This is a genomic window from Polaribacter marinus, assembly GCF_022662535.1.
Classification (GTDB): domain Bacteria; phylum Bacteroidota; class Bacteroidia; order Flavobacteriales; family Flavobacteriaceae; genus Polaribacter; species Polaribacter marinus.
In genome coordinates, this window is record NZ_JAKQYM010000010.1 from 1 (window position 1) to 57,671 (window position 57,671).

General features: G+C 28.6%; 62 protein-coding genes (1 of these 62 running past the window's edge). 24 read left to right on the forward strand and 38 right to left on the reverse strand.

Features of this window, described 5'->3' with window-relative positions; genetic code table 11:
• Positions 1-204: 204 nt before the first annotated feature.
• The 4 genes from MC378_RS12630 to MC378_RS12645 form a co-directional block, all read right to left on the reverse strand.
• Complete coding sequence (locus MC378_RS12630; RefSeq protein ID WP_242179127.1) at positions 205-768, reverse strand: hypothetical protein; 564 nt, start codon at positions 766-768, stop codon at positions 205-207.
• Positions 769-909: 141 nt separating this feature from the next.
• Positions 910-1,971 (reverse strand): hypothetical protein, encoded by a 1,062-nt coding sequence (locus MC378_RS12635; RefSeq protein ID WP_242179128.1) that lies wholly within the window; start codon positions 1,969-1,971, stop codon positions 910-912.
• 1 nt (position 1,972) lies between these two features.
• Complete coding sequence (locus tag MC378_RS12640) at positions 1,973-2,284, reverse strand: hypothetical protein (protein ID WP_242179129.1); 312 nt, start codon at positions 2,282-2,284, stop codon at positions 1,973-1,975.
• 737 nt (positions 2,285-3,021) lie between these two features.
• Positions 3,022-3,540, reverse strand: a complete 519-nt coding sequence (locus tag MC378_RS12645) for a hypothetical protein (protein ID WP_242179130.1) — start codon at positions 3,538-3,540, stop codon at positions 3,022-3,024.
• Between the two features lie 222 nt (positions 3,541-3,762).
• On the opposite strand from MC378_RS12645, the gene MC378_RS12650 reads away from it, so the two are divergent.
• The gene (locus MC378_RS12650; RefSeq protein WP_242179131.1) at positions 3,763-4,239 is read left to right on the forward strand and encodes a hypothetical protein; all 477 of its coding nucleotides are present in this window, start codon (positions 3,763-3,765) and stop codon (positions 4,237-4,239) included.
• Positions 4,229-4,435 (forward strand): helix-turn-helix transcriptional regulator, encoded by a 207-nt coding sequence (locus MC378_RS12655; RefSeq protein ID WP_072353295.1) that lies wholly within the window; start codon positions 4,229-4,231, stop codon positions 4,433-4,435. Before MC378_RS12650 ends, MC378_RS12655 begins: the two co-directional genes overlap by 11 nt.
• Before the next feature lie 167 nt (positions 4,436-4,602).
• Here the strand turns inward: MC378_RS12655 and MC378_RS12660 are convergent, their stop codons facing one another.
• The 17 genes from MC378_RS12660 to MC378_RS12740 form a co-directional block, all read right to left on the reverse strand.
• Complete coding sequence (locus MC378_RS12660; protein ID WP_242179132.1) at positions 4,603-4,950, reverse strand: hypothetical protein; 348 nt, start codon at positions 4,948-4,950, stop codon at positions 4,603-4,605.
• A 165-nt stretch (positions 4,951-5,115) separates the two neighbouring features.
• Positions 5,116-5,736, reverse strand: a complete 621-nt coding sequence (locus MC378_RS12665; protein ID WP_242179133.1) for a hypothetical protein — start codon at positions 5,734-5,736, stop codon at positions 5,116-5,118.
• A gap of 205 nt (positions 5,737-5,941) precedes the next feature.
• The gene (locus MC378_RS12670) at positions 5,942-6,601 is read right to left on the reverse strand and encodes a uracil-DNA glycosylase family protein (protein ID WP_242179134.1); all 660 of its coding nucleotides are present in this window, start codon (positions 6,599-6,601) and stop codon (positions 5,942-5,944) included.
• A 142-nt stretch (positions 6,602-6,743) separates the two neighbouring features.
• Positions 6,744-7,844 carry a PD-(D/E)XK nuclease family protein gene (locus MC378_RS12675; RefSeq protein ID WP_242179135.1) on the reverse strand — a complete coding sequence of 367 codons (1,101 nt, stop codon included), beginning with the start codon at positions 7,842-7,844 and terminating at the stop codon, positions 6,744-6,746.
• 126 nt (positions 7,845-7,970) lie between these two features.
• Positions 7,971-8,576 (reverse strand): pentapeptide repeat-containing protein, encoded by a 606-nt coding sequence (locus MC378_RS12680; RefSeq protein WP_242179136.1) that lies wholly within the window; start codon positions 8,574-8,576, stop codon positions 7,971-7,973.
• Positions 8,577-8,709: 133 nt separating this feature from the next.
• A complete protein-coding gene (locus MC378_RS12685; protein ID WP_242179137.1) occupies positions 8,710-9,069 on the reverse strand; it encodes a hypothetical protein in 360 nt (119 codons plus the stop codon).
• A 100-nt stretch (positions 9,070-9,169) separates the two neighbouring features.
• Entirely contained in the window at positions 9,170-9,514 is a 345-nt protein-coding gene (locus MC378_RS12690; RefSeq protein WP_242179138.1) for a hypothetical protein, read from the reverse strand.
• Between the two features lie 375 nt (positions 9,515-9,889).
• Entirely contained in the window at positions 9,890-10,609 is a 720-nt protein-coding gene (locus MC378_RS12695) for a hypothetical protein (protein WP_242179139.1), read from the reverse strand.
• A gap of 104 nt (positions 10,610-10,713) precedes the next feature.
• The gene (locus MC378_RS12700) at positions 10,714-12,888 is read right to left on the reverse strand and encodes a peptidase domain-containing ABC transporter (RefSeq protein WP_242179140.1); all 2,175 of its coding nucleotides are present in this window, start codon (positions 12,886-12,888) and stop codon (positions 10,714-10,716) included.
• Positions 12,881-13,408, reverse strand: a complete 528-nt coding sequence (locus MC378_RS12705; RefSeq protein WP_242179141.1) for a TlpA family protein disulfide reductase — start codon at positions 13,406-13,408, stop codon at positions 12,881-12,883. Before MC378_RS12705 ends, MC378_RS12700 begins: the two co-directional genes overlap by 8 nt.
• A 2-nt stretch (positions 13,409-13,410) precedes the next feature.
• On the reverse strand, positions 13,411-14,043 hold the full coding sequence (locus tag MC378_RS12710) for a hypothetical protein (RefSeq protein WP_242179142.1): 633 nt from the start codon (positions 14,041-14,043) through the stop codon (positions 13,411-13,413).
• Positions 14,036-14,686, reverse strand: coding sequence for an ATP-binding cassette domain-containing protein (locus MC378_RS12715; protein WP_242179143.1), 651 nt, complete (start codon positions 14,684-14,686; stop codon positions 14,036-14,038). Before MC378_RS12715 ends, MC378_RS12710 begins: the two co-directional genes overlap by 8 nt.
• A 551-nt stretch (positions 14,687-15,237) precedes the next feature.
• Positions 15,238-15,936 (reverse strand): hypothetical protein, encoded by a 699-nt coding sequence (locus MC378_RS12720; protein WP_242179144.1) that lies wholly within the window; start codon positions 15,934-15,936, stop codon positions 15,238-15,240.
• 77 nt (positions 15,937-16,013) lie between these two features.
• Positions 16,014-16,214 carry a hypothetical protein gene (locus tag MC378_RS12725; RefSeq protein ID WP_242179145.1) on the reverse strand — a complete coding sequence of 67 codons (201 nt, stop codon included), beginning with the start codon at positions 16,212-16,214 and terminating at the stop codon, positions 16,014-16,016.
• 216 nt (positions 16,215-16,430) lie between these two features.
• Positions 16,431-17,588 (reverse strand): site-specific tyrosine recombinase/integron integrase, encoded by a 1,158-nt coding sequence (gene xerA, locus MC378_RS12730; protein ID WP_242179146.1) that lies wholly within the window; start codon positions 17,586-17,588, stop codon positions 16,431-16,433.
• Between the two features lie 157 nt (positions 17,589-17,745).
• Entirely contained in the window at positions 17,746-19,308 is a 1,563-nt protein-coding gene (locus tag MC378_RS12735) for a leucine-rich repeat domain-containing protein (RefSeq protein WP_242179147.1), read from the reverse strand.
• Between the two features lie 147 nt (positions 19,309-19,455).
• Entirely contained in the window at positions 19,456-20,031 is a 576-nt protein-coding gene (locus tag MC378_RS12740) for a DJ-1/PfpI family protein (protein WP_242179148.1), read from the reverse strand.
• A 206-nt stretch (positions 20,032-20,237) separates the two neighbouring features.
• On the opposite strand from MC378_RS12740, the gene MC378_RS12745 reads away from it, so the two are divergent.
• The 9 genes from MC378_RS12745 (at position 20,238) to MC378_RS12785 (ending at position 26,786) form a co-directional block, all read left to right on the forward strand.
• Entirely contained in the window at positions 20,238-20,819 is a 582-nt protein-coding gene (locus tag MC378_RS12745) for a sigma-70 family RNA polymerase sigma factor (protein WP_242179149.1), read from the forward strand.
• A gap of 13 nt (positions 20,820-20,832) precedes the next feature.
• On the forward strand, positions 20,833-21,111 hold the full coding sequence (locus MC378_RS12750; protein WP_242179150.1) for a hypothetical protein: 279 nt from the start codon (positions 20,833-20,835) through the stop codon (positions 21,109-21,111).
• A 76-nt stretch (positions 21,112-21,187) separates the two neighbouring features.
• Complete coding sequence (locus tag MC378_RS12755; protein WP_242179151.1) at positions 21,188-21,655, forward strand: OB-fold putative lipoprotein; 468 nt, start codon at positions 21,188-21,190, stop codon at positions 21,653-21,655.
• 52 nt (positions 21,656-21,707) lie between these two features.
• Positions 21,708-22,253, forward strand: coding sequence for a YceI family protein (locus MC378_RS12760; protein ID WP_242179152.1), 546 nt, complete (start codon positions 21,708-21,710; stop codon positions 22,251-22,253).
• Between the two features lie 137 nt (positions 22,254-22,390).
• Positions 22,391-22,852: a DUF2062 domain-containing protein gene (locus MC378_RS12765; RefSeq protein WP_242179153.1), complete on the forward strand. Its 462-nt coding sequence runs from the start codon at positions 22,391-22,393 to the stop codon at positions 22,850-22,852.
• Positions 22,853-22,865: 13 nt separating this feature from the next.
• Positions 22,866-23,624: an alpha/beta hydrolase family protein gene (locus tag MC378_RS12770; protein ID WP_242179154.1), complete on the forward strand. Its 759-nt coding sequence runs from the start codon at positions 22,866-22,868 to the stop codon at positions 23,622-23,624.
• Between the two features lie 49 nt (positions 23,625-23,673).
• Complete coding sequence (locus MC378_RS12775) at positions 23,674-24,726, forward strand: DUF2652 domain-containing protein (RefSeq protein ID WP_242179155.1); 1,053 nt, start codon at positions 23,674-23,676, stop codon at positions 24,724-24,726.
• Positions 24,727-24,794: 68 nt separating this feature from the next.
• A complete protein-coding gene (locus MC378_RS12780; protein WP_242179156.1) occupies positions 24,795-26,501 on the forward strand; it encodes a tetratricopeptide repeat protein in 1,707 nt (568 codons plus the stop codon).
• Positions 26,502-26,642: 141 nt separating this feature from the next.
• Positions 26,643-26,786 carry a hypothetical protein gene (locus tag MC378_RS12785; RefSeq protein WP_242179157.1) on the forward strand — a complete coding sequence of 48 codons (144 nt, stop codon included), beginning with the start codon at positions 26,643-26,645 and terminating at the stop codon, positions 26,784-26,786.
• Positions 26,787-26,894: 108 nt separating this feature from the next.
• On the opposite strand, the gene MC378_RS12790 is transcribed toward MC378_RS12785, so the two are convergent.
• From MC378_RS12790 to gcvP, 10 genes are all read right to left on the reverse strand, one after another.
• On the reverse strand, positions 26,895-27,572 hold the full coding sequence (locus tag MC378_RS12790) for an ABC transporter ATP-binding protein (protein WP_242179158.1): 678 nt from the start codon (positions 27,570-27,572) through the stop codon (positions 26,895-26,897).
• On the reverse strand, positions 27,573-28,832 hold the full coding sequence (locus MC378_RS12795) for an ABC transporter permease (protein WP_242179159.1): 1,260 nt from the start codon (positions 28,830-28,832) through the stop codon (positions 27,573-27,575).
• The gene (locus MC378_RS12800) at positions 28,832-29,914 is read right to left on the reverse strand and encodes an efflux RND transporter periplasmic adaptor subunit (protein WP_242179160.1); all 1,083 of its coding nucleotides are present in this window, start codon (positions 29,912-29,914) and stop codon (positions 28,832-28,834) included. The genes MC378_RS12795 and MC378_RS12800 overlap by 1 nt, the downstream gene beginning before the upstream one ends.
• A 139-nt stretch (positions 29,915-30,053) precedes the next feature.
• Positions 30,054-30,950: a 3-hydroxyacyl-CoA dehydrogenase gene (locus MC378_RS12805; RefSeq protein WP_242179161.1), complete on the reverse strand. Its 897-nt coding sequence runs from the start codon at positions 30,948-30,950 to the stop codon at positions 30,054-30,056.
• A gap of 99 nt (positions 30,951-31,049) precedes the next feature.
• Entirely contained in the window at positions 31,050-32,894 is a 1,845-nt protein-coding gene (locus tag MC378_RS12810) for a PLP-dependent aminotransferase family protein (protein ID WP_242179162.1), read from the reverse strand.
• 106 nt (positions 32,895-33,000) lie between these two features.
• Positions 33,001-34,035, reverse strand: coding sequence for an ACR3 family arsenite efflux transporter (gene arsB, locus MC378_RS12815; RefSeq protein ID WP_242179163.1), 1,035 nt, complete (start codon positions 34,033-34,035; stop codon positions 33,001-33,003).
• 3 nt (positions 34,036-34,038) lie between these two features.
• Positions 34,039-34,671: an arsenate-mycothiol transferase ArsC gene (locus MC378_RS12820; protein ID WP_242179164.1), complete on the reverse strand. Its 633-nt coding sequence runs from the start codon at positions 34,669-34,671 to the stop codon at positions 34,039-34,041.
• A 20-nt stretch (positions 34,672-34,691) separates the two neighbouring features.
• Positions 34,692-35,159, reverse strand: a complete 468-nt coding sequence (locus tag MC378_RS12825) for a DUF6428 family protein (protein ID WP_242179165.1) — start codon at positions 35,157-35,159, stop codon at positions 34,692-34,694.
• A 48-nt stretch (positions 35,160-35,207) separates the two neighbouring features.
• Positions 35,208-35,540, reverse strand: a complete 333-nt coding sequence (locus MC378_RS12830) for an ArsR/SmtB family transcription factor (protein ID WP_242179166.1) — start codon at positions 35,538-35,540, stop codon at positions 35,208-35,210.
• 165 nt (positions 35,541-35,705) lie between these two features.
• Complete coding sequence (gene gcvP, locus MC378_RS12835; protein ID WP_242179167.1) at positions 35,706-38,543, reverse strand: aminomethyl-transferring glycine dehydrogenase; 2,838 nt, start codon at positions 38,541-38,543, stop codon at positions 35,706-35,708.
• A gap of 164 nt (positions 38,544-38,707) precedes the next feature.
• On the opposite strand from gcvP, the gene MC378_RS12840 reads away from it, so the two are divergent.
• Together MC378_RS12840 and serA are read left to right on the forward strand one after the other, a co-directional pair.
• Positions 38,708-39,529 (forward strand): UbiA prenyltransferase family protein, encoded by an 822-nt coding sequence (locus tag MC378_RS12840; protein WP_242179168.1) that lies wholly within the window; start codon positions 38,708-38,710, stop codon positions 39,527-39,529.
• A 140-nt stretch (positions 39,530-39,669) separates the two neighbouring features.
• On the forward strand, positions 39,670-41,562 hold the full coding sequence (gene serA / locus MC378_RS12845) for a phosphoglycerate dehydrogenase (protein WP_242179169.1): 1,893 nt from the start codon (positions 39,670-39,672) through the stop codon (positions 41,560-41,562).
• 79 nt (positions 41,563-41,641) lie between these two features.
• Here serA and MC378_RS12850 read toward each other — a convergent pair whose 3' ends face one another.
• The gene (locus tag MC378_RS12850) at positions 41,642-42,829 is read right to left on the reverse strand and encodes a C40 family peptidase (protein ID WP_242179170.1); all 1,188 of its coding nucleotides are present in this window, start codon (positions 42,827-42,829) and stop codon (positions 41,642-41,644) included.
• Positions 42,830-43,006: 177 nt separating this feature from the next.
• Here MC378_RS12850 and kynU point away from each other — a divergent pair, with 177 nt between their 5' ends.
• From kynU to MC378_RS12905, 11 genes are read left to right on the forward strand one after another with little or no spacing between them, the layout of a single operon-like run.
• Positions 43,007-44,269: a kynureninase gene (kynU, locus tag MC378_RS12855; protein ID WP_242179171.1), complete on the forward strand. Its 1,263-nt coding sequence runs from the start codon at positions 43,007-43,009 to the stop codon at positions 44,267-44,269.
• Positions 44,269-45,678 carry an FAD-dependent oxidoreductase gene (locus MC378_RS12860; RefSeq protein ID WP_242179172.1) on the forward strand — a complete coding sequence of 470 codons (1,410 nt, stop codon included), beginning with the start codon at positions 44,269-44,271 and terminating at the stop codon, positions 45,676-45,678. Before kynU ends, MC378_RS12860 begins: the two co-directional genes overlap by 1 nt.
• The gene (locus tag MC378_RS12865) at positions 45,679-46,197 is read left to right on the forward strand and encodes a DUF1697 domain-containing protein (RefSeq protein ID WP_242179173.1); all 519 of its coding nucleotides are present in this window, start codon (positions 45,679-45,681) and stop codon (positions 46,195-46,197) included.
• Between the two features lies 1 nt (position 46,198).
• Positions 46,199-47,344, forward strand: a complete 1,146-nt coding sequence (locus MC378_RS12870) for an FAD-dependent monooxygenase (protein ID WP_242179174.1) — start codon at positions 46,199-46,201, stop codon at positions 47,342-47,344.
• Positions 47,345-47,359: 15 nt separating this feature from the next.
• Positions 47,360-47,764: a RidA family protein gene (locus MC378_RS12875; RefSeq protein WP_242179175.1), complete on the forward strand. Its 405-nt coding sequence runs from the start codon at positions 47,360-47,362 to the stop codon at positions 47,762-47,764.
• Positions 47,765-49,207, forward strand: a complete 1,443-nt coding sequence (locus MC378_RS12880) for an aldehyde dehydrogenase (protein ID WP_242179176.1) — start codon at positions 47,765-47,767, stop codon at positions 49,205-49,207.
• Complete coding sequence (locus tag MC378_RS12885; protein ID WP_242179177.1) at positions 49,200-49,415, forward strand: DUF6500 family protein; 216 nt, start codon at positions 49,200-49,202, stop codon at positions 49,413-49,415. The genes MC378_RS12880 and MC378_RS12885 overlap by 8 nt, the downstream gene beginning before the upstream one ends.
• Positions 49,416-49,426: 11 nt before the next feature.
• Positions 49,427-49,939 (forward strand): hypothetical protein, encoded by a 513-nt coding sequence (locus tag MC378_RS12890; RefSeq protein WP_242179178.1) that lies wholly within the window; start codon positions 49,427-49,429, stop codon positions 49,937-49,939.
• Entirely contained in the window at positions 49,940-50,719 is a 780-nt protein-coding gene (locus MC378_RS12895) for an SDR family oxidoreductase (RefSeq protein WP_242179179.1), read from the forward strand. It begins immediately after the preceding gene.
• A gap of 44 nt (positions 50,720-50,763) precedes the next feature.
• The gene (locus tag MC378_RS12900) at positions 50,764-51,291 is read left to right on the forward strand and encodes a 3-hydroxyanthranilate 3,4-dioxygenase (protein ID WP_242179180.1); all 528 of its coding nucleotides are present in this window, start codon (positions 50,764-50,766) and stop codon (positions 51,289-51,291) included.
• Complete coding sequence (locus MC378_RS12905; protein ID WP_242179181.1) at positions 51,292-52,374, forward strand: amidohydrolase family protein; 1,083 nt, start codon at positions 51,292-51,294, stop codon at positions 52,372-52,374.
• A gap of 64 nt (positions 52,375-52,438) precedes the next feature.
• Here MC378_RS12905 and MC378_RS12910 read toward each other — a convergent pair whose 3' ends face one another.
• From MC378_RS12910 to MC378_RS12935, 6 genes are all read right to left on the reverse strand, one after another.
• A complete protein-coding gene (locus MC378_RS12910) occupies positions 52,439-53,062 on the reverse strand; it encodes a hypothetical protein (protein WP_242179182.1) in 624 nt (207 codons plus the stop codon).
• A gap of 27 nt (positions 53,063-53,089) precedes the next feature.
• Positions 53,090-53,509 (reverse strand): DUF2141 domain-containing protein, encoded by a 420-nt coding sequence (locus MC378_RS12915; protein ID WP_242179183.1) that lies wholly within the window; start codon positions 53,507-53,509, stop codon positions 53,090-53,092.
• Between the two features lie 103 nt (positions 53,510-53,612).
• Positions 53,613-55,769 (reverse strand): TonB-dependent receptor, encoded by a 2,157-nt coding sequence (locus MC378_RS12920; RefSeq protein WP_242179184.1) that lies wholly within the window; start codon positions 55,767-55,769, stop codon positions 53,613-53,615.
• 95 nt (positions 55,770-55,864) lie between these two features.
• Positions 55,865-56,782, reverse strand: coding sequence for an AraC family transcriptional regulator (locus MC378_RS12925; RefSeq protein WP_242179185.1), 918 nt, complete (start codon positions 56,780-56,782; stop codon positions 55,865-55,867).
• Positions 56,783-57,133: 351 nt separating this feature from the next.
• On the reverse strand, positions 57,134-57,442 hold the full coding sequence (locus tag MC378_RS12930) for a hypothetical protein (RefSeq protein ID WP_242179186.1): 309 nt from the start codon (positions 57,440-57,442) through the stop codon (positions 57,134-57,136).
• Positions 57,443-57,671, reverse strand: the final stretch of a protein-coding gene (locus MC378_RS12935) for an NAD(P)/FAD-dependent oxidoreductase (RefSeq protein WP_242179187.1). It continues 1,058 nt past the right edge of the window; only the last 229 of its 1,287 coding nucleotides appear in the window; the start codon falls outside the window, past its right edge; the stop codon is at positions 57,443-57,445.

Sequence of the window (57,671 nt, forward strand, 5' to 3'; positions counted from 1 at the left end):
AAACCAACAAAGAAAATGATTTTATAAAATAGTTTTTTTTGTTTTTTCGTCATTTTGGGTAAATGTTTGCCAACGGTCTCGTATAACCGTCAGTTACGGGTTTAAAGTTAATAATTTTCGGTTAAGAACTGACGTTAACAATTCCGAGTGGATTCGGACGTAGTCGAATCCGCCGTAATTGCGGTTATACATTGTTGTAGCACGTTATTTTTTGTTTTTATACAGTTCAATCGCTTTTAAATAATTCATTCCGCCACTCTTTGTTTGGTCGTTCAAAAACCCATTCAATTCAGGTTGATTTTCCGCAATCCAATTTACAAGTTCATCTCTGTTTTTAACAAATTCCTCAACGTTAAATGATGCAGAAGTCCTATTGATATTTTTTATTTTATTGCCCTCAAATTGTATGATTTCGTCTGTGATAATAGGTTCGTGATGAAGAAATGAAATTCGCTTGTCCGTTTTTGAAATTTTAGCTTTTATAATTCCATTTTCTTTTTCGATTTTGAGTATTTTGTAAGTCGGTTGGAATACAGAGTCCCATTTTACCCATTCAGCATATTCATTTTCGCTATATTTCTGTTCAAATCCGTCGTCAATGGTCGTAAATCTCTCCGTGATTAATTCAGTCGTTTTTGAAGGATTTGAATTGTCAATTGCAATGTAGAATTTTTCAGCAATTTCCAATTCATCAATTTCCTTTTCAGAATTTTTGCAGGAAATAATTCCGATTGTTATGAGTAATAAAAGAACTGTGAATTTATTCATTTTACGTTTGGTTGGTCATAATGTGCTACAACGTTGTTGTATAAGATTAGTTGCGTGTTTTAAGGACTAAAGTTAGCAAATAAATCACAGATAGAAAGTCCGCGAGGACTTTCGTAAACTGGCTAAAACCAGCAATTAATTTTATACGGTGTTAGCATTAGTTATTTCTCCGATTATTCTTTCAATTTGTTCTGCAAGATTTCCGATTACAATATCTTCCGTTTCAAATAATAATGGTCTTAAACCTATAAAAATTCCTCTGTTATTTGGATAAGGAACTAAAGTCAGATTTTGTCTTACACTCAAACTTTCAATTGATTGTGTAAGTTTTTCGTTTAGAAACCAACCTTTTTCAGTTACTCCACCAATTGACAACCAAAATGGCGTGTCTGCACATTTTTCCCACAAGTCTAATTTAAGAGCGAAATTCATTCCTAATTCGGAAGTTGCGAAATATCTGTGATAACCATATCTCTGTGGTGTTTTTACTAATCCTTTTGTTGAAATTCCTTTATTTCTGTTTTTTAATTCATCCACAACTTTATCTACAATTTCGTAATACGAATTTATGTTTTTTGGGATTTTAGGCGATAAATCTTCGTCTGTTATTGGCTGAAAAGAATTTTGGTCAATTGAATCACAAAGTCCAATAATTTGGTTTAAATCCGAAATTAAATTTATGTTGTTTGTTTGCTCAATTTTAGATTTGATTGAGTTCAAAACTTCGTTCCAACTTTTAATAAATATGTGTTTGTTCGAGGATTTTATTAATATTTTTAAATTCTCCGAGTCAATTTCTAAATCTTGATTTTCCTCTAAAATTCGAGTTTTTACTTCTTCAAAAACTGTTCTTGTTCTTAAAGTTGGAACAAGAAAAATTAAAACAGTATTATCTTTCAGCCTTTTTAAATATCCGTTTGGTTGATTGTGAGTTAATGAAGCCCAAAATTTTGCTTCTATAAGCAAAACTTCTTTTCCTGTTTCATCTTTTCCACTAATATCAGGTCTTTCCAAATCCTTTCCAACGTTTTGAGTTTGAAACGACAAATCTGAAAATGTCAAATTAGTATTTGCTTTTACTATTTGATTAATAACTTTTCTGCTTTCTAAAGATTGTTTTAAAATATATACTAAACCTTCTGACGCAATATCTTCTTGCGAACCTCTAATTCTGTTGTAAAATTGACCTAATAATGATTGCATATTATTCTTTAAAATTTTCTGGTAATCTTCCGTTTTTTTCTCTTTCGTGATAAGTGTCCGCAATTACGCAACGATTTATTATATTTTCCATATGCCAATAAGTAAAACCATTATGCTCAAAATATATTTGTTTCGTTTTATAAAAATAACTTTCGTATCCAAAATTGTCAATGTGATTTGCTAATTCTAAATACAAGTCATTATCCACTCTTTCTTGAACAATATATTCGTGAGGCCAAGTTTTGGCATAAGTTTTCGCAAAAATCCATTGTTGATTTTCTATAAATTCCTTCAGTTTGTTGTTTAGTTCCAAAGTTCGTTTTTAATTAATGCTAACGTTGTTGTGTTATGAAAAGTTGCGATTAAAATGAACGGCTATTTTCCGAAGGAAAATAGAAGTTTATATAAATGCGACTAATTTTTATTAAGCTAAAATTAAGCAATTTTTTTTACACGGTGTTGCCTAAAGTTGTTTTTTGTTTTTCCTATTTTGGTTATTATTTTCGAGATTTAGCGTTCGAGTGACAATTCCGCCAATATTTTTAATTCCGCAATATTGGGAATTCAACAATTGAGTGTTTTTTCATGTTTTGACTTACGAGATCTTTCCTAATTTTTAAATTTAGCGTTCGAGTGACAATTCCGCCAAGATTTTCATTCCGCAATAATTGGAAATTCAACATTTGAGTGGTTTCTTTTATTCTTAAAAAACGAGATTTCTCCGCCTTTTTAAGTTTTAAGTTTGAGTAAAAATTCCACAAACTTTGTTTTAAGAATCTATATATTTTCAACCTTTTTTCATTTTTATTAAAAACTAAATTTTTGACTCGCGAGAGAGTGTCTAACATTTTAAACTTCAAGAGTTTTATTGTTTTTTTTCCAACGGTTTGAGTGGTTCTGGACAATTTTTGGCAACGGTTTTGTATATGATACGTTGCGTGGTTTAGCACGTAATTTAGCAAATAAAAACCAGATAGAAAATCCGCGAGGATTTTCGTAAGTAGGCTAGTACTAGCAATGGATTATATACGTTGTTGGCAAATCGTATTTTTATTCAGATTTAGTTTTTTCTTTATACTCAGAATATTTATCAGTCCATTTCGCAAAAATAATTATTCCGTCAAATTTATTTTCAGAGTTTGTGTAGACTCGAATTTCGGCAATATTTTCTGTTTTTGAAAAGGTTGCTTTATATCGAAAAAATTTATTTCCAGTTTTGTTAGTTAGAATTTCCGATATTTTTATTTCTAATAATTTTCCATAAGCGGAATTGTAACTATCACAAGTTTCGATAACCTTACTTTTATCAGTTTTCCACAATTTTACTAATCTTTCAGTAGCATTTTCCGTTGTGAGTTCAGGGAATTCATAAGTGTCACAATTCGTAAATGTTTGATATGCAAAATCGTATGCTGATTTCTTTTCAATTTCAGCAACTGTGTCAATCGCTAATTTTGTCTTTTTTGATTCATCAGGTTTTAATTCAGATTCAGTTTTTGCTTTTTGAGCATAACAACTAAAAGTTAAACTAAAAACCAGAGTTAATAATATGTAATTGCGTTTTGTCATATGTTTGCCAACGTGTTTGTATATGGTTTGTTGCGTGGTTAAGCAACTAAGTTAACAAATAAAAACCGAATAGAAAATCCGCGAGGATTTTCGTAAGTAGACTAGAACCAAGCAATAAATTATATACAGTGTTGGCAGTAGTATTTGTTTTACTAAATGTAAAGTATGTTTGTCAAATAGTTTTATTTGTTTTACATTTGTTTAAACTTAAATTCGAATATTATGAAAGCAAATTATTTATTTCCCAATAAGTTCAAAAGAATAGGTTGGTTTATTCTTATTCCATCCGCAATTATTGGTTTGATAACACTTATTTATGAATATGAGCCAAGTTTTTTAGATTTCAATGTTCCTGCTATTTTTGTAGATGACTTTTTTACGGATAAAAAATTATTCGGAATGGTTAAGAATAATATATTGAATGAAATTTTCGGGGTTTTAATTATTATCAGTTCCTTATTTGTTGCTTTTTCAAAAGAGAATTCAGAAGATGAATATATATCAAAAATTAGATTAGAGTCATTGGTTTGGGCTGTTTATGTTAATTATGCAATCCTTTTGTTTTCGTTTTTGTTCATTTTCGATTTTTCTTTTTTATGGGTAATGATATTCAATATGTTCACAGTCTTGTTATTCTTCATAATTAGATTTAACTGGCAAATTTCTAAACTTAAAAAATCAGCTAATTATGAAGAATAGTATTAAAGTCGAAAGAGCAAAAAAGAATATTACTCAAGCTGAATTAGCTAAATTGGCAAAAGTTAGTAGACAAACAATTAATGCAATGGAATTAGGTAAATATGTTCCATCAACTGTTTTGGCATTGAGATTAGCTCAAATTTTTGAAGTTGAAATAAGCGAAATCTTTACTCTGGAAGATTCTGATTGGGTTTAGGTCATATTACTGCCAACGTTGTTGTATAAGTAAAGTTGCGGTTTTGTCAGCGAGGAATTTCCGAAGGAAATTCAGAAGTTGGCAAAAATGCAACTGCCTTTAATTTAGCACTAATTTAGCAATTTTTTTTATACGGTGTTGTAAACAGTGCTTTTTCAGTTCTAATTTTAATTCAGACTTCCAACTATAAAATTCAAGAGTTTATACGCTCCAATTCCTAATCCAGTTCCAATTAACATCCAGTAAATTCTTTGTTTTTTGTCCGCTTGAATTATTTGTTTTTCAATTGTCTTTCCATTTTTTAATAATTCTATCTCAATTTCTCTCTTGTCAAACTGTTTGTATTTAGTTTTCAAGATAAAATTTTCAGAATTCAGATTAAGTTTGTGCTTAATTCCAGAGAATGAGAATTTTTTAGAAATCATTTTTCCGTTCAATAAAACACTTTCAATTCCGAATACAGAATTCAGAAATTCTATTTTATGGTTTTCAATAATAAATTCAGCGTATTTCATTTTCGTTCAGTTTTTTTGCATTGTTTACAACGTTGTTGTATATGGTTTGTTGCGTGTTTTAAGCGACTAACTTAGTAAATAATTACTGACCAAGAAAGTCCGCGAGGACTTTCGTAAGTAGGCAATAAGCCAGCAATAAATTATATACGGTGTTAGCAAATGTTTTTATTCCCACTTTACTGTTAAATTCTTAAAAACAATGCTTATGTCATCAGATTTATAGCCAAGTCTTGAATAGAAATCAATCATCAAAGACTTTATTACAGGAGTTCCTTCTATAATTTGTTCTAATTCAACTGAAAATTTTGTTGGAATGTCTTTATATAATTTATCAATCCTTTTTTCATTTCCAACCAATACTTTGTAAGAATTAACTCCATTTCCTTTTGGGTCAAATATTTTCGCTTTTTGACCTTGAATAGACCTCAAAACTCCATTATTTACAAAAATTCCCTCAACCATAATTTTTCCAGTATTTGAATTTCCAATAACAGAGTTAATTTTAAAATCGAGGTCTTTGTATTTCGTAGAAATTTTTGAATTAAATAAATTCAAGGTTTCTTTATAATATTTGATTTCCTCTTTCAATTTTAAAATCTCATTTTCTTTGATATCTACTATTGTTTTTTGTTTTTCATTTTCATTTTTTAAGTTTTCAATTTGAACAGTCAGTTCAGTGTTTTGTTTTAATAATTCTGATTTAGTTTTTTCAGAAGTTGATTGTTGTCCAAATGAGATTAGCGATGAAAACACTAATGATGTAAAAAGTAATTTTGTAAGATTCATTTTATTTATTTAATTGTTAATAGTTTTTCTTTTTCGGGTTTTATTTCGGTCTCTAATATTTGCTAACGTATTTGTATAAGCTTTGTTGCGATGATTTAGCAGTAAAGTTACTAAATAATTACCGACCAAGAAAGTCCGGGAGGACTTTCGCAAGTAAGCAAAAAGCCAGCAATAAAGTTTATACGGTGTTGTAGCACGTTTTTTTTCATTCTAAATGTTTTCTTATAATTGACGAAGGGTCAGTTTTTATATTTGTCCAATCCGCAATACTTGGATGAGTTGCTATAATTACTTTCTCATTATTTTCGTTTTTAAAAACTTGAGTTTTCCAATTTCGATTATTATTCTCAATAAATTCGTCAATTAAAATATTTGCTTTCAATTTCTTTTTCACAAAATTTCCAGGCGTTTTTCCGAAACACAGAATAGTTTTAATACTCAAATCGTTAATTACTCTTTCGTGGAAATTCCAGCATTTTTCAGCGTATTCATTGTATAATTCTTTTATATCTTTTTCTCTCGAAGAACGAACAAATACGACATTACTTGCTGGAACTTCGTGTGCAGATAATTCCAGCTTTTTCAATAAGTGTAATATTCTTGGTTGTAAACCTTGTGTTCCGGGAACTTGTCCTCTCCAACTTTCATCTTTATATGCTGACCAATTCGATGATTTTTCCGAAAGAACTTTTTCTGTATGCCATTTCAAAGTTTCGGTTTTTTGTCTTTCAATATTTCCTCCGGGATTTATTCCTAATAAATATAATTTCTTTTTTCCAATGAATGCATTTCGTCCAGAATAAAATACAGAACCCGAAATTTCTCGTAAGTCATTTGGAATTATTTCAGCAAATTTTTCAATCATTTATAATGGTTTTGAGTTTTTTCGGCAATGTGCTACAACGGTTTTGTGTATGATTAGTGGCGTGTTCCACGCAACTAATTTAGCAAATAAAAACCGAATAGAAAATCCGCGAGGATTTTCGTAAGTAGGCGAGAACTAGCCATTAATTATACACGTTGTTGGCATTAGTACTTATTTCAGTTAGTTTATTTACATCTTTTAATATTCTCTCTAATAAAATACTTAATAAAGTATCATTATTTAATTTGATAGAACGATATATCATACTTTTCCCAAATCGGTTATAATTTTTCCCGTTTTTAGGATATACTTCATTTTCGTTTACAAAGTCAAATAGAAACCATTTTTTGTCAAGTTGTAACTTATCTGCAATTTCAATTTTCTCTTTTTCCTTTTCTCCCCAAGCATATAAATAGTGATTGTATCTACCTCCATCGAGCATAATTCCGTAAATAATTTCATCTTGGTCTGAAAAGTCGATATTAATAACTCCTTTTCCATTAACTAGAGTCGTGCTAATAACTACTTTGTTTCTATTCGTTTCGTGGGAGTACCTTTTTCCAATTTTAACTTCTTTACTGGTTAAATTAGATTTTAAATATTTCTCTATTTCTTTAACTAATTCAGCGTAGTTATATTTGATGTATAAATCGTGAAGTCTTATTTCTTTAAAAAGTGTGTAATCAGAGCCGTAAAAGTCATAATAAGAATCTTCGATGTTTAAACTTAATGGTTTTAATAAATCTGAAAGATTGTTTATAAAGTAGATGTAATCTTGAATTAATTTTTTATGATAATCATCGGTAATTCTATCTATTAAATTAGATAATAAAATTCCTAAATCTCTATATGTTAATAATTCCCAACCTAAATCTTTTAACTCAAAACTTGGCTTTATGATTGTAAGTAAAACAAAAATATTATTAGAATTACTTTTTCCTTTGTAATCTATTAGTTGTTGTCTGTCGGGAACACTTTTAACTTTGTTTTCAACGATTATTTTGATTTCGTTAAATTCTATTGTTAAATCCAAATTTCTAGTTTCTCGTTGAACTGAAATTATTTTTTTATCTGGAAAATTAAATTTCTCTGCAAAATGATTAGCAAGAATTTCTCCAAAACTTATTTGATAATTTTCACAAATCCAAGCAATGAAATTACTATGAAATAATTCTTTTGAACTTAATGACAAGTTAAATAAAGGTGATTTTTTTAATTCGGTAATTATTTCAGGTACAGTCATTTTTCGTATTAATGCCAACGGTCGGGTATATGGTTTGTTGCGTGTTTTAAGCACCTAATTTAGCAAATAAAAACCGAATATAAAATCCGCAAGGATTTTCGTAAGTAGGCTATAATTAGCAATAAATTATATACTTTGTTGGCTGTAGTAATTTGTACAGTTTTCCTTCGTTAATAATTCGCCATTATATTCAACTTTTTCAAATTCAGCATCATCAAAACGTACTCCTGTGATATCTGCATTATTCAAATTCACATTGTCCAAAATTGTGTCATAAAAACAGGCTCCTTCTAAATTAGCATTTTCAAAATTCACATTCTTAAATTTTGTTTCTCTAAAATTCACTCCACTTAAATCAGAGTTACTAAAATCACAATCTGTAATTATTGATTCCTTGATTTCCAATGGACTTAAAAAAGAATTTTTAAAATTACAGTTTTTTAAAATTACATTATTCATTTCTGATACACTCCAATATGAATATTCAAACTTTTTTAAAAAATTCATATTTTCAAAATTTCCATTTTCAGATATTATATTACTAAAATCACAATTATTTTCAATAACAACATTTTTTAAGTTACAATTCGATAAATTCGATCTGTTAAAATCAATTTTTATTAAACTTAAATTATTTAAGTCAATATTTTTCAAGTCTAAACCTCTGAAGTTAATTCTTTGATTTCTTGGTTTAGCAATTATTCTTATTATTTCTTTTCTGTTTAAATCCATTTCAGTTTTTTATTACAGCCAACGTTGTTGTATAAGCTTTGTTGCGTTGTTTAAGCAGTTAATTTAGTAAATAAAACACGAACGGAGAAATTCCGGAGGAATTTCCCAAGTGAGCCAAAACCAGCAATAAAATTTATACGGTGTTGTGTGCAGTTTTTTTATTATTCAGATTTTTTATTTTCAATATTCTATTTATTAAAATTCCTAAATATGAACTTAAAATAATTATTAACGATAATATTATTTGCCAATAATCAGATTCGAAATGCTCAAATAATATATCAAATTCAGAAATTTGTGTAACACTTAATGTTATTACTAAAATTAAAAAAAATAATAAAGATTTTAAATTCCAACTTTTTGATTTTGGTTTGTAACCAATAATAATTTCTTTTGTATAAATAATTAAAACTCCAAAAGTTAATATACTTGGAATAAGTGAATTCCAAATATTATTTTTTCCTGCGATAATATTCCCAAATGATAAATTCAAAAAACTTACCCAACTAAAGACGTAAATCGTAAATAATACAAGTAAGACCCAAATTAGTTTCAATATTATTTCCAGACTTTTGATTTTCATATTTAAACTATTATTTTTTTAGTCTAAATTGATTCATTCCGATTTCAAATACTAATTTATTATTAAGCTCAATTTGTTTTCCTTTTTTGTCGTAAAATTCCGCAAATATTTTGTTTTTATTAATTATTTCTAAAACAACTCCTTTTTGTCCTGATTTTAATCTTTCATTAAGGCTTTTAGTCAGTTCAATTTTTTTATAGAGAAATTTTTTCTCCAATATTTTAATTGGCTCAATTTCCTTTTTAGTTCCAGTAAATAATTCGCCCATTTTATTAAAACCTTTTCCTAAAAATCTAAAAAACTTATAAATAATTCCTTCGAGAATTATTTCGGTAAAAATTTCAAAAATTATCATTTCAATTCAGTTTTTTGGGTCAATTCGGTAATTGCACACAACGTGTTTGTATAAGATTAGTTGCGTAGGTTAAGTAATGAATTTAATAAATAAAAACTGAATAAAAAGAGTGCAAGTATTTTCCCAAATAAGCTAAAAATAGCAATTAATTTTATACGGTGTTGGCAACTGGGCATTATTTTAATATTTCAAACTATTCAATTATTAATTCAGATTGCTATATTTATAATTTAGATTAAGATATTCGTAATTCAGACTATTTAATTACTAAAATAGATTCATAAAATATACTTTCAGGTTATTAGTTTTGTAATTTAGGTTGAAAGAATATAAAATTAGATTGATATATTTATAAATTGGTTTGTTAGTTTTATATTAACTTGAAGTAAATTTTATTTTTGAGATATTAGAATATTCAGGCGAGGTTGCTCCATATATGCTTTTTACATATTTTTTAACATTTTGAGCAATTGTATATAGACCTGTACCACTTTTGTATAAGATGTTATTCCTTTCTATTAATTTGGTGTTTAATACAGCTTCTGTAATATCTACATTTTTTGTACTTTCTACTAAAGTTGTATGATAAGCTATTAAATTCACTAATTTTAATTCTTCTAAATTTGGGTTGTATGTTGGAATGGTAGCTAATAATTGTAATATTTTAGAAAAATTATCTGCTAATTGAGTGTAAGACTGACGAGAAGTAGAAACAGTTTTGCTTTCTTCTCCTGTTTCTTCATCTACTTCCTTCTTTTTCTTTTTACTGCCTTGTATTAAGTTATTCAATGATTTTGCTTGTGCTAAAACACCTTCTGAAAGCCCTAATATTTCTAATTGATTGATGATTCTTGTAGAAGTAGATTTTAAATTCAAATATGCTTGTTGTCTTGTATGTATCGCATTTTTATTCGCATTTCTTTTTTCTTCTACTTCTGTAACTGCATTTAGAGAATTAATATATAAAGTATTTAGATTTACAATTTTTAAATTATCGACTGGTGGATTGTAGGCAGTATATACTGTTACTTGTTCAATTAGTTTTTGAAGATCAGCTACATTTTTAGCATTTCCTGTTTCATATTGCTTGCTCATTTTTTTAATTTTTAAAAGTTATTATTGTAAATATAACGAATTCTTTTAAAAGTATATTGTGTTTTTGACTGACAATGAGTATGTAAGGCATTAATTGTTTTAAATTAAATAATAAGTTCTTTCCAAAAATCGCTATAAAAATTAGTAGTTTCCATTAATTTTTTGTGATTACCAAAATTAGAAATTATTCCGTTTTCTAATACATAAATTGTGTCTGCAATTTGAGGTAAAGAATGTAATCTATGAGATATGAAAATGATAGTGATTTCAGATTTTAGTTTCTTTAATAAGTTTAAAACAAACTTTTCTGTTTTCCTATCCATTGCTGATGTAAATTCATCTAAAAGTACTAATTGAGGTTTCTTATACAAAACTCTCATTAAAGCAATGATTTGTTTTTGTCCACCTGATAAATTAATACCTTCTTCTCCTAAAATTGTAGCAAAGCCTTGAGGTAAACTGTTTATAAATGCAGTAAATCCGTATTCCTCACAAAAAACCTGAATGTTTTCAGGTGTATCTTTTTTGCCTAATAAAATATTTGTGATTACATTACCACTAAATATGGTGATGTCTTGTGGGATGATACCAATAATATTACGCCAATCTTCTGTATTTATATCTGGAAGATTAAATTGATTATTAACGATTATCGTTCCATTTTCAAAAGGATAAAATTTTTGTAATACTTGACCTAATGTACTTTTACCACTGCCACTTTCTCCAACAATTGCGATACATTCATTTTGATTTACAGATATATTTATATTTTTAAAGAGTTCTTTTCTACCTGCAAAACGAAAAGAAAGGTTTTTAATTTCTAAAGAATTAAATTTTGATAGTGATATGTTTCCTTTATTTTCTTCTTCTATGGAAGTAAATTCATACATTCTGTTAAATGCTACTTTGGCTTCGTTAATTGGTATTGTAATTAATGCTAAACTTGCAACAGAGGGTAGTAGAGAACCTGCAATACCTAAAATTGCCATTAACTCTCCTAATTGCATAACTTCATTATATACTTGTGTAGAAGTGTATATTAAAATACTAATTAAGAATAGTACACTAAAAATACCTGAAAAAATAGATAAGCGTACATTTATTTTGCCAAGATTAAATACCTTTTCTTGAAAGTTACCATAAATAAATTGATTGATTTTTTGGAATATAGATTGTCTATTGTTATTTTTAATAGTTGCAATACCTTGTATTGATGTTATATAATTACTTTCATTAAAAGCATATCCTTGCATCATTTCTTTCTGTGCATTGATTATTTTTTTATTAAAACTATAAATTAATAAAAAATAAAAAGGTAAACTAATAGAAGCTATTAAACCTGTTTGCCAAGAATAAAAAAATAAAAAACCTAAAGAAACAATAGTGACTAATATGTTAATAGCTGTATTACCGATAATTTGACTAATAACTCTTTGGACACGTTGTGTATCGTTTAATCTTGCAACTAATTCGCCAATTTTACGAGTATCGAAAAATGGTTTAGGTAAATGTAAAAGGGAAGTGTAAAAACTATCTATAATTCTATTATTAAAGTCTTTGGATTGTGTGATTAAGAAAAAGTCTCTTAAAGCAGTAAACAATACTCTAATTAATAAAAGAAATGCAACTAAAATAATACCTGTAATTAATTTAGTAAAATCTTTTGACGGTAAAATATCGTCGATTAGTTTTTGTGAAAATATTGCCATTGCCATACCTAAAATAGCAATACCTAAACCTAAAATGATGCTAAAACTAATTAATTTTGAATCTTCTTTAACTAATTTTATAAACCATTTTTTTTTGTTATTGGTTTGTGTTTTAGATTTTACAAAATTATTATTTGGTGTTAATGTCAAGCAAGTTTTAGATTTCCAAATTTTTTCTAATTCTTCTTTTGTTAATTCAATAATACCTTTTGCAGGGTCTCCAATAATAAATTTATTATTTTCATAACCATAACAAATAACATAATGTTGTAAATGTTCTTCAATTACTACGTGAAGTATTAATGGTTCTTTATGGTCTATGATTGCTTGAATGTCTGCCTCATTACCTTGTGATGTAAAACCTAATTGGTTTGACGCTTGATACAGACCTAATAAGGTTGTACCTTGTTTTGTTGTACCACTTAATTCTCTTAACTTTTCTAATGAATTATTACCCTCATAATATTGAATGATTGATAATAAACAGGCAACACCACAGTCTGATTGATCTTGTTGAAGTTTAAAAGTTTGTTGTATTTGTTTTCGAGTTGGTAAGATTGGTTTAGTCATTTTGATATAATGCTCTTAAAATTCCGTTTGCGTTTAATTGCCCTTTATGTTTTTTAACTAGTTCGTTTTTTTGATTGTAAATTAAAATATACGGAATAGAATTTGCATTAAATTGAATAGAAAAATCTCCTTTTTTGTCTTCTAAAAAAACAATGTTTTCTTGATTATTTAATTTGTATAATTCTGCAAACTTTTTAATGGCTTCTGTTTCCTCGAAAGAAACAAAAATAAACTGAACGTTTTTAAATTTCTCTAAATTTTGACTAATACTTTCTGCTTCGTGATGGCAAAAATCGCAATCGCTATTGAAGTAAATGAAGATTGTAGAAGTGTTTTGTTTTAAATCTGCATTTGAAAAAGAAATGTTTTCTAATGTTTTTAATTCAAACTTTGGAATGGTTTGTAATTGTTTTGAAATTTGATTTTTTTCTTTTGCTTTAATAGTAATGTTATAGCCTAAAAAGGATAGTAAGCTAATTATCGTGATAATTATTATGATAAGTATTTTCTTTTTGTTCATATTTAGCTAACATTTAGTGTTAAAAACATAACTAAACCTAACCAAATAGTCAAACCTAAACCATAACTTATAGCAATAATTTCAAAACTTTTAATATATTTATTTTTCAACAATTTGTGTAAACCATTTACTAACACAAAAAAGTATGCAACTTCAAATAAGTTAATAATTTGTAAAGGATAAATTAACCAAGGTTCTAAATTATCTATATTTAAGAAATTAATATAACTGAAAGGATAAAATTGTTGTAAATCTTCTAAAGTATAAGTTGTATCAATAAAATAAAAATAAACTACTTTAGATAAGCCAACTAAAATTAAAACAAATTCTCCTAATAGAGCTATTCTAAATATTTTTTTAAATTTTATTTTATTTTCTATATTGTAAAAAAATACACCTACTTCAATACAAAAAGCAACTAAACTTGTTCTTAAAAGAATTAATATAGGCATAATTAAGTAATTAATCCAAGACCATTTTTTTTGATTTTCTAATAGTTCTCCTATTTGTTCTTTAGCTAATTGTTCTGAATAAAAATTATAAATTAAACCATCAATATTTAATAGGTAATTAAATAGAAATGTTGATACCAATACTAAAACTATTATCAATAAAAATAAAATTTTATTATTCATTTTTAAATAAAATTTTATTATTTATTAATTTATATTCAGCACTATTAGGGAAATCAAAAGGTTTAATTTGAGAAATATGTGTAGTTATTAAAAAACTTTTATTTTCTTTAGAAAGTGTTTTAATTTTACAGATTAGTTTTGGAACAAAATTCTTGTCAAGCCCAGAAAAAGGTTCATCCCAAATAAATACATTAGGATTGTGCAGCATTGATGCCAAAAGTCTTGTTCTTTTAACAAAACCTGTTGATAATTCAGAAATTTGTAGACTCATATAATCATCTAATTCGAAAAAACTAATTAAATTTTCTTGATATAACTTGTTTAAATTTATATCATTTTTATAAATATAATTTAATAAACTTATGTATTCCTTTAAACTTAATTGTGTAGGATATGAAGGGTAATCTATTAAAAAACCAATATTTTTTTTGTAAGAATTATCTTTAAAATTAATACTTTTATTATTAATCAAAATTGAACCTGAATTTTTATTAATAACACCTGCTAAAATATTTATGAAAGTAGATTTACCAGTACCATTATCGCCCAATAGGAATGATACATTTTCCTTAAAGTGAACATTTACATTATTCAAAATAATATTTGAGCCGTATTTTTTTGTTAAATTTTTAATTGTTATCATTTAAATTTAAGCTTCGATTAAAATAATTAATTGTGATGAAAAAAATAGTTAATACTGCAAGAGAGCCTACAAAAGGAGCTTTTAAACCAGTAATAGTTAAACTAAATAAAAAATAAAATAAAATGAGAATAATAGATTTTCTAATAAAAGAGTATTCTATATTTTTAAAAGGGATTATAAATTTTAGTATAAATGATATTAGAATTAAAGAATTTAAAATATAAAAATTTTCACTAATTTCTATAATATTTGTTTTTTTAATTATCACTAATAAAAATGATATTAACAAAAAAATGATGTTGTTAATCCAAAAATTAATTAAAACTAATTTTTTTATTTTTGCACCTGAAATGAGAAATATTGGTTCTATAAATTTAGTATGAGTGTAGTTTAGAATAGTACTTTGTATTAAAAAAACAGAAATAGAAATTTTTAATATTTTAGGAAAAGAATATAAATAATTTGTATTGACAAAAAAACTGAAAATTATTATATCTATTATCGATAAATTGATAAAATTTTTCTTAAAAATAATTAAAAAATTTTTGATTTTAAACTCTATCATATTTTACGTTTATAAAATAGAGTATAACTATTAAAGTTAGAATTGATATTAATGAAAAATTAAAAAATATATATACTGTTTTTGAATTATTTAAATCTATTAAATTATAGTTTTCATTAAATGTCATTAATATGAATATTAAGACAATAAATAGTTTTAAATAATTTTTATGAGAATTTTGAATTTTATTTTTAATTAAATCTTTTACTATTCTAATAAATAAACAAGAGTTTATATAAGTCGTAATTATAAGAAAAAAACCGATAAAAGATATATTTTCAAAGAGTATTAAATCATATGTTAAACAAAATGGTATATAGGCAATTAAAAAACATAAGATAAATAATATTTTATAACTAAATAGCTCTACAAGGGTATCAATAAATATAATTTTTGAGGTTTTAAAGGGGTATAACAATTTAAAATATTGATAGTTTGGGTCATAAAACTTATACATAAAAATGTCACTCAAAATCGGAGCGATAAAATAGAATAAAGCAATAATATTAAAATTCATAATTTTTTTTTCATACACTATCAATGATTCCTCTGAAGAAACACCAATAAAAATCACAGAAAATAATGCAGTAACTATAAAAAAAGCTATATATTCAGGAGCAAATTGATATTTAGATATTTTAAAACGAGATAATGTAAGAAAATTGTATTGTAATATTTTTATCATTTTTCTAAATTATTAGGAAGTATAGATTAAAGAAAACTTAAACCATTTGGTTTAAGTTTTCTTTTTTCATTTTATAGCTATGAGACACCAGCACCTACACCGCCAATAACACATCCAACAATTGCAGCGCCTGCAAGACCCCACCAACCACCAACTATTACTGCTGCTGCATTTCCTGCGTATGCAATAGCTAATCCAGATCCGCCTCCTGCGCAACCTTTCCAACTCCATCCTTCTCCATAGATGTTTTCCATTTGATTTAATTCTAAACTTTTCATAATAAAATAATTTTAGTTATGTCATTCTTGTTTTTTAAATTTTAGAAATTGAGAATGACGTTCAACTTCTAATTTTTTTTTCTGTAAAAACAGAATGCAATTGTACACTTTAATTTAATAATAAACAAGTAGTTTTTTATTTTTTTTCATTTCAGCCGTTTGATGGGAAGCCTTGTTGCCAACTCGTTATATAAAAACAAATATATTATTTATCCATTAAATATTTCCGGATAATAAAAGTTTTTTCTTGTCTTTATCTATTTTGTTTAATTTTTGTAATGCGGTATCTAGTGGGTTTTGAATTTCCATTAAATCTTTTCTTTTTACGTGTGTATAGATCATTGTGGTTTCTGGTTTCGCATGCCCTAATAACGATTGTATATATCTAATGTCAACACCATTTTCTAATAAATGGGTTGCATAACTGTGTCGTAAAGTATGTGGTGTAACTGTTTTTTTTATGTTAGCTTTTGCACAACTCTTTCTTAAAAATTGTCTTACACTTTCTGTACTGTATTTTACGTTATTTTTTCCTTCAACGAAATATCTATTTGGCTTATAACTATAATAATAGTTAGATAATAAGGGTAAAAAACTTTCCGCTAAACTTACATATCTATCTTTTCTGCCTTTTCCATTTCTTATAATCAGTTGTTTTCTTTCAATGTGAAAATCTTTTAATTCTAAATTAATCAATTCACTTATACGTAATCCGCAAGAATATATTAAGGCAATAATGGCTCTATGTTTTAAATTTTTAGTAACTTGAATAATACGTATTATTTCTTCTTGTGATAAAACATTTGGTAGCTTTCTAGATTTTTTTGGCCTCTCTAAGATTAAATCATTAATTTTTGTTTTTGGATAAAAGTTAATAAAAATCTTTAAGGCACTTATAAATTGTCTTTGTGAACTTATAGAGTAGCTTCTTTCTATGAATACTTTTTCTATAAAAAGCTCAACATCTCTATTTGTTAATTCTTCTAAAGGTGTTTTTGTATGAAAGTTTACGAAATCTGCAACAAAGAAAGTATAAGTTTGTATGGTGCTTATACTGTATCTTTTTCCTTTTAAATAGATGTAAAAATTATTTAGAAGCTTCTTTTGGGCTTCTGTTAAATTCCTTTTAAAAACATTTTTTTTAGATATTTTACTGGTATCAATGCTTGTAATATCTTTAAAAGTATTTATAATTAAAGCTAAATTTTCTTTGCTGTCTTTTATATACCAAGACTTTATTGTGTTGCTCCATTTAGCATCAGGAATTTTTCTTAACAAATTGATAATAGTATCGTTATACTTAAATTTGATAAGTAATTGAGGTTTCTTTCTATGAACCTTTTGCTCTAAAAAAAGGGTAGGTATTTTATTCATTCTTCTCAAATAGCATTTAAAATTAATTAAAAAAAAAGTATTAACAAAGTGTTTTTAAAAAATATAATTCTTATACTATTGATTTAGTTTCAGCAATTTTAGAGTTATTAATAATTATTGTTATATAGGTTTGTTGAGCCCATTTGGTTTTAAGTTGTTATGCTTTTATCTTACATTTTTTTGGTAACCAAGATTTAATCTTTGCTAATTCTGCTGCAGAAATCTTTGTTTTCTTAATATTTAATTCTTTTAGATTTTTTAAATTTTTAATTGACTGAGGAAGTGACTTAATCTGAGTTCTACTTAAGTTTAATTTTTTTAAATTGACCAATTTACCAATAGCTTCAGGAATACTAGAAACAGAACTAGCAGTAAGGTTAATCTCTATTAGATTGGTCATATTACCTATTTCCGCAGGGATATTTGTAAAAGAATAACCACCGGTAAAGACCATTCCTTTTACATCAAGTTGGGTAACTTCAATAGGAAACTTATTTAAATCTCCATCATACATAGTCATCATGATTAAAGTTGAGCCATATCGTCCTTGTCTAATGTTTTTTTTGTAAATACTTCCACCACTAGCAGTAATAGAAGCTTTCTTTTTGGCTTCTTTAGAGTAAAAATGATGACGTGTTTCTAACTCATTAGCCATGGCTTCTCCTAAGTCTTCTACCTGGATATTTACTTTACGAGTAGATTTAATCTTTTTATTTAAAACAGTAAAATCTTTGGATAGTTTAGTGTTGGCTGTAAGCCCTCTTTGTTGATCTGTAATGAGTTTTGAAAGATAGATTATACCTTGATCTGTGCCTTTAAATGTAGGGTTACTATAAGTATCTCCATGTAGTCCCAAGTATTTTATAGCCTTTTTAAAATCGCGAATCTGAAAGTATGCCGTAGCTAAATTTAGATACAAACCTTGAGCTACTTTTCTATTAATTTTAGCTTTTTTGTTATTTAAATTAATTTGGTCTACATATTTTAACCAGGTATTAATAGGAATTGTTAGTTGGTTGATAGACTGCTGATTAATTACACCTTCTTTAGCTATTTTATTATAAGTAGCAATGGCTTGTTTTTGTGCTTCATTCAATTCACTATAATCATTTCCTTTGCCTCCCTTACCTGTATATACATTTACAGAATAATTTACATAACCAAATTTAAATATAGATTGAGCAATTTTTTGAGCATTTTCGAAAATACCAGCCTTAATTTTTTCATGCTGAATTTTCTTCCACTCTTTTTGGTCTTCTTTCCAAGTTTTTTCTAATACCTGAGGGTGCCAATAGCATTTTTTTTCTCCATAAATTACTTTGATTGTTTGATTTATTAGGCTACCTGTTTTTTTAAAGTTGTTAAACTCTTCTGTATAAAGTATATCACCTTTAGGTGTTTCTATGATGAGAAAGGCATTTTTTATTTCTGCCGGAACACTATATTTAAATACTTTTATATTCTTTGCATCCTTAATAATATTTTTACTTCCTGAAGCTACACATACTTCTTTTGATTCAAATATTTTTGGTGTTTTAAAACTCGTTTTACCCATTGCAAATGAGTAGTTGAATTTGTTAGGATTTGCTGTTTCTAGGTTGTAAGGAGGAATAGAAAGGTAAACAGAAGTAGCCTTTTTAGACGTAGCTCTCTGTGAAAAAATAGATGTATTATATGAAACTAGCGATAGTAATAAAATGATTTGAAGTCTATATTGCATGTTTTGATTTTTCTAATTAGCATTTTACAAATTATGATTAATTTTTTTATTGATCTTCAACATTATTTAAAGCATATTTTGCGAGTCATTTATAATTGTAAGGATAGCTTGTAATTACACACCTCATTTAGTTTTTTTGATAGTAGATTAAATTGTGATTTTTGCTCCCATAATTTTTAAAAACTCTCTGATAAAACTTGGGTGTGCAGGCCATGCAGGAGAAGTAACAAGGTTTCCATCAACAAAAACACCATCAGCTGGAATGGATTGAAATTCACCTCCTGCTAATGTTACTTCAGGTCCAACGGCAGGGTATGCAGTTAGTTTTCGTCCCTTAACAACATTTGCTGCAGTTAAAATTTGTATTCCGTGACAAATGGAAGCAACGGGTTTATTGGTCTTAAAAAAATGTTTTACCATTTCTAATAAGTTAGTATTTAATCTTAGGTATTCAGGAGCTCTTCCTCCTGCAATAACTAATCCGTCATAATCATCAACGTTTACATCATCAAAACTATAATTTAATGTAAAATTATGTCCTGGTTTTTCGGTGTAAGTTTGATCTCCTTCAAAGTCGTGGATTGCTGTCTTAATAATATCTCCTTTTTTCTTGTCTGGACAAACGGTATGTACTGTGTATCCAACCATTTCTAACATTTGAAAGGGAACCATAGTTTCATAATCTTCAGTGAAATCTCCCGTTAAAAATAATACTTTCTTCATTGCTTTATATTTATAATTAATACTATTATGTTTTAATTTCTTCTAAATGTATAAATATAAAAAAAGTATAAAGAAGTTTTTAAAATTTATGGAGATAAAATGTAAGATTTAACATTGAAGACACATAGGTGTTAATGTTGATCGCTTATTTCAATTAAACTTAAAATAGTACATTTGATTTGTAAAAACTACATACTTAAATTTTTATGGAAGAGGGCAAAGAAAACGCCAAAATCATTTTTAAAAAATGGGTTAGTGAGTTTAGTGATGTGCTTTATTCTTGGGCATTGTATAAGACTTCGTCTAAAGAAACTGCAGAAGATTTAGTACAAGATACTTTTGTTTCTGCTTATCATAAAATTGATAGTTTTAAAAGAAAAAGCAGTCCTAAAACATGGTTGTTTTCTATTTTAAATAATAAAATCATCGATTTTTATCGAAAAAATTCGAGAGTTAAAAAACATGAATTTAAGATTTCGGAAATGACTGGTTATGAGTTGTCTGATAATTTATTTGATGAAAATAACACATGGAAATCTAGAGAAATACACCAAATTTGGGAACAAGAGGAACATTTATTAGATAATGTTGACTTTAATGGTGTTATGGCCAACTGTATTGATCGTTTACCCCAAAAATGGAAAGTAGCTATTACTTCTAAATATTTAACAGATAAAAAGGCTAATGAAATTTGTCAGGATTTAGATATAACTGTGTCGAATTATTGGCAGATAGTACATAGAGCTAAACTTTTACTAAAAGAATGTTTAGAAACAAATTGGGAATAAAAAACAGAATTGAATGAAAAAATTAACGCAAAAGTTACTAAACAAATTCATAAACTCTTGTAAAAAGACAACAGAGTTAATTGATAAGAAAACTTTTTCTAGACTTTCTTTTCTTGAAAAAGCACAGTTAAGATTGCATAAATCGGTGTGTAAAACTTGTAATGCTTATGAGAAAAGATCGCAATTTTTAGATAAGTCTTTAGAGAATTTGTTCAATCATAATACATCACATAATAAGGCCCAACTTTCAGAAGATAGAAAGGCTAAAATTCTAGAAGAATTAAAAAAATAATTTTTTTTTAATTTATTTTGTCAGGAATTAAAAACTCATAGTCTATTCTTTGGTAAAACAAAAAATAGATAATAAAATGAGTATCAGAAAAAAAATAATTATAATCTTAGGAATAGGAATTATAATTGCAGGCATCATAGTAGTTATGATGTTTTTTAAGCCTCATAGGGATGTTCAAAACACTGCAACCGACTTCCGTTATAAGGCAAGTGAAATTGTAAATGAATATTTAGCCGATGCTGATAAAGCAAACAATAAATATTTAGATGAAGAAGGGAATTCTAAAATTTTAGAAATTGAGGGTATGGTTGCCCAAATTTCTGAAGACTTCAACCATCAAAAAGTTATTCTTTTAAAATCTACTACAGATAAAGCAGGTGTAAGTTGCACATTTACACAAAACACGAATTCTCATACTACAAGTATTAAAACAGGAGATATCATCATTGTTAAAGGTGTCATACGCTCTGGGGCCACTTTTGATGAGGATTTAGATATGTACGAAAATATAATCCTTGAAAAGTGTGATATCATCACTCAATAAATTATCTAGTAAATAATAAATCAAATAAATAATAATTAAAACCTTTAAAAAAATGAAAAAATCATTCTTAACAATCGTTGCCTTAGTAATTATCTCATTAAGTGCATTTGCTCAAAAACAAGTTAGTACCAATACGCATATAAAATTTTTCTCAACAACACCGGTAGAAGATATAGAAGCGAATAATTTTAAATCAGTAAGTACTATTGATACTACTACAGGAGATATTGTGTTTTCTGTACCTATGCAAAGTTTTGAATTTGAAAAATCACTAATGCAAAAACATTTCAACAGTAAAAAGTTTTTAAATACAAAAGCAAATCCTAAAGCAAAATTGAAAGGGAAAATAACAAATCTTAATGCTGTAAAGTTTAATAAAGATGGCTCTTATATGGTAAACGTAGAAGGAGTTTTAACTATAAACGGTGTTAGTAAATCTATAAAAGAAGGCGTAACTTTTACCATAAAAGAAGGGAAAGTTAATCTTACATCTAAATTCAATGTAACATTGGCAGATTATGAAGTGGCTTTTAAAAAAGGAAAACCTTCTAAAAATATTGCTAAAATTGTTGAAGTTACCGTTGAAGCAAATTATTAGTTAACAGCAATTTTATTTTTAAGAAAACCCAAAGTAAACTCTTTTACCTTGGGTTTTTCGTTTTCATAATAAAAAAATGTCAGGAAAATGATTTGTAAACGTCGAATAATTAAACCAATGATGTTGAAGTAAATAAAATGATTATTAATTATAAACATATCATTAAAAAAATAAAGGCACCTTTTCAAGAAGGTTTAAGCACAAAAGAGGTAACAAAAGCTATAATTGTTAGTTTGTTATTTACTGTATTTCCTGTTTTTGGAGTAACAACATTGTTAATCACACTTGTTTCAGTAAAACTGAAATTGAATTTGCCTATTATGATTGTTGTCAGTTATTTGGCTTCTCCGTTACAATATCTTTTTTTTCTACCTTTTATTCATTTTGGAGAGAGTATTATGGATATCAATCATACTCTATTAACCATCCAAGAAATTAAAAATGCTTATGATGTTTCTTTTTTTAACACGATGCAAAGTTTGTTTTTTGAATTGGTTTGTGGTGTAAGTGGATGGTTATTAATAGCATTGCCAATTAGCTTGCTGGCCTTGTTTTTAAACAATAAAATAAGTTCTAACTATTGTTTACTAAAAAAATAAAAAAGAAATTTAAATGAAAGAAAAAATAAAATTTAAAAATAATCAAGGTCAACATTTAGCGGCATTATTAGAGTTTCCAGATGAAAAAATAATAGGTTATGCCATTTTTGCACATTGTTTTACTTGCAATAAAAACTTAACAGCAGTAAGAAACATTGGTAAGGCATTAAATAGCAAAGGAATCGCTGTTTTTAGATTTGATTTTACAGGTTTAGGAGAAAGTGAAGGTGATTTTGAAGATACAAATTTTACGAGTAATGTAGATGATTTAATTGCTGCTGCAGATTATTTAAAAACCAATTATAAAGCTCCTTCTATTTTGATTGGTCACTCATTAGGTGGTGCTGCCGTTCTTTTTGCAAAACATCAAATACCATCAATTAAAGCAGTTGTAACTATTGGTGCCCCTTCAAATCCTTCTCATGTTTCTCATTTGTTTAGTGGTAGTGTATCTAAAATTATAGAAAATGGAGAAGCAGAATTATCTATTGGAGGAAGACCTTTTAAAATAAAAGAACAATTTTTAAATGATATAAAAAGTAAAAAAATTGAAAAAGTAACTGTAAACTTAAATGTTCCCTTACTTATTTTTCATTCGCCCATAGATACTACAGTAGAGATTGAGAATGCTGCTAAAATTTATAAATCAGCAAAACACCCTAAGTCATTTATTTCATTAGATAAAGCAGATCATTTGTTAAGTAATAAAGAAGACTCTGAATTTGTTGGATTGATGATTTCAGTTTGGTCCAAAAGGTATTTGAATGATTAACCTTCTTATAAAAATATTATATAAAAAGAAACTTTTTTAAAACTTTTGGATGATACAAAAAGCACTCTATTTTATGCCAGATATTAGTGGGTTTACAAACTTTGTGAATCATACAGAAGTGGAGCATAGTATCCATATAATATCAGAATTATTAGAAATATTATTAGATATTGCTACAGAAGATTTTGAACTAGTAGAAATTGAAGGAGATGCTCTTTTTCTTTTTGCAACTAAAATTCCTGATTATAAAAGACTTATTAATCAAACAACACAAATGCTCGAAAAGTTTCATGAGCATACAAAAAGTTACGAAACAAAACGTATTTGTAATTGTGGATCTTGCAGAACTACTACAAATTTAGAACTTAAATTTTTAGTGCATTATGGTGCGTTAAATTTTATAAAAGTTAAACATATTAAAAAACCATACGGAAGAGAGGTTATAACAATTCATAGGTTGCTGAAAAATAAGATACCTATAAATGAATATTTGTTATTAACAGAAAATGCCTATAATTTATATCATAATTCATTAAACCAAACTTGGACAAAGTCTAGTGAAACTTATGATTTAAAGAAGCTAGATTATTTTTATAAAAACTTTGGGTATGTCAAAGAAACAATTAATCATAAAATAGATTTAAAGAAAAATAATAAAGATTATACAAGCCCTTTCTTAAAGTTTAAACATGTCTTTGAGGCTAATATTGATGAGGTATACAAATATGTGAGTGAGTTAAAATATCGTCACCTTTGGGATAAAGAAGCTAAAAGAATAGAATTTGACGAAAACAAATTAAACAGAATTGGTACACAGCACAATTGTGTGTTAAATATTGGAAATCTTAATTTTGAAACAATATCTTCTTACGATAGAAATCAATTGGCTTATGGAGAAACTACAGAAGATTTAATGCTTACAAGGCATTTTTCTTATCTTATAAAGTTAGAAAAAGAAACGGAAACAAGTACTAAAGTTATCACAGAATTGTATGCAGAGTTAACAACGGTTGGCTCTTTTATGAAATCGAATTTTACTAGAATGATGAAAAAATCGTGGGAAAACAAGTTAAACAACCTACAAAATGTTTGTGAAAAATAATTTTGATACTGCATAATGTATTGATAAAGAGTTTTCTTAATTTAGCAAATAATTAACCCCCAGTTATTATGCCTCCTAATGTAGTTCTAAAATTAGTTACTTTCTTCTTTTTAATAAATTACACATTTTCGTTTGGACAATATAGGCAAACTCTTCACAAACCATACAAGGACAAAGTTGATGATATTGATGTGTTATACAGAAATATAATTAATAAAAGCCGTAAAGATAGTTTGTTTGCACATGACTATACACAAGAAATGAAGTTGTGGGCTATAGAAAACAATGATTTAGAACTTGTCTTAGAAGCAGAATTATTAGAAGCATATGCTTATTGGTTTCTGTATGGATATAAATATCCAGAGTTAATCAATAATTTAATTAATGTAGTTGATAAAAGTAAAAAAGAAGGTATTCTTCATGTAGAGGAAAGAGCGATACAAGTTATTTCTAATCATTATTGGAATATCAAAAAATATGAAAAAGCATTTGAGTGGTTATTGCAATCTTCAAAGCTTTTAGATAAGATGGATGCAGAGAACTTTCCAAACATGTCTTATCATTTAAATTATATCGGACGATGTTATTATTTTTTTAAAGATTATGATAAGTCCATTACCTATTATAAAAAGTCTAGTAACTTAAAAAAAACAGAATTCAATAAAAAAGCTGTTTTAGAAGCTCAAAATTCAGTAGGGTTGTGTTATCAAAACATGGGGGAATTAAAACTTGCAGAATCGTATTTTCTAAAAATAATTGAAGATACTTCTGAATTTAAAATGAAAACTTGGAAAGGGATTGCTTCCGGAAATTTAGGATATAATTATTATTTAGAAGGTAATTATAAAAAAGCAATTCCTTTATTTAAAGAAGATATTAAAAATGCATTGGCGATTAAAGAAACTGGATTGGCTGCAGGAGCAACCATTTCTTTAGCCGACATTTATTTAAAACAAAACAGACTTGTAGAAGCAAAACAGAAAATAGACGAATCTAGACGTTTTATTAAGCAATCCAATCAGGTTGATCGTTTACGGAAATTATATCCAATAATGAGTAAATGGTATGCAGTTAATAATGAAGCAGATTTAAGTGCTGTGTATCTAGATTCTACAATGATGGCTGTTAATACTTATAACGATAAATACAATAGCCTAAAGTTATTACGAGCCAATCAAAAAGCACAAGAGCAAGAGTTAGTTATCGAAGTTGGAAAACTAAAGACAGAAAGTCAATTAAAAATTACCCAAAGAAATTTTATTATTACATTAATTGGGATATTGTTGTTGTTTAGTTTTATTGCCTATTGGTTTAGAAACAAGTATTTTTTAGATAAACAAGAAATTAAAGATTTAGAATTAGAAAATACAGAAATAGCGTTAAGTAATGCTAAAACTCAATTAAAAAATTTAACTCAAAAAATTAGACAAGACAACAATTTAATAACTGAATTAAATAAAGAGAATAATTCAGATTTGCTTTCTCAGTTAAAGGGAAAAAACATTTTAACCCAAAATGATTGGAAACAGTTTCAAGGCTTATTTAATGAAGTGTATCCTAAGTTTATTCCTTCTATTATTACAAATTATCCAATTTTGACTCAAGCAGAAGTGCGTTGTTTGTGTTTAGAAAGACTAGATTTAAATAATAACGAAATGGGATTAGTACTAGGTATTTCTACAAATACAATACGTGTAACAAAACATCGTATTCGAAAAAAATTAGATATAGATAGTCAAAAAGATTTGTATGAGTTTGTTCAAAAATTTAAATAAACTAAGCTTTTTTTTAGAAAAATTCTTAAAAAGTGTTTTTATTGATTTTTAATATGCTTGAATTTAGTTAGTTAAAAATTGTAACGCTTTTGTAACGCTATATGAATTAAAATGTTGGCTAATTTTTTACAACTTAGCCAAATGTTAAAGAAAAGAGATAGAAAATTTTTTGCTTTAGTTTTTACTTTACTATTAGGTGTAATATTGATTTGGTTTGTTTGGTGTTTTTATAATGCAGAATTATTAGAAATAGATAAAAACATTAAAACATTAAAGATGAAATAAATAAAATATTTTTGCTCTTTTTTGTTGATGTTGAGTCTCAAACGTTAATAATATCAAGGATGTTTAGATCTAAAAATAAAGTTATAAAATTGGATATCATTTAGAGTTTTATATAATTTTACCGTCATCTAGTTCTATAATGCGTCCTGTTTTTTTTGCAAAATTTAGATCATGAGTTACCACTAATAATGTTTTGTTATAAGCCTCTGTAAGTTCTTTAAATATATTGAATACAATATCAGCGTTCTTGGTGTCTAAATTCCCAGTAGGTTCATCACACATAATAACAAGTGGATCATTAATTAGGGCTCTTGCTATTGCAACACGTTGTTTTTCTCCACCAGATAATTGATATGCCATTTTATGCGCTAATTTTTCAATTCCTAAATCTTTTAAGAATTCATAGGCATTATGTTCTAATTCTTCTTCACTTAATTTATCTAACTTAAAACCTGGTAGCATTACATTTTTTAATGCAGTAAACTCATTTAATAGGTAATGGAATTGAAAAACAAATCCTATTTTTTCATTTCTAACGGCAGCAAGTTGTTTTTCTGTTTTTCCACGAATGCTAATTCCATCAATGATGAGTTCACCAGTAAAGTCTGTGTCCATTGTAGAAAGAATATAGAGTAAGGTAGATTTTCCGCTTCCTGATCTACCAATGATAGAAGCATATTCGCCACGAGTAAGGTTAAAGTTGATATCCTTTAAGACATCTACTTTTACCGGATTGTAAAAAGATTTATTGATAGATTTAGCTTCTAAGACTATTTTATTTTTCATTTACTTTCCTCGAATTATAATTACAGGATCAATTTTACTTGCTTTTTTAGCAGGAAACCATCCTGCTAAAAAAGTAGTAATTAAAGCAAATATAGCAGCTATAGAATAATATTGTATTCCATAATCAATTGGATAAGTTGTTACGGTTGGTAGCGATGGTGAATTAAAAGGAATTGCATCGATAGATAGAGAGAGTAAAAAACCAAAAAGCAAACCCGTTATTGCACCTGTAATTCCAATACTTAATGAAATTGAAATAAAGATTTTTTTAACATCTGTACCAGCAAATCCAGTTGCTTTTAAAATGGCAATTGTATCCATTTTTTCATAGATAAGCATGTTTAGAATATTGTAAATTCCAAATCCAGATACAATCAGTAAAGTAACCCCAACGGCATATGAAATAATAGAGCGAACACTGCTACCTGTTTCAAATTGAGCATTGGCAGTTTGTATGTCTTCTGCATCAATTTTAAAAAAACTCTCATATTCATGGGCTAGGGTAGGCGCTAAGGACATCTCTTTAAGTTTTATTTGAATATCGCTAATATAATTACTGTTCTTTCCAAGTATTTTTTGGGTAGTTGATATATTAGCATAACTTTGAACCTTATCTATTTCTGCAATACCCGACTTAAAGAAACCTACAACTTTCAAAGAAAATTGTTCTCCTTCAGTAGAAGTAACGGTAATGATATCTCCTACTTTGGCTCTCATTGTATTTGCTGCTCCTTGTCCGAGTATAATGCTATTTAAGGTTGTTTTAAGTTTTTGTAGATTTCCTCCAACAACGTAATCATTAAAAGAAAAAAGTTCAGCTTCTTTATCAACATCCACACCGTTTATAATTCCATTTAAGTCAATATTTCCAAGATTATAAAACACTTGAGCAGTTATTTTAGGACTTACACCTAAAACTCGTTGATCTTTGTTTAGTTTATTTATAATCTGCGTTGCATTGTAAATTTCTTTACGGGTATTTGTTGGTTTTACAGAACTGATAAAATTATGATGATTTTTGTAAGTAGCGTTTAGATCAATTGGTTGTTTTTTAGAAGGAAGAATATCGTTGTAAAGCCGTATGTGCGGAGTGCGGTTTAAAACGATTCCATCTAGTAATTGATTTAAACCTTCCATAAAGCCCAAAAGAGAGATAAAAAAAGCAATACTAAAGGTAACACCAACAATTGCAACAAGTGTTTGTTTCCATCTAGCACGCATAAGAGCACCAGAAATTTCTGTGATGTGTTTTATTTTCATTATTGCGGTAATTCGATTTTTGTGGTTTTATTTAAACCACTTTTTATTTCAACCAAATCATAATCCATTAGCCCTATTTCTATTTTTTGAAGAGTGCCACCTTTAAGAATAACAGTTGTGTCGTTAAGTAAATAATTTCTTGGAATTGTTAGTGCTTTTTGTTTTGTGTTGATAAGGATATTTGCTTCAACAGTAAGGTTTGGGAAAAGTTCTGTAGGATTTTTGGTGAATATTGCATCTGCTTGAAAAGATCGAGTTCGTATATTCATCATTGGGTTAATTGCTATAATTTTGGCTTCAAAAACTTGAGATTTATAGCTATCCATTCTTATGAATACTTGTTGATCTTTTTTTATTTTTACAATATCAAGCTCGTCGATGTTTAATTCTATTTTAAATTGATCTTCACCAATAATAGCTACAGGTTCTGTTCCATTTACAAATTCACCGTTTTCTTTATTTATTTTATAAACAATTCCATTTAATTTACTTCTAACAATAAAATCGTCTTCTAATCTCTCTGCTATTTTTAAGTTATTTTTACTTTGTTGGGATAACAGTTTTAATTCGCGTTTTAGTACTTCGTAATTGGTCTTGATATTATTTAAATTTACTTTTGAGTTTTCAAAATTTAATTCTTTTTGTTCAAATTCAATTTTACTTCCTATGTTTTTGCTCCAAAGGTTTTTTTGTCTATAAAAAAGTAAAGAATCGTTATGGAGTTTTTTTTTAGCCAATTCAATTGCTTTTTGAGCATCAAGTAATTTATCAGCGTTGGTATGATAGTCAGAAGCAGTTGAAACCAGTTTTGCGTTTTCTGTGGCTAGTTTTAAATTTTTATCGTCTAATTGAAAAATTGGATCACCTTTTTTAACATGCATTCCTTCGGTAACAAAAACCTTCTTTATAAGACCATTGGAAAGACTATATACATCATATTGATTTTTACTTTTGATAAACCCAGAGGCATACACACTTTCGGTAATATTTTTAACTTCGGGTGTTATCGTTTCTTTTTTATGAGTGCAGGATAAAGAAAAGACAATTAATATTGCATATAAGAATAGTAATTTTTTATTCATCAGATTTTAATTTTTGAAGTAGGATTTTTCCAATTTCGCTAATATCATATCTAGATATTAGCTTGATTGAGAGTTGTTGTGGTATTAATCATAGTAAAGTATTTTTTTTACTAAAGTCAATATTAAATAACTCTTTCATCTATTTCAAGAAATCCGGATTTTTATATGAAGGTTTTGGATATTTATAAAAACCTTCACCTGTAGAAACACCTAATTTGTTTTTATCAATAAAATTTTCTTTAAGATAAGCTACGGTTTCTAGTTTAATAGGATCTTCTGTTTTTTCAGCAGTCATTTTATTAATGTTATAAGCTGTGGTAATTCCAACAATGTCCAATATCGCAAAAGGGCCAACAGGAGCACCGGTAGCTTTCATCCACGTCTTGTCTATTGTTTCGGGGTCTGCAACTCCTTTTATCAGTAAATCTGTAGCTGCGCTTAATAGTGGTACTAATAAAGAGTTTAATATATATCCAGGTTGTTCTTTGTGTAGAGGTAGTGTTAACATACCAATTGCTTTAGCAAAAGCAACAACATCTTCAAATACTTTAGGATCTGTAGCTGGATGCCCCATAATTTCTGCTGTATTATGAAGCCAAATATCGTTGGCGAAATGTAAAGCTAAAAATTTTGAAGGTCTTCCTGTTGAATCGGCAAACTGACTCGGAAGAAGAGTAGATGAATTTGTAGCAAAAATAGTTTTTTTAGGGGCTACTTTTGCTAGTTTTTCATAAAAATCAATTTTTATAGTTGGATTTTCAGGGACGGCTTCAATCAATAAATCAGCGTCTTTAACAGACTCTTTTAAATCTGAAGTATAGTTTAAATTTTCAAATGTTTGTTCTAATTGTTCTTGTGTAGCATTTAAGTCTCGTTTAAATGCTTTACTCATTAAATTAAATTTTGCTTTTGCTTTATCTAAAACTTCATCATTAATGTCATAAACAGTAACCCTAAATCCATGAAATGCAGATTGAAAAGCAATTTGATATCCTAAAACTCCGCTTCCTGCTATGGTGATATTTGTATAGTTCATTTTTATGAATTTAAATTGATGATACTAAGATACAACTAATTAAAAATTATAGATATATTTAAAATCAGTATTTGTGATTTTTAATGTATTAAACTCTCATTAAATACTATCTACAAACCTTAAAAACACCTTTTTATGCATTTCAAGATCCATATTACCAGAGAGTGATGCACGTACAATATAATCCTTGTCTCCTTCTTTGGTTGTTCCTTGGGTAGAGGTTGCAGGAATTGTCCAATAGCAGCCTTTTAATTGCCCATAGCTTACACAGAACTTACTTTCATCAGGGATTTCATTAATCATCAAATTGATGAGTCTTAAGTTTAAGGCTCTTTTGTAAGTTTCTCTTTCTTCGTCGGTATTTCCTTTTGTAGGAAGGTCTAATGAAAATACAGAAGGTGTAAAACCTTGTGTTGCCAATGCTTCTGAAACAAAATTGATTTTTGCTTCTGGTAAGGTTTTGTGGATAAAGTTTACAAATTCACGCGTGTTTTTATAAGCATCAATAATTCTTTGCTTCATTGATGGCATTTGTTTGGCTAATATTTCATATTGAAGAGCTGTAGCTTCATTGTCGCAAAGAGCTAAGTGCTGTTCTATTTTTTTAACCAATGCAATGGTTTTTTGATTTCCTACACAGTAACCCGCTGTACATTTTCCACCACTAGGGAATTTAGATCCACTTGCAAATGAAATAGTTCTTACAGTTGAAAGAATTTCATTATCTCCTAAAAAGTGTACATTAGGACAAAAAGTTTGATCTAAAATAAATACAGGATCAATTGCTATTGTACCGGATGCTGTTTTACGTTCTTGACTTAATACTTTTTTTAATTCAATTAAATTAGGAACTTCTACTCTAGGGTTGGTAGGGATTTCTGCAATAATGTATGGCACAGCATCTTCTTTTGCAATTTTAGCTAAAACAAGATCAATACTTTGTACCATGTCGTTTCCACCATCTACGGGTAAGTCTACAATCTCAACATTATCAATACAAGCTGCAACACGTCTTGCTTGATCGTTTGTTCCTCCATAACAGTTTGGAGGAACTATAATTTTGATAGCTTTTCCTTTGTGATTTTCTACAGCATCATGAATCAATCCCATTAAAATAGCATACTGAATAGACAATCCGCTAGAAGCTACAAGTGCCTGTGTGGTTGTTCCTGTAATATTGTTTATTGAATTTAAGACACTTTTTTTGTTTGCTTTAATAGTCTTTTTATTAGGTGTATCAGAAGGTTGTTTTACTAGCAATTTTAGAGCAGTAAGACAATTGGCAGGTGTCATGGCAATGGTTTCTCTTCTTCTAACATGCTGAATATCGGAAACGTAATTTTCATTTTGCTTTCCGTTTACAATCAAAATACTCCCTAATTCTTCATGAAGATTGATAAAGAAATCAATATTTGAGTTGAGGTTAATACTCCCAATTTCTTCTTGTTCTGAAATAAAAATAGTACTACCATTAAAGTCAGAAATAGCTTCTGTATCTTCTATCTTCTTTAGCTCAAATTTATAGCCATAAATCTGTTTTAAAACTTCTGCATCAAAATTCTTAGGCAATTTATCACTGTAAATAATTTGAGTGTTCTTATGCTCTAATAAGTTTTTTCTTAAAATGGCTAAAATAGGAATTGTTTTTGAAGAAAAACTTATTACATTTTCAGGTGATAACTGATGCAAATGTGCAATTCCCCATTCTAAAACACAAGACAAAGGGTGACCTAAACGAATATAATCATAAGCAGTAGGTAATTCATTTAATACAGATGAAGTAGCATTATTGATATTAAATAAAGCTTCAAATTGTTGTAAAAATTCTATTTTGGCTAGTTTTTCATCATAAATATCTAATCTATGGGTTGTTATACTTAACCATCCTGTAGGCATGTTTTTTAATACCTCTTTTATATAATTGAATATTTTATTGTCTTTCATAATCGTCCTCTTTAGATAGCTGCAAAGATAGGATAATTAGATTTTTTTAAAGAATATGTAATGTTTTGTTAAGAGGTATATTGACTTTTTAAATAAGAAGATTTTTTTATGAATAGTATTTTTTCTTTAGCCAAAAAGAAACTCTAACTAAAACAATTAAAGCAGGTACTTCTACCAAAGGACCTATAACTCCTGCAAATGCCTGTCCTGAGTTTAATCCAAAAACAGCAATAGCAACAGCAATAGCCAATTCAAAATTATTACCCGCAGCTGTAAAAGCTACTGAAGCTGTTTTATCGTATTCTCCTCCCATAGCTTTTGTAAAGAAAAAACCAATGAGAAACATTAATGTAAAGTAAATTAATAAAGGCAATGCAATAATTAAAACATCGGTAGGAATTTGTACAATCAATTCTCCTTTTAATGAAAACATCACTATAATGGTAAACAATAATGCAATTAAAGTTAAAGGAGATATGGTTGGAATAAACTTTTGAGTATACCATTCTTCTCCTTTTAGTTTTACTAAAATAAATCGACTTAAAATTCCTAGTAAGAAAGGAATTCCTAAATAAATAACTACACTTTCTGCAATAGTTCCTATAGAAATGTCTACAATTGCTCCTTCAAAACCAAAATAAGGAGGTAGTATCGTTATAAAAAGCCATGCATAAAAACTATACGCAAAAACTTGAAAAATACTATTTAAGGCAACTAATCCAGCACCATATTCATTGCTTCCTTCTGCAAGGTCATTCCAAACTAATACCATAGCAATGCAACGAGCTAAACCAATCAATATAAGTCCAACCATATACTCTGGATAATCACGTAAAAAAGTAATTGCCAAAACAAACATTAAAACCGGACCGATAATCCAATTTAAGATTAAGGAAATAGAAAGAATTTTTGTGTCTTTAAAAACCTTAGGTAACAAAGCGTAATTTACTTTAGCCAAAGGTGGATACATCATTAAAATTAAACCGATTGCAATTGGAATGTTTGTTGTACCGCTATTAAATGTATTTATAATATTTGGAAAACTAGGAAAAAAATACCCCAGTCCAATACCAAAAAGCATTGCAACAAAAATCCAAAGTGTTAAATTTTTATCTAGAAAACTTAATTTTTTTGTTCCCATTTGTTAAGAATTTATTTGAGAGAAAACGTAAAATAACTCGGTAGCAATTTGCATACTTCTTTCTTTATATTTTTTAGCTTGTAGAGGAGTGTTGTCAAAGGCTTTCGGGTCTTCAAAAGTAATTGGAATGCGTTTTTCTGCACCAGCAATAAAAGGGCAACCACCATCGGCTTGTGAACAAGTCATTATAGCAGCAAATTTAGATTCTGGGTTAAAATCATCATCTAACGTTTTAGAAAAACCAATAATTGGATGTTCATTAGCTGTATATTGAATAGCATAAATAGGATTGTTTCCTTCCGAAATTGTTTTTACTTGAAACCCAGAATTTTTAAAAGTTTCTGCTACCATAGGATACAAAGCTGTAGCTTCTGTACCGCCCGAATAACAAAATACATTTTTAATATTGAAAAAGTGTGCCATTGTTTGTGCCCAAACTTGGGATAAATGACTTCTTCTTGAATTGTGAGTGCAAATAAAATTGATTCGTATTTCTTGATTGTTTATTACTTTTGATTGTATAAAATCTATTAAAGGTTGTAAAATAGTTTTACGATCATTTGTAATCGTTTTAGGGTTTATTTCCTTTATTAAGTTTTCTATTTCAGAAAACAAAGTAGTTTGTGTAGTTGTCATCTTTTTTTAAGTTCTATTTTTTAGCAGCAACCACTTCCTGGTTTACAAGAATTTACAGCTTGGATTTCAGAAAATTGTAATTTTGGTTTTTCAGCAGGAATTCCACATTGGTCTTTTGCTAAACAGTCGGTTTGTTTAGAGGTAAGCAGGAAGTGTTTTCCATCAAAATCTAATCCGAATTTCTCTATCGTATTTCCTTGATATTCTACTTCTATTTCTTCATCTGATAAACCTAAGGTTTTTTCTGAGAGCTCAATAATATGAACTAATTTTTCTGGATGTAATCTATGGTCATAATCATCTGCATTCCATAGTTGAAAGTTTACAACCTCTTCTTTTCTAACGGTACCTCCACAATCTATAAAGTGTTTTGTAATTTTACCAACCTCTGTAACGTGAAAATGATTGGGTACCAACTCTCCATTTGGTAATTGAAAACCGATAGTTTTTAATTTGTTTAGAGCTACTTTTACTTCTGATAGTTTCATTGTTTTATTTGTTTATTGCGATTATACGATTGATGTGCTCAAATTTTTTTAACAGCAATCTTGTTTTTGTATTAAATCTTGATTAAGAAATTCTGACATTACTTTTTTCATTGCAGTCCAATTTTCATTATGAATGCAATAGCAAACTCTTGTTCCTTCTACATTTCCTTTTATTAATCCTAAGTGTTTTAATTCTTTTAAATGTTGTGAAATGGTGGGTTGTGCTAAGCCTATTTCATTTACCAAATCACCACAAACACAAGAGTTTATTTTGAATAAATGTTGTAAGATAGAAACTCTTGCAGGATGCCCAAAAACTTTAGCAAAAAGCGCTATTTGATTTTGTTGTTCTGTAAACATTTCTGTTTTTGTTAATCCCATTTTAGCTGTATTTGTTGATTGCAATATTACGATTAATATTTATACTGTCAAAATTTTTATTAAACTTAATTAATGATATGTAATAGATAAGAAAAAACCATCTCTAAATTCCGAAAATTATTCAGAATAAATGAGATGGTTTATTTATTTAAAATATGCAAGGTGCTACATATAATCTTCAATAGGATTACAAGAACACATTAAGTTTCTATCTCCAAAAGCATCATCAACTCTCCTAACACTAGGCCAAAATTTGTTTTCGGAAATATAATCTAAAGGAAAAGCAGCTTGTTTTCTAGTATATGGTAATGACCATTCATCTGAAGTTAACATTTCTTCTGTATGTGGGGCATTTTTTAATAGATTGTTTTCATCTCCTTTGGTAGTATTATCAATTTCTTTTTTGATAGCAATTAGTGCATCACAAAAACGATCTAATTCAGCTTTACTTTCAGACTCTGTAGGTTCTATCATTAAAGTTCCTCCTACAGGAAAAGATACAGTTGGAGCATGGAAACCATAATCCATTAAACGTTTAGCAATATCTACGACTTCAATACCATTTTGTTTAAAATCTCTACAGTCTAAAATCATTTCATGTGCGGCACGATTCATTTCTCCTGTATACAATGTTTTGTAGTGATCTTGTAAACGATCTTTGATATAGTTAGCATTTAAGATCGCATTTATGGTAGAATTTTTTAAACCATCTGCACCTAACATAGTAATGTATCCGTATGAAATTAAACAAACCAATGCAGAACCCCAAGGAGCTGCAGATACGGCTGTTATAGCATTATTACCACCTGTTTTTATAACAGGGTTTGTAGGTAGAAAAGGGACTAATTGTGGAGCAACACAAATTGGTCCAACACCAGGGCCACCGCCACCATGAGGAATGGCAAATGTTTTGTGTAAGTTTAAGTGACAAACATCTGCACCTATTGTAGCCGGATTTGTCAATCCTACTTGCGCATTCATATTGGCTCCATCCATATAAACTTGCCCACCATTTTCATGAATAATTTGTGTGATCTCTTTAATTGCTTTTTCGTATACACCATGAGTAGATGGATATGTTACCATTAAAGCAGATAAATTATCTTTATATTCAATAGCTTTTGCTCGTAAATCCTCTACATCAATATTTCCTTTTTCATCGGTTTTTGTAACAACTACTTTCATACCTGCCATTACAGCAGAAGCAGGATTTGTACCGTGAGCAGAAGCAGGAATTAAACAAATGTTTCTATGCGAATTTCCATTGGCTTGATGATAAGCTCGTATTGTCATCAATCCGGTAAATTCTCCTTGCGCACCTGAATTTGGTTGTAATGATGTTGCTGCAAAACCAGTAATAATATTTAATTGATGTTCTAACTTTTTTAAAACTTCTTGATATCCTTTTGCTTGATTTAAAGGTACAAAAGGATGAATGTTTCCCCACTGCGGATTACTTAATGGCAGCATTTCTGAAGCCGCATTTAATTTCATTGTACAAGAACCTAAAGAAATCATAGAATGATTTAAAGCTAAATCTTTACGTTCTAATTTCTTTATATAACGCATCATATCAGTTTCTGATTGATACGTATTAAAAATAGCATTCTCTAAAAAGGGTGTATTTCTTAATAAATTATCTGGGATTGCTTTTATAGGTAATGGTAAATCACCACTTTTTAAATTAAAAGCTTTTTCAAAACAATTTACAATAGCTTTTAGCTCTTTAAGTCCTACAGTTTCATTTATAGATATTGAAACATGTTTATCATCTATATAATTAAAATTGATTTTATGAGCCTCTGCAATGGTTTTTAATTTAGCAACTTCTACTTCTACTAATATGGTATCAAAAAAAGAGGTGTTTAGTTGTTTAAAACCTAAATCTTCTAAAACAATTGCTAATGTTTTGGTATTTTTATGAACTTTATCAGCAATATTTTGGAGCCCATTTTTTCCGTGATAAACGGCATACATTCCTGCCATAACTGCTAATAATACTTGTGCAGTACAAATATTTGAAGTAGCTTTTTCTCGTTTGATATGTTGCTCTCTTGTTTGTAGCGCCATTCTTAAAGCACGGTTTCCATTTTTATCCTTGGTTACCCCAATAATACGTCCGGGAATGCTTCTTTTGTATTTTTCTTTGGTAGCAAAATAAGCAGCATGTGGACCTCCATATCCTAAAGGAATTCCAAAACGTTGTGTAGTACCTACAACCACATCAACTCCAAATTCTGCAGGAGCTTTTAACTTTACTAATGATAAAATATCAGCAGCAACCGCAACTTTGATATTGTTTTCATTTGCTTTGGCAACAAAATCTGTATAATCGAAAACTTGACCATGTTTTCCAGGGTATTGTAAAATTACACCGAAAAAATCATCAGAAAAATCAAAATTTTCATGATTTCCAACAACTAACTCTATGCCAATTGGATTAGAGCGAGTTTGCAGAACAGATAGTGTTTGTGGTAAAATCTCTTCAGAAACAAAGAATTTATTTACTCCAGCTTTTTTTTGTGATCTATCTCTAATATCAAATAATAAAGCCATTGCTTCTGCAGCTGCTGTACTTTCATCTAATAAAGAAGCATTTGCCAATTCCATTCCTGTTAAATCACAAACCATGGTCTGAAAATTTAAAAGGGCTTCTAATCTTCCTTGTGCAATTTCAGCTTGATAAGGAGTATAGGCTGTATACCAACTTGGGTTTTCTAAAATATTACGTAGGATAACACTTGGTACAATTGCCTCATGATAACCTAATCCAATATAAGTTTTAAAAACTAAGTTTTTTTCAGACAACTCTTTAATATGAGCTAAATACTTATATTCGCTCATTGCGGGTTCTAAATCTAAATCGTTTTTTAAACGGATATCATCAGGGAGAGTTTCGAAAATTAGTTGATTTAAATCTTTGGCTTTTATAGTTGCCAACATTTGTTCTTGTTCATTTTGGTTTGGACCAATATGTCTTAATTGAAACGAATTTGTATTCATTATTTAGTTGTTAGTTATTGCTAATTTCAATCGATTTAGTGTTGCTTTTTTTGCGTTTCAAAAATACGGATTTTAATAGAGTATTTCATTGCTGTTGCTGTATAAAAATCAGTTAATTATTAACTAAATATAAAGGTTATGAACAGAAAGCCTATTTTTGTAATATGAGATTTCTAAAATTAATATTAGATTTTTATTTAAATTCGAGTATGCATGTGGCTTTGTCTGCATTTGCTTTTGTACGAATTACAGAGTTTTATTTTGGATTACCTTTTAATCAAAACTTAGATTATTTTGTTTTTTTTAGTACAATTACTGGGTATAATTTTGTAAAATATGCAGGAGTAGCAAAATTGCATCATAGAAGTTTAACAAAGTCATTAAAAATAATTCAAATATTTTCTTTTATTTGCTTTTTTGCAATGTGTTTTTTTGCATATAAAGTTTCTTTAAAAACATTAATGTTTTGTATTCCTTTTGAGTTCTTAACTTTTTTATATGCCATTCCTTTTTTTAGTGGATTTCATAGGAATTTACGAGACGTTAGTTATTTAAAAATCATTGTTGTTGCTCTGGTTTGGGCAGGTATTACTGTTTTAGTACCTGTTGTAGATGCAGGTTTAGGTCTTTCGTTAAATATTGGATTATTATTTCTTCAACGATTTTTAATAGTGATTGTTTTGATACTTCCTTTTGACATTAGAGATGTAAAGTATGATGCCATTTCTTTACAAACAATTCCTAAAAAAATAGGCGTTCAGCATACTAAAAGATTGGGGTTGTCATTACTTGTTTTTAGTATGTTGATTGAATTTATGATTACGCCAACAGTGCAAACAAAAAACAGTTTTATGCTCTTTTTCTTTTTAATTCTTATCTTTTTAATGAGATCAAAAATCAATCAATCTAAATACTACAGTTCTTTTTTTGTAGAAGCATTACCCATTTTTTGGTGGTTACTTCTTTTAGGAATCTATAATTTTTAGCCATTTTAGAAAGGTTTTTTGTCAATTGTATAATTTTTATATTTATTACGATTGATATAATAAAACTTTAAAATAGCTTTATAATAAACTATTTACTTTGTAGCTTTACAGCTTAAAATTATTCGTTTAGATTCTAAAAAATGAGTTCAAAAAAAAGAAATTATATTTTCGATTTCGACAGTACTTTAACAAGAGTTGAAGCACTAGATGTTTTAGCAGAAATTACGCTAGCAAATAATCCTAAAAAAGATGAAATTATTGAAGAAATAATTAACATCACCAATCTAGGAATTGACGGTGAAATTTCATTTACGGAATCCTTAGAAAAAAGAATTAAGCTATTAAAAGCTAATAAATCTGATTTATCTCCATTAGTAGATGAATTAAAAAAACAAGTTTCATCATCTATAGAAAGAAATAAAGAGTTTTTTGAGCTTTTTGCAGAAGATATTTATGTGATTTCTTGTGGGTTTAAAGAGTTTATAGATCCTATTGTAGCAGAATATAATATTCCTTCTAAAAGAGTTTTTGCAAATACTTTTGAATTTGCAAAGGATGGAGAAATTATTGGATTTGATGCAGGCAATGAACTTTCTAAACACAATGGAAAAATTGAATGTTTACAAAACTTAAAGCTAGAAGGAGAAGTACAAGTAATTGGAGATGGTTATAGCGATTACGTAACTCGTGAAGCAGGTGTAGCAGATACTTTTTTTGCATATACAGAAAATGTTTCTAGAGACAAAACGACAGAAAATGCAGATCATATTGCACCAAATTTGGATGAGTTTTTATATGTAAATAAATTACCAAGAAATATTTCGTATCCAAAGCATAGAATTAAAATTTTATTGTTAGAAAATGTTCACCCAGATGCATTTAAAAAATTATCAAAAGACGGATTTACAGTAGAAACGGTTGCTAAAAGTTTGTCTGAAGATGAGTTGATAGAAAAATTAAAGGATGTACATGTTTTAGGAATTCGTTCTAAAACACAAGTAACCAAAAAAGTAATTGAAGCTGCAGAAAAATTAATGGTAGTTGGGGCATTTTGCATTGGTACAAAACAAATTGATTTAGAAACTTGTAAAGAAAACGGAATTGTAGTATTTAATGCGCCTTATAGTAATACGCGTTCTGTGGTTGAATTGGCAATCGGAGAAATTATTATGTTAATGCGAAGCGTTTTTCAACGTAGTACAGAATTGCATAATGGCCAGTGGAATAAAACAGCTCAAGGTTCTAGAGAAGTTCGTGGTAAAAAATTAGGAATTATTGGTTATGGAAATATAGGAAAACAACTTTCAATCCTTGCAGAAGCTTTAGGGATGGATGTCTATTATTATGATGTTGAAGATCAATTAGCGTTAGGAAATGCGACTAAAACAGATACTTTAAAAGAGCTGCTAGAAATTTCTGATGTGGTTACTTTGCATGTAGATGATAATGCAGCTAATAAAAATTTCTTTGGTGAAAAAGAAATTGCGCAAATGAAAGATGGTGCTCATTTAGTAAATCTTTCTCGTGGTTTTGTTGTTGATATCAAAGCTTTGGTTGCGGGATTAAAAAGCGGAAAGTTAGCAGGAACTGCAGTAGATGTTTATCCTGAAGAACCAAGAAAAAATGGAGCATTTTATACAGAATTAAAAGGATTACCAAATGTAATTTTAACACCTCATGTGGGAGGAAGTACAGAAGAAGCTCAGAAAGATATTGCAGATTTTGTACCTAATAAAATTATGGCATATATGAATTCTGGAAATACTGTAGATGCAGTAAATTTTCCAAATATTCGTTTACCTAGACAAACCAATGCACACCGATTTTTACATATTCATAAGAATGTACCTGGTGTAATGGCCAAAATAAATAAGATACTTGCCCAATTTGATTTAAATATTACAGGTCAGTATTTATCAACAGATGAAAAAGTAGGATATGTAATTACAGATTTGTCTAAAAAATACAATCATAAAGTAATAACAAAATTAAAAGAAGTAGAAGGTACAATTAAGTTTAGAGTATTGTATTAATAAATAATTTATAAAATAAAAAAAGCCTTTCAATGTTGAATTGAAGGGCTTTTTTATGTTTTTGTAAGAAGAGTAAAACCTATAATTTTATTTTTTCTTTTAAGTTGATGATTTTTTCATCCTTTACATTTAAATAGCGTTTACTTCCTAGGTATCTGTTTTTATTAAATTCATCGTAATTAGATTGTGATGCATCCATAGAACTTATGTGAATGTTTCCTGAAGAATGAATAAATTCCATTTTACCATTTCCTAACCATATACCAACATGAGTAACACGTTGTTTTTTCTTTTCTGTCGCTTTTTTACCAAAGAATAATAAATCACCTTTTTCTAAGCCTTCAAACTTCAAATCTTTGTCAACCACTTTTCCTGCATTAATTTGCTGCGAAGCATCTCTAGGAATTACAAATCCATTCATTAAATAGACCATTTTTGTAAAACCACTACAATCCATTCCTTTAGAAGAAGTTCCACCCCATAAATAAGGAATTCCGTTAAAACTTTTGGCAATGCTTTCTATATTTTCTTTTGAAGTAATGCTATTTTCTAACCATGAATTATAAATTACAGCTTCATCTTTTTTTAAGAAACCTATTCTGTTATCTGGATATGCTACTTCATAAAAATTTGGTGTTTCAGAAATGTATTTTAATAAACCACTTAAAGTAATGTCAGAAACAACAGAAGATGTATTATTTTTATTCTCATAAACATATCCGAAATTTTTTGTAAAAATTACTTTTTTAGATTGGTTCCAAGTATCAAAATCAGTCTTATTCATTCTTGTAATTCCTCCTCTATCAACCCATGAAATATAATTATCGGGAGTTTGAATTCTATAAAAATCACCTTTTTTATCTAATACTTTTAAAGACATACCCAATAAACCTTGTGTGCCCAATTCTGCAGAATGTTTTGGGTTGGAGCGAATATTTATAACCGAATTTCTAGCGACTGCAAATTGTTTGTTTCCTACAGCAGAGTCTGGTAATATTCTAACATTATTTATAAACTCTAAATTTCTATTTTTTAAGCTATCTAAAAGAATCGTAAAAGCTTTTTTAGAAGTAGTTTCTCCTTCTAAAATTAATTGATCATCTGTAAAATTAAAAGTAATGTCAAATAATTCTACTCTTTTATCTGGAGCATATTCATTTTTTATAGATGAATGAATGGCTTGCAATTCAGTAATGTTTTTTGTATTGTCTTTACAAGAGAATAAAAAAACTAATAATAAAACAGAAAAGTATTTAGTTAACTTCATGTGAAATGTATTTTTTGCTAAAATACAAAACTAAATTACTGTTTTGCAAAATGAAGAATATCATTTTTCTAAATTAATAGCAACCTAATTTTATTAATTTTTGAAATTCGTAGCTAAAAATTGAAATCTAAAAATGATTGTTTTATATTTGAAGACAATCATTTTCTATTTTAAATAATGACGTATAAAAACACACTTGAGTACGCTAAACAACAAGATAAAGACGACCAACTTTCTTCTTTGCGAAATCGATTTCATATTCCTAAAGATAAAAACGGTAAAGATTGGTTGTATTTTACAGGGAATTCTTTAGGATTACAACCAAAATCTACCAAAGAATATATCAATCAAGAATTAGAAGATTGGGCAAATTTGGGTGTAGAAGGTCATTTTGAAGCAAAAAACCCTTGGTTAAATTATCATGAATTATTAACCGATACAATGGCCAAAATTGTTGGGGCAAAACCCATTGAAGTTGTTGTAATGAATACACTTACAACAAACCTTCATTTGTTAATGGTGTCTTTTTACAGGCCAACAAAAACAAAATATAAGATTGTAATAGAATCGGATGCTTTTCCTTCAGATAGATATGCGGTGCAATCTCAGTTAAAATTTCACGGTTTTGATGAAGAGGTAGGTTTAATTGAGTGGAAACCAAGAGAAGGAGAAGAATTGTTAAATATTGAAGATTTAGAAACAATATTAGAATTTGAGGGTGATGAAGTTGCAATGTTGCTAATTGGAGGCGTAAATTATTACACAGGTCAGTTTTTAGATTTAAAAAGAATTGCTGAAATAGGACATAAAAAAAACTGTGTCGTTGGTATCGATTTGGCTCATGGAGCAGGAAACATTCAACCAGATTTACATAACTCTGGAGTAGATTTTGCAGCTTGGTGTTCTTATAAATATTTAAATGCTGGCCCAGGAAGTTTGTCGGGATTATTTGTACACGAAAAACATTCTGATAATAAAGAATTACCTCGCTTTGGAGGTTGGTGGAATCACAATAAAGAAACTCGTTTTAACATGCGTCAACCTTTTGATGTGATGCAAGGTGCAGAAGGTTGGCAATTAAGTAATCCGCCCATATTATCTATGGCAGCTATTAAAGCATCTTTAGATTTATTTGATGAAGTTGGCATGGAAGCTTTAAGAGAAAAATCAGAAAAATTAACAGGGTATTTCGAGTTTTTAATCAATGAAATTGGTTCTGATGATATTAAAATTATTACTCCTTCAAACCCAAAAGAACGAGGTTGTCAATTATCCATTCAAGTAAAAAATGCGGATAAAAGTTTGCATAAAAAACTTACAGAGAGAAATGTTATTACAGATTGGAGAGAACCCGATGTTATACGTTGTGCTCCAGTGCCATTATACAATTCTTTTGAGGATGTATATAAAATGGTTCTTATATTAAAAGACTTATTATAATGAACAAAAATGATAAAATATTAATAATTGGAGCAGGTTTATGTGGAAGTTTACTTGCATTACGATTGGCTCAAAGAGGGTACAAAGTAGAAATGTATGAAAGCAGACCCGATTTAAGAACTACCGATATTTCAGCAGGAAGATCTATCAATTTAGCATTGTCAGATAGAGGGTTTAAAGCTTTGCGATTGTGTGGTGTAGAAGATAAGGCACGAGAAATTTGTATTTCAATGTATGGACGATTAATGCACGATACAAAAGGCAATACGTTTGCATCTAATTATTCTGGAAGGGAAAATGAATATATCAACTCAATTTCTAGAGGAGATTTAAACGGAATTTTATTAACAGAAGCCGAGAAACACAAAAATGTAAATATTCATTTTAATAAAAAATGTACTTCTGTAGATATAGAAAATACAATTGCTCATTTTAAAGATTATAAAACCAAAGAAGAATTTTCGATTAATGCTGAGGTGATTTTTGGAACTGATGGCGCTGGTTCTGTATTAAGAAAAAGCTATTATTTAGAAAAAAAATTCTTGTTTTCTTATGCTCAAAACTATTTGAATCACGGTTATAAAGAATTAGAAATCCCTGCAGATAACAGTGGGAAACATCAAATTAGCAATCAGCATTTACACATTTGGCCTCGTGGCGATTTTATGTTAATTGCCCTACCAAATTTAGATGGAAGTTTTACGGTTACACTTTTCTTAAGTTATGATGAAGGTGAGTATAATTTTAATAATTTAACATCTGAAGAAAAAATAACACAGTTTTTTGAACAAGAATTCCCCGATGCGTTAGCGTTAATTCCAAAGATTAAGGAAGAATTTTTAAACAATCCAACAGGTGCATTAGGAACCGTAAAATGTTCGCCTTGGTCTTATCAAAATAACACCATTTTATTGGGAGATGCAGCACATGCAATTGTACCTTTTTACGGACAAGGAATGAATGCATCGTTTGAAGATGTTACTGTTTTTGATGAAATTTTAGAGAAAGGTTTGAGCAATTGGAACTTGATTTTTAAAACTTTTGAAAAAGAAAGAAAACAAGATACAGATGCCATTGCAGATTTAGCGATTGATAATTTTTATGAAATGCGAGATCATGTTGCTAATCCATTATTTAAAGAAAAAAGAAAGATTGAAATGGATCTAGAAAAACATTTTCCAAATCAATATTCTTCTAAATATTCTATGGTTACTTTTAATGATGAAATTGGCTATAATGAAGCCATGAAAAAAGGAAGAGCACAAGATAAAGCCTTGTTAAACTTAATTGCTGATGATGAAGTGCATACGCATTTAAACATGAGTAAAGAGGAACTGAAAGTTATTTTAGAAAAAGTAAAAGTAGAAACGAATAACATTTTAGAAGAAGATAAAATTGCAGGATTATAAATGAAAACATTTATTGTTTTATTACGCGGAATTAATGTCTCAGGAAAAAACAAACTCCCTATGGCAGAATTGCGTAATTTATTAAATATTTTAGATTTTAAAAATGTACAAACGTATATCCAAAGCGGAAATATTATTTTAGATTCTGAGGATAGTAAATCAATAGTTTGTCAAAAAATAAAAGAAGGGATTTTAAACCAATTTGGTTATGATGTTCCAGTTATTGCAAGAACAATATCTGAATGGAAAATAGCAATTGATAATTATCCTTTTTCTTTAGAAAATGAAAAAATAGTTGCGTTTACTTTTTTAGATAGAAGCCCTAAAATTTCTGAAATTGAAATCAAAAATATAAGAGGAGATCAATTTAAAATTGCAAATGAAGTTGTGTATTTATATTGTCCAATAGGCTTTGGCAAAACTAAGATCACTAATAATGTTTTAGAGAAAAAATTAAATGTAATAGCAACCACAAGAAATTTTAAAACCACAGAAAAGTTATTAGAATTGGCAAAATAGAATGATGTATACAATTATTGGTGCAGGAATCGGAGGTCTTTCAACAGCATTAGCTTTTGAGGCAAAGGGAATTCCATATCAAATTTTTGAAAAAGCACCAGCGTTAAATGAAGTGGGGGCAGGGATTTGGTTGGCTCCAAATGCATTACAAGTTTTAGAGGACTTACAAGTATTAGAAGAGGTAAAAGAAAAAGGAAATGCAATAGATAGAATTACCATAGGAAAACCAGATTTATCGCCATTGTCAGATATTCAACAAGATATCTTTAAAGACAAATATGGGTTTACAACCATTTCTATTCACAGAGCTGCTCTTCAAAAATTACTGTTTGATAAAATTCCGAAAGATAAAATATTTTTAAATAAAGGATTTCAATCTTTTAAAGAATTAAAATCAGGAAAAATAGAAATAACTTTTAACGATACTTCTAAAACAGAAACCAATTTTTTAATTGGCGCAGATGGTATAAACTCTAAAGTTAGAAATCAACTGTTTCCAGATAGTAGAAGAAGGTATTCTGGTCAAACATGTTGGCGTGGAGTTGTAGATTTAAAATTAGATGAAAAATATGCTCATAGAGGCTTTGAGCTTTGGGGAAATCAAATCCGATTTGGAATTTCTGAAGTAGCAAAAGATAAAGTTTATTGGTTTGCTGTTATTTTATCGGCAGAAAATAGTGAAGATGATAAGAGATTTGTAAAAGAAAAACTACAGAGTTTATTTTTTGATTTCCATCCTTTAGTTTTAAAATTAATTTCAGAAACACCAGTACATCAAATTTTAAAAAATGATATTAACGATTTAAAACCTTTACCGAATTGGTATAAAGGAAATATCTGTTTAATTGGTGATGCTGGTCATGCAACAACTCCCAATATGGGGCAGGGAGGTGCACAAGCGATAGAGGATGCCTATTATTTAAGTAATTTAATTAATGAAAATACAGGTAAAAACGTATTTAAATTATTTCAAGAGCAAAGGCATAAGAAGGTGAAAACAGTTGTAAATCAATCTTGGAGTACTGGTAAAATGGCACATTGGAAATACGGAAAAAGGATGAGAAACTTTATTTTAAAGAATATGCCTAAAAAAATAATAGAAAAAAAGATGTTTGAAATGTATCATATCGATAAATTTCAAAATTAATTTTAAACAAAATAAATGTCAGAAAAAAAAGTAACACCCAGAGGCGCATATCCACATGTAAAAGTTGTGGGCGATTTTATTTTTGTTTCAGGAACAAGTTCAAGAAGAGCAGATAATACAATTGCAGGAGTTGATATTATTGATGAAATGGGAACAAAGTATTTAAATATTGAAACTCAAACGCGTGAAGTTTTAAAAAACATCGATAAAACTCTAAAAACAGTTGGTGCAAGCATAAAAGATGTTGTAGATGTTTCTACATTCTTAGTAAATATGAATGATTTTGCAGGTTATAATAAAGCCTATGCAGAGTTTTTTGACAAAGAAACAGGACCAACAAGAACCACAGTTGCTGTACATCAATTACCACATCCAGATTTGGTGGTAGAGATTAAAGTAACGGCTTACAAAAAGTGCTAAATGAAAATTAAAAACTATATCAACGGAGAATTTATAAATCCAATTCAAAATAACTGGATTGAGAATTATAACCCTGCTATTGGAGAGGTCTATGGACAGATTCCTGATTCTACAAAAGAAGATGTAGAAAAAGCAGTAGAAGCGGCCAAAAAAGCTTTTCCAAAATGGAGCAATACTACCTTAGATAAAAGAAGTAAAATCTTATCAAAAATTGCAGCTTTAATTTTAGAAAAGTTAGATTTTTTAGCAGCAGCAGAATCAAAAGATAATGGAAAACCAATCAGTTTAGCAGCACAAATAGATATTCCAAGAGCTGCTGCAAACTTTCAGTTTTTTGCCAATGCCATTACTCAGTTTTCATCAGAAGCTCACGAAAGTGTTGGTCTAAATGCTATGAATTTTACATTGCGTCAGCCAATAGGTGTTGTAGGATGTATTTCTCCTTGGAATTTACCTTTGTATTTATTTACCTGGAAAATTGCACCCGCAATTGCTGCAGGAAATTGTGTCGTTGCAAAACCAAGCGAAGTTACTCCAATGACCGCTTATCTGTTAGGCGAAATTTGTACAGAAGCTGGGCTTCCTAAAGGTGTTTTAAATATTGTTCATGGTTTGGGAACTTCAACAGGTCAAGCCATTGTAGAACATCCAAATATAAAAGCGATTTCATTTACTGGAGGCACAGCAACAGGTGCACATATTGCTAGAGTGGCAGCGCCAATGTTTAAGAAATTATCTTTAGAATTGGGAGGCAAAAACCCAAATATCATTTTTGCAGATTGCGATTATGAAAAAATGTTGGCAACTACAATTCGTTCGTCATTTGCCAATCAAGGACAAATTTGTTTATGCGGAAGTAGAATTTTTGTGGAAGAAAAAATCTATGATAGATTTAAGCAAGATTTTATTGAAAAAGTAGCAGCTTTAAAAGTTGGAAATCCTTCTGAAAAAGACACCAATATTGGTGCTTTGGTTTCTAAAGAGCATTTAGAAAAAGTGAAATCTTATATTGATATTGCAGAAAATGAGGGTGGAAAAATCCTTTTGGGAGGTAGTAAAGTTGTTGTAGAAGGAAATGAAAAAGGGTATTATTTACAACCTACGATTATTGAAGTTTTTGATAATCAATGTAAATTAAATCAAGAAGAAATTTTCGGACCAGTAGTTACTATAATGTCTTTTAAAACTGATGAAGAAGCCTTAACTTTAGCAAATGATGTAAAATATGGGTTGTCTGCTACAGTCTGGACAAATAATTTAAATAGAACGATGCAGTTTTCTAAACAATTACAAACAGGAATTGTTTGGGTAAATACTTGGTTAATGAGAGACTTAAGAACACCTTTTGGTGGGCAAAAAGCAAGCGGTGTAGGACGTGAAGGAGGTTTTGAAGCATTGCAATTTTTTACGGAAGCTAAAAACATTTGTATACAATATGAATAAAAATATAAAAGAAAAAATCGTTGCAGTATGTGATGATAAGATTGCTAAAAAAGGAGATAATGTTGGATTATCTTTTTATGCGTTCTTTAAAAATAAAAATGACAATCCAACTTTGTTAATGGAAGTTGCAAAATGGTGGATAGAAACTCATAAATTAGATCATTTTGAGAAAGCTGTAAAGATTAAGAAAATGATTAAAAATAGTTGATAAAATTAAATATGAAAAAATATAAAACAATACTAATATTCTTTTTTTTTACACTTAACTTAATTAGTCAGAATAAAACTGAAGTATATGAGACAGATAATTATTTTATTAAATATCCTATCGATTGGAATTTAAATTCTTCGGGTATTGGTAATACAAATTTTGCTGTTACTTCTCCATTATCATCTAAAGAAGATGGTTTTAGTGAGAATGTAAATCTAATTATACAAGATTTAAAAGGTATGAAATTTGATTTAGATAGATATACTTCTATTTCTAAACAACAATTATTATCAATTCCTAAGGGTGAAATTTTAGATAGTAAGAGAATTAGAACAGAAGGTTTAGAATATCATACGTTAACTTTTAAAGGTTTTTTAGAAAACAGAAACTTAAAGGGAAAACAGATTTATATCATTAAAAATAAGAAAGCCTATGTTTTAACTTATACAGCTTTAGAAAAAGATTACGAGTTATATTTAGAAAAGGCAAACCGAATATTAAAAAGTTTTAAATTAAAATAAATGAATTTAAACCTAAAAAATAAAAACGCACTAGTTTGCGGGAGTACTCAAGGAATTGGAAAAGCAACAGCAATTTTATTAGCTGAAGAAGGAGCAAATGTGACTTTAATAGCTAGAAATGAAGAAAAGTTAAAAGTAGTTTTGTCGGAACTTTCTAAAAATCAGAATCAATGTCATAGTTATTTAGTGGCGGATTTTTCGAATCCAAACGATCTGAAAGATGTTTTAGAAAAATCAAAATTGCAATTTCATATTTTGGTAAACAATACAGGAGGTCCTGCTGGTGGTCCCATATTTAACGCTAAAATTGAAGAATTTGAAAAAGCTTTTACACAGCATCTAAAATGCAATCATGTGTTAGTACAAACTTTGGTTCCGTTTATGAAAGAGCAAAGTTTTGGTAGAATTGTTAATATCATTTCCACTTCAGTTAAACAGCCTTTAGATGGTTTGGGAGTTTCTAATACTATTCGTGGAGCTGTTGCTAGTTGGTCTAAAACTTTAGCAAATGAATTGGGGCAATTTGGAATTACTGTAAACAATGTATTACCAGGAGCAACAGCAACGGAAAGATTAAATGAGATTATTAAAAATAAGTCTGTTAAAACTGGTTTATCTATTGATGAGGTAGCAAAAAATATGAAAAATGCTTCACCAGCAAAACGTTTTGCAAAACCAGAAGAAATCGCTGCAGCTGTTGTATTTTTAACGAGTGAAAAAGCAAGTTTTATTAATGGAATTAATGTTCCTGTAGATGGCGGAAGAACAAAAAGTTTGTAAATTGTCTTAGAATCTGAATATCAAATAATCTAAAAATCGTTGAAATGAATTTAGTACAACCTTTAAATTTTAAAAAGTGGATTGATGAACATCGTCATTTATTAAAACCTCCAGTAGGTAACAAACAAGTTTGGGATAATGGAGAATATATTGTGATGGTTGTTGGTGGACCCAATAATAGAAAAGATTATCATTATAATGAAACTCCTGAGTTTTTCTATCAGGTTGAAGGTGATATGATTTTAAAAATTATAGATGATAAAGGTAAGATGATTGATGTAGCAATTAATGAAGGTGATATTTATTTGTTACCAGCAAAAGTGCCACACTCTCCCCAAAGAAAAGAAAACACAGTGGGTTTGGTTATAGAATATCCACGCCCTAAAGGTATGTTAGATGCTTTAGAATGGTATTGTGAAAACTGTGGAAATCCACTATATAGAGAAGAATTTGCTTTAGATAATATTGAAACAGATATGCCCATAATTTTTGATAAATATTACTCAGATAAACAAAAATGTACCTGTAATAATTGTGGTACAATTATGGAAGCTCCAAATAAAATTAAATAAATGAAACGCAAACTACGCATAAACGGACACTCACATTTATTGCCTTATCCAGAAGAAATTCCTCAGTTTATGAAGGATAAAGAAATTTTTTGGGTAGATGATGAACGTAAACACATGTTGCAAAAAGGGTGGAAACGTCCTGTTACAGATTCTAGTTTTTTCCTAGATGAAAAACTATTGTGGATGGAAAAAAACAAAATTGATCATGCAGTAGTTTTAAATCTTTCTCAGTTATATGGAAATGGATTGCGTTTAGAAGAAATGAAAAAAGCACTACGCTTTCAAAACGATTTTAATGCAAAAGTGCAAAAAGAACATCCATCTAAATTTACTTGTGGTTTTGTAATTCATCCTGGTTTTATTTACGGAGCATTAGATGAAATGAAACGTTGTGTAGAAGAATTAGGGTTAAAAGTTTTGTGTTTGCCAACACATTTCATGGATTCTATTGGGCATTGGCGTTGTGTTTTTGATGAAGAAAATGATCGCATTTTTGAATTGGCTGATAAGTATAAATTGGCCATTGAAATTCATCCGTATGATGGCGATAAAATGATAAAATTAGAAAACACCAATTGGCGTTTTCATTTAATTTGGATGTTAGCACAATGTGGAGATGCTTATCATTTTTATACCTTAAATGGAATGCAAGAGCGTTTTAAAAATATTAGAACTTGTTTTGCACATGGTGGACAGTTAGCTCAAATGAATTTAGGAAGACGAATTCAAGGTTTTGATGGAAGACCCGATTTATTTGAAGGAAAAACACATCCAAGAAAAGCAGTTGGTCATAAAAACATCTTTTTTGATACGTTGGTTCATGATACAGATTCTTTAAAATTAATGTTTAAAAGACAAGGTACAAACCAGGTTTTAATGGGTTTAGACGATCCTTATCCTTTAGGAGAAATGGAAAGTGATGCTCAGTCTTCTTATCCTGGAAAAATTTTAGATTTAGCCATTGATGAAAAAATTATTACGGAAACAGAAAAAGAGCAAATTTGGGAAGATAATGTGTTGCAATGGTTGTTTGGTGATGATGAAATAGCAAAGCAGGAATTGATCAAAAAAATACTTTCTTAAATTTGTTAAGAGTACACAGTTGCAGTATTCAGAAGTACTGCAAACTGCAACTACCTACAGAATACTATTCTTTACACTGTTTTAAAACAGCTTCAGCTCTTTTTAGCATAAATTTTGGATAAAATTCTATTTCAATTTTTTCTTTTTTACTTAACTCAATAGCTCTTTCAATTTCTGAGCAATAAGGAGCAGTAGATTTTCCAAAGAATTTAGATGCGCCTATATTCCATTCTGCTTGTGCCAAAATTACACGTGGGCTTTCAGGTTCAATTTGTAATGCTTTTGCGTAAAGTTGATTGTTTTGTCCGGATAAAGTCATGCCGTATTTTTGCCCGTCAAAAGCAATGTAAGCCAAGTTTAAAAAAGCCTGAGCCACTAAGATTTCTGGATTGTTTTCTGAATTTATTTTAGCAACATCTAAAAATTCTTGAGCTTTAGTTAATTTTGATTTTAAAACGGTTTCGTCTTTTAAACCAAAACTAGTTATGGTTTCTATGGTTGCAACGTAATATGAAGGCATCCATTTTGTTGGTTCAGCTTTAGAAATTCTTTCAAAAAGTTGCGAAGCTTCCGTCATGTTGCCTTGTTCCCACAAATCAAACGCTTTTTGCATTCCTGTTTGGTATTTTGTTTGTGCAGAAATAAGTACAGTAAACAAAAGGACTATAAGTAAGATTGATTTTTTCATTTTAAAAAAGTTTTGGTTGGTTTTTACTTAAATTTTAATCTCAATTGTTTTGTTTTCTGATAATTGAAATTTTGCATCATCGTATTTTGGAGGTCCCATAAAACCTGTTGCATTGTTAGAACAACCATAATCTTCTTTTGGGATTCCTAAAAAATTTGTATCCATTTTTTTGTTATCATTTTCATCATGAACAAAGGATACAGCATATTCTCCTTTTGGTAAATCTTTAAAAACAACTACAGATTTTTTATCTTTAATTTTTACAATATCTCCTTTAAATTGTTTTTTTAAGAAATTTTCTTTTTTATTGTAAACAGCAATCAGTAAAGTTCCTTTGTTAGAATTTAAGCCAGAAATGTTTACGGTTAAATCTACAGTTTCTTCTTGAGCGTTTGTGCTTAAAATTCCACTAAAAAAGATGGCAAATATTAAAAGTAAGTTTTTCATAATTGTTGTTTTATTTTTTTGATACTTCAAATATCTGAGGTTTTTACCAATTTGAAACAAGAAACATACCGAATTGTTGTTTTTTGATTCTGAGTTGTTATTTCTATAAATTATCTAACTGATTTGTTTTTTTGTTATCGCTAATTGTCCAGAAAAAACCAACAAAAAAGAATCGGTCTGCACTCGGAATTATAGCTTGTCTATTAAAATTTCCATTAGACTCTGCGGTGTTTTTGTAATTGTAACCAAATACATTTTGTGTACCTAAAACATTACTTGCAGAAAAATATAATATTTTTTGTTGATCGATTAAATAGGCCCAATTAAGGCTTAAAGATTTGTAGTTTTTTGTTTTGTTATTTAAAAAACCAATTTCGTTTGGGTTGGTATAAGTTCTACCAGAAGCAAAATTGTAACTGAAACCAATCTGACTTTTCCAGTTTTCTACCCAATGTTTGGCAACTACAGAAAGATTGTGTTTAGACGCAAAGTTAGGTGTTGCAGTAGTTGGATAATTTTTATACTCTCTTTCTGCATCTAAATAGGAGTAAGAAACCCAATAATCTGTGTTTTTAATTTTACCGTTTTGTCTCCAAAAAACATCGAAACCTTTTGCATAACCTTCGCCGTTATTGTTAAAATTACTAGTGTATACGGCGTAATTATCATTGTATTTTACTAGGTTTTTATAATCTTTAAAATAAGCTTCTATTCTAAAAATTTGACCTTGTTTTGTATGTTGATAATTGGCAATTAAATGCGATGTGTTTTCGGCTTTAAAATTGTGATTGAATTTTAAATATTCATTTTTTGGGTTCTGATAAAATTGTCCGTATGCTAATGAAAATTGCGCGTTTTTATTCACTTTATAAGCGATAGAAGTTCTTGGAGAAAGTGTAAACTCATTTAGTAATTCTGAGTTTTCTGCTCGAATTCCGATTTTTACAGCCAAGTTTTTAGAAAAGAAAATATCTGTTTCTACAAAAGAGGCAAAAATGTTATTGTTAAATCCGTATGTATATTGTTGATTTGTATCTGTTGTGTAATCTTCATCAAAATCAGTTAAAAAATATTCAGAACCAAAGCTAATTTTGAATTGATTAGAAAAGGATTTTTTTAGCTTTACTTTAAAGTGCATTGAGTTTTCATTATCGGTAACAACATCCTCTATAATCTTAATGTTAGAATGATCATTGGTAAAACTAAAACCAGTTTCTAATCTCCAATTATTTCCAAATTTGTTCTTGTAAGAAGTATTAAAATAGAGGTTTCTGTTTTTTAAACCAAAGCGAAAACCATCTTCATAATTAATATCATCCTGAATCACATCAAAATCTGTATAACTAAAGGCTCCGTACATTTTTAAAAGAGATTGATTCTTAAATTTATGTCTAAAAACCATTTCTCCGTTTAAAGATTGTACAGGTTTTTTATAGGTATTTCTATCCGGAAAAGCTTCTTGATATGGCGCTAAATTGATATATGAAGTATTGATACTAAAAGAATTATTATCCCAAATTTGTGTATTTCCAACGCCCAAACCTAAGGTCATAAAAGATAAGTCTGTTTTTTCTTCTACAGGTTCATCAATCGTATTTAACTGTAAAAGACTCGATAAAGCTTGTCCGTATTCAGCAGAATATCCTCCAGTAGAAAAAGCAATTCCTTTAAATAAAAAAGGTGAAAATCGTCCGCGACTTGGTATGTTATTAGAACTTGGTGTATAAGGTGTAAAAACACGAATTCCATCAATAAAAATCTGTGTTTCTTCTGCTTCTCCGCCACGCACAAACAAACGTCCGTCTTCATCTACAGTAGAAGTTCCTGGTAAGGTTTGTAAAGCACCCATAACATCGCCCAAAGCACTTGCAGTTGTAACAATGTCTAAAGGCTTTAAAACGGTTACTTTTGCTTTTTCTCCTGCTTCAAAAGTCCCTGCATTTATTACAACAGCATCTAAAGAATTTACATCGTCTCTTAATTTTATTTTTAAGTTTTTGAGAGATATAACATTCGCAGTTTTTATAAAAGTTTCAAATGAAACAAATGAAATGACTAAAGTTTGGGTTCCTTTTTCTGAGGTTGTAAATGAGAATTCTCCTTTTTCATTAGTTGAGGTTCCGTCGTAGGTTCCGTCTAAATAAACGTTTGCTCCTAAAATAGGATTGTTTTTAGTGTCGGTTACTTTCCCGGAAATAGTGTTTTGTGCAATTAATGAAAATTGAGAAATAATGCATAAAAGATATAAGAGCTGTTTCATCAGTTTTGGTTTTGATGATACAAAGATGTGATGTTATTCAATTTTAAAATAAAAACAACTACTGAGTTGTAATTTTTAAATGATGAATTGTAATTTTATAAAATAGGAATGCACAGATCAACAATAAATTTGTTTTCGGGATGTTCAGCTGCGTTGTTGTAATAAATTTCAAAAGGATCAATTTCAGATTTTTTGTAACCATTTGTAACCATAAAAGCAAAAGAAGATTCCCATGCTTGCTGAAATTCAAAAGGTGTAATTTCTAATCTAGAAACAATACATTTTGTAGGACTTACTATTTTTAAATTCACTTTACCATCTAATTCAATGGGATCGTTTAAAACAATACAAGCACTCATTCTTAAATTATTTGGATCAGTAATTTTAGGGCTGTCATGATAAATTGTTACCATTCTTGTTTCTTCGTTAATCAAACCTTTTGGAGTTGCCCATTTTACTAATTTATTATACACACTAGCAATAGCTTCCATTTTTCCTTTATGAGAGATGCTTGCTAAATCTAATCTGGGAATTTTTTTAATTTCTGGATTTGTTTTCATTTGTAACCAATTTAAAGCGTTATTGATGTTGCAAAGATATTGCTGAAAAGTAACAGTTACTTTTCCATTCTTGCTTTCTGTTTTGTAAATCTTGCTAAATTGATTAGGATTTTTTTCTTTGAATTTGTTTGGTGAAATTCCGTAGAACTTTTTAAAAGATTTTGAAAAAGAAGAAAGATTATTAAAACCTACCGCTTCTGCAATTTCGGTTATATTTTTTTCTTGTTGATGTAATAAATAAGAAGCTGCTTTTTCAATTCTTTTTCTATTGATAAAATTATGTACTGTTTCGCTAACAACAATTTTAAATAAACGATGAAAATGAAAAGGAGAAAAATGTGCTTTTTCTGCAATAATTTCTAAAGGTAAACTTTCTGATAAATGATTTTCTATATAGGTGATTGCAGTGTTTAATCTAACTATATTTTCTTTCGCAATTTTATCGGAATTCATTTTTTAGTTTTTTGAAGATAGTAGAATACAAATCCACTTACAAAGTATAAAATAACATCTACAATGTCTTTGGTGTATCTTGCTAAATATTTCGGAAAAATATATTCGAATAATAAACTATATAAAAAACACAAGTATAAAATGATTGGTAAACTTAAGGTGTAGTTTTTATTATTTTTAGACCATTTTAAGAACTGTAAACAAATAAAAAGAACGATTGGAATAATTAAAAAATCGTTTACATAAAAATGAATAATCTTTGGTAAAGGAACCGAAAAATACTGTAGAAAATAAATGATAGTTCCTGTAAGTAAGGAAAATATAAAATAGTAAAAGAGTGTTTTATTCATACTAACCTGCAGCAACCATTGCAATAAACCAAGCTAATCCCGCACCAATTAAACTTACAATCATAATTGCAGAATATAAAATCCAACCAATAATTCTGTAGAATAAATTTGGATGCTTTTTTAAACGTTCTGCTAAATTGGGGTTTTCTTTTTCGTGAAGAACAACATCAATTTGATCTTGTTTAACTTGGGCTTCTTTTATCTGCCTCTTTTTAGTGTCAGAAATTAAAGCATTACAATTTTTACAATATTCTCTATTGGTATTAAAAACACCACAATTAGAACATTTAATAATTTTTGTAACACTCATTTAAATTATTGTTTTTTTCTTTTTATAAGGGCGAATAATCAATCTTGTTTCTCTGTCAAAACGAATATAATTATACATCCAATTTAGAAAAACGATGGCTTTATTTCTAAAACCTATTAAAGAAAATAAATGGACAAACATCCAAACAAACCAAGCAAAAACTCCTTGAAATTTCCATTTAGGTAAATCTACAACCGCTTTATTTCTACCAATAGTAGCCATGGAACCT

Bases quoted from the DNA above. Each gene is read 5' to 3' on its own strand.
- MC378_RS12630 (WP_242179127.1), bottom strand. From the start codon at position 768: ATGAATAAATTCACAGTTCTTTTATTACTCATAACAATCGGAATTATT.
- MC378_RS12635 (WP_242179128.1), bottom strand. From the start codon at position 1,971: ATGCAATCATTATTAGGTCAATTTTACAACAGAATTAGAGGTTCGCAA.
- MC378_RS12645 (WP_242179130.1), bottom strand. From the start codon at position 3,540: ATGACAAAACGCAATTACATATTATTAACTCTGGTTTTTAGTTTAACT.
- MC378_RS12650 (WP_242179131.1), top strand. From the start codon at position 3,763: ATGAAAGCAAATTATTTATTTCCCAATAAGTTCAAAAGAATAGGTTGG.
- MC378_RS12655 (WP_072353295.1), top strand. From the start codon at position 4,229: ATGAAGAATAGTATTAAAGTCGAAAGAGCAAAAAAGAATATTACTCAA.
- MC378_RS12660 (WP_242179132.1), bottom strand. From the start codon at position 4,950: ATGAAATACGCTGAATTTATTATTGAAAACCATAAAATAGAATTTCTG.
- MC378_RS12665 (WP_242179133.1), bottom strand. From the start codon at position 5,736: ATGAATCTTACAAAATTACTTTTTACATCATTAGTGTTTTCATCGCTA.
- MC378_RS12670 (WP_242179134.1), bottom strand. From the start codon at position 6,601: ATGATTGAAAAATTTGCTGAAATAATTCCAAATGACTTACGAGAAATT.
- MC378_RS12675 (WP_242179135.1), bottom strand. From the start codon at position 7,844: ATGACTGTACCTGAAATAATTACCGAATTAAAAAAATCACCTTTATTT.
- MC378_RS12680 (WP_242179136.1), bottom strand. From the start codon at position 8,576: ATGGATTTAAACAGAAAAGAAATAATAAGAATAATTGCTAAACCAAGA.
- MC378_RS12690 (WP_242179138.1), bottom strand. From the start codon at position 9,514: ATGATAATTTTTGAAATTTTTACCGAAATAATTCTCGAAGGAATTATT.
- MC378_RS12695 (WP_242179139.1), bottom strand. From the start codon at position 10,609: ATGAGCAAGCAATATGAAACAGGAAATGCTAAAAATGTAGCTGATCTT.
- MC378_RS12700 (WP_242179140.1), bottom strand. From the start codon at position 12,888: ATGACTAAACCAATCTTACCAACTCGAAAACAAATACAACAAACTTTT.
- MC378_RS12705 (WP_242179141.1), bottom strand. From the start codon at position 13,408: ATGAACAAAAAGAAAATACTTATCATAATAATTATCACGATAATTAGC.
- MC378_RS12710 (WP_242179142.1), bottom strand. From the start codon at position 14,043: ATGAATAATAAAATTTTATTTTTATTGATAATAGTTTTAGTATTGGTA.
- MC378_RS12715 (WP_242179143.1), bottom strand. From the start codon at position 14,686: ATGATAACAATTAAAAATTTAACAAAAAAATACGGCTCAAATATTATT.
- MC378_RS12720 (WP_242179144.1), bottom strand. From the start codon at position 15,936: ATGATAAAAATATTACAATACAATTTTCTTACATTATCTCGTTTTAAA.
- MC378_RS12725 (WP_242179145.1), bottom strand. From the start codon at position 16,214: ATGAAAAGTTTAGAATTAAATCAAATGGAAAACATCTATGGAGAAGGA.
- xerA (WP_242179146.1), bottom strand. From the start codon at position 17,588: ATGAATAAAATACCTACCCTTTTTTTAGAGCAAAAGGTTCATAGAAAG.
- MC378_RS12735 (WP_242179147.1), bottom strand. From the start codon at position 19,308: ATGCAATATAGACTTCAAATCATTTTATTACTATCGCTAGTTTCATAT.
- MC378_RS12740 (WP_242179148.1), bottom strand. From the start codon at position 20,031: ATGAAGAAAGTATTATTTTTAACGGGAGATTTCACTGAAGATTATGAA.
- MC378_RS12745 (WP_242179149.1), top strand. From the start codon at position 20,238: ATGGAAGAGGGCAAAGAAAACGCCAAAATCATTTTTAAAAAATGGGTT.
- MC378_RS12750 (WP_242179150.1), top strand. From the start codon at position 20,833: ATGAAAAAATTAACGCAAAAGTTACTAAACAAATTCATAAACTCTTGT.
- MC378_RS12755 (WP_242179151.1), top strand. From the start codon at position 21,188: ATGAGTATCAGAAAAAAAATAATTATAATCTTAGGAATAGGAATTATA.
- MC378_RS12760 (WP_242179152.1), top strand. From the start codon at position 21,708: ATGAAAAAATCATTCTTAACAATCGTTGCCTTAGTAATTATCTCATTA.
- MC378_RS12765 (WP_242179153.1), top strand. From the start codon at position 22,391: ATGATTATTAATTATAAACATATCATTAAAAAAATAAAGGCACCTTTT.
- MC378_RS12770 (WP_242179154.1), top strand. From the start codon at position 22,866: ATGAAAGAAAAAATAAAATTTAAAAATAATCAAGGTCAACATTTAGCG.
- MC378_RS12775 (WP_242179155.1), top strand. From the start codon at position 23,674: ATGATACAAAAAGCACTCTATTTTATGCCAGATATTAGTGGGTTTACA.
- MC378_RS12780 (WP_242179156.1), top strand. From the start codon at position 24,795: ATGCCTCCTAATGTAGTTCTAAAATTAGTTACTTTCTTCTTTTTAATA.
- MC378_RS12785 (WP_242179157.1), top strand. From the start codon at position 26,643: ATGTTAAAGAAAAGAGATAGAAAATTTTTTGCTTTAGTTTTTACTTTA.
- MC378_RS12790 (WP_242179158.1), bottom strand. From the start codon at position 27,572: ATGAAAAATAAAATAGTCTTAGAAGCTAAATCTATCAATAAATCTTTT.
- MC378_RS12795 (WP_242179159.1), bottom strand. From the start codon at position 28,832: ATGAAAATAAAACACATCACAGAAATTTCTGGTGCTCTTATGCGTGCT.
- MC378_RS12800 (WP_242179160.1), bottom strand. From the start codon at position 29,914: ATGAATAAAAAATTACTATTCTTATATGCAATATTAATTGTCTTTTCT.
- MC378_RS12805 (WP_242179161.1), bottom strand. From the start codon at position 30,950: ATGAACTATACAAATATCACCATAGCAGGAAGCGGAGTTTTAGGATAT.
- MC378_RS12810 (WP_242179162.1), bottom strand. From the start codon at position 32,894: ATGAAAGACAATAAAATATTCAATTATATAAAAGAGGTATTAAAAAAC.
- arsB (WP_242179163.1), bottom strand. From the start codon at position 34,035: ATGGGAACAAAAAAATTAAGTTTTCTAGATAAAAATTTAACACTTTGG.
- MC378_RS12820 (WP_242179164.1), bottom strand. From the start codon at position 34,671: ATGACAACTACACAAACTACTTTGTTTTCTGAAATAGAAAACTTAATA.
- MC378_RS12825 (WP_242179165.1), bottom strand. From the start codon at position 35,159: ATGAAACTATCAGAAGTAAAAGTAGCTCTAAACAAATTAAAAACTATC.
- MC378_RS12830 (WP_242179166.1), bottom strand. From the start codon at position 35,540: ATGGGATTAACAAAAACAGAAATGTTTACAGAACAACAAAATCAAATA.
- gcvP (WP_242179167.1), bottom strand. From the start codon at position 38,543: ATGAATACAAATTCGTTTCAATTAAGACATATTGGTCCAAACCAAAAT.
- MC378_RS12840 (WP_242179168.1), top strand. From the start codon at position 38,708: ATGAGATTTCTAAAATTAATATTAGATTTTTATTTAAATTCGAGTATG.
- serA (WP_242179169.1), top strand. From the start codon at position 39,670: ATGAGTTCAAAAAAAAGAAATTATATTTTCGATTTCGACAGTACTTTA.
- MC378_RS12850 (WP_242179170.1), bottom strand. From the start codon at position 42,829: ATGAAGTTAACTAAATACTTTTCTGTTTTATTATTAGTTTTTTTATTC.
- kynU (WP_242179171.1), top strand. From the start codon at position 43,007: ATGACGTATAAAAACACACTTGAGTACGCTAAACAACAAGATAAAGAC.
- MC378_RS12860 (WP_242179172.1), top strand. From the start codon at position 44,269: ATGAACAAAAATGATAAAATATTAATAATTGGAGCAGGTTTATGTGGA.
- MC378_RS12865 (WP_242179173.1), top strand. From the start codon at position 45,679: ATGAAAACATTTATTGTTTTATTACGCGGAATTAATGTCTCAGGAAAA.
- MC378_RS12870 (WP_242179174.1), top strand. From the start codon at position 46,199: ATGATGTATACAATTATTGGTGCAGGAATCGGAGGTCTTTCAACAGCA.
- MC378_RS12875 (WP_242179175.1), top strand. From the start codon at position 47,360: ATGTCAGAAAAAAAAGTAACACCCAGAGGCGCATATCCACATGTAAAA.
- MC378_RS12880 (WP_242179176.1), top strand. From the start codon at position 47,765: ATGAAAATTAAAAACTATATCAACGGAGAATTTATAAATCCAATTCAA.
- MC378_RS12885 (WP_242179177.1), top strand. From the start codon at position 49,200: ATGAATAAAAATATAAAAGAAAAAATCGTTGCAGTATGTGATGATAAG.
- MC378_RS12890 (WP_242179178.1), top strand. From the start codon at position 49,427: ATGAAAAAATATAAAACAATACTAATATTCTTTTTTTTTACACTTAAC.
- MC378_RS12895 (WP_242179179.1), top strand. From the start codon at position 49,940: ATGAATTTAAACCTAAAAAATAAAAACGCACTAGTTTGCGGGAGTACT.
- MC378_RS12900 (WP_242179180.1), top strand. From the start codon at position 50,764: ATGAATTTAGTACAACCTTTAAATTTTAAAAAGTGGATTGATGAACAT.
- MC378_RS12905 (WP_242179181.1), top strand. From the start codon at position 51,292: ATGAAACGCAAACTACGCATAAACGGACACTCACATTTATTGCCTTAT.
- MC378_RS12910 (WP_242179182.1), bottom strand. From the start codon at position 53,062: ATGAAAAAATCAATCTTACTTATAGTCCTTTTGTTTACTGTACTTATT.
- MC378_RS12915 (WP_242179183.1), bottom strand. From the start codon at position 53,509: ATGAAAAACTTACTTTTAATATTTGCCATCTTTTTTAGTGGAATTTTA.
- MC378_RS12920 (WP_242179184.1), bottom strand. From the start codon at position 55,769: ATGAAACAGCTCTTATATCTTTTATGCATTATTTCTCAATTTTCATTA.
- MC378_RS12925 (WP_242179185.1), bottom strand. From the start codon at position 56,782: ATGAATTCCGATAAAATTGCGAAAGAAAATATAGTTAGATTAAACACT.
- MC378_RS12930 (WP_242179186.1), bottom strand. From the start codon at position 57,442: ATGAGTGTTACAAAAATTATTAAATGTTCTAATTGTGGTGTTTTTAAT.